Source organism: Melghirimyces thermohalophilus (assembly GCF_900102685.1).
GTDB classification, from domain to species: Bacteria; Bacillota; Bacilli; order Thermoactinomycetales; family DSM-45169; genus Melghirimyces; species Melghirimyces thermohalophilus.
In genome coordinates this window covers 57,134-114,804 of sequence record NZ_FMZA01000005.1, presented here as the reverse complement: position 1 = coordinate 114,804, position 57,671 = coordinate 57,134, and the positions used below count along the sequence as shown (strand labels likewise).

Genomic DNA, 57,671 nt, shown 5'->3' with positions numbered 1-57,671 from the left:
TGGCTCCGCCGACGGCATTGATCAAGGCATTCAGGATCGGCCAATCGGCGACGGCGTCGCTTCCGTCCTTCATGCCTTCCGTCTCCCGGTTGGGGGAGGCGACAGAACCGGAATCCAGATGGTCCCGTCCGATCACGATCGGCGCCTTTAACTCTCCGCGGGCCACCATGCCGTTGATGATTTTGCCGAAACGGGCCCGCTCTCCGTAGCCCAGCCAACAGATGCGAGAGGGGAGCCCCTGAAAAGCGATTTTCTCCCGAGCCATCCGGATCCAATGACACAAGCGTTCATTATCGCAAAATTCCCGCAAAATCACTTCATCGGTCCGGTAAATATCCTCTGGATCCCCTGACAGGGCGACCCAACGGAAGGGGCCCTTTCCCTCACAAAACTGGGGACGGATATAAGCCGGAACGAAGCCCGGGAAATCGAAGGCGTTTTCCACGCCTTCATCCCAAGCCACCTGGCGGATGTTGTTGCCGTAGTCGAAGGCGACGGCGCCCCGACTTTTTATCTCCAACATCGCCCGGACATGGTCGGCGATGCTTTGCCGGGCCAGCGCCGTCAACCGCTTCGGATCCTCTGTGCGCATCGCCGCTGCCTCCTCCAGGGAGAAACCTCGGGGCAGGTACCCGTTTAAGGGATCGTGGGCGGAGGTCTGATCGGTGACAATCTCGGGAATGAACCCTCGTTCCACCATGCGCGGTAAAATCTCCGCCGCATTCCCCGGAAGGCCGATAGACAGCGCCTTTTCCGATGCTTTAGCCTCACGGGCCAGCGCAATCGCTTCCTCCAAGGTTTCCGCCATCCGGTCCAGATACCGGGTTTCCAGGCGGCGGCGGATACGGGAGCGATCGGCTTCCACAGCGATCACCACGCCGCCGTTTAGCGTCACCGCCAGCGGTTGAGCACCGCCCATGCCGCCCAGCCCCGCCGTCACCGTCAGCGTCCCTTTCAGCGTGCCTCCGAAATGTTGCCGGGCGCACTCGGCAAAGGTCTCAAAGGTGCCCTGGACGATACCCTGACTGCCGATGTAGATCCAGCTGCCCGCCGTCATCTGACCAAACATGATCAGCCCTTTTTGATCCAATGTGTGAAAATGGTCCCAATCAGCCCAGGCCGGAACCAGATTGGAATTGGCCATCAACACCCGGGGAGCATCAGGATGGCTTTTAAAGACGCCCACCGGTTTGCCCGATTGCACCAGCATCGTTTCATCTTTTTCCAACTCGGTCAAAGTTCGATAGATAGCTTCAAAGGCCTCCCAGTTGCGGGCCGCTTTTCCGATTCCCCCGTAAACGACCAAATCCTCGGGACGCTCGGCCACCTCGGGATCGAGATTGTTTAACAACATCCGGAGTGCGGCCTCCTGGATCCAGCCCTTTGCCTGCATCCCGCTCCCCCGTGGAGCGCGCAAGGCTTTCCCTTCTGCCTGCCGCTGGCTCATATTCCTCACCCTTCCTCTTCCTCATTCGCCTTTCCTTTCATTATAGAGAAGGGAGGGGCCTATTTTGCAGAATGTTCCCATTTGAAAAAGAAGCATTTCTTTAGAAGACAAAAAAGAAAAGGGCCGGCTGTTGACCGGAAACCTCCCTTTTAATTGATTTGTTGTCTATTCTTTTGTAAGCGGTACTCCCGTGGAGAACAACCGCAATTCCGGCGAAAGGTGCGGCTGAAGGTGTGAGGCTGAAGGTAACCGCAGCGGGAGGCAATCTCCCGGATACTGAGGTTGGTAGTGGCCAACAGATGCCTGGCATGCTTCATGCGGACCGATTGAAGCAGTTGCCGAAAGGAGATCCCTTGCTGGCGGGAAAGGAGATGACTGAAATAGGAGGGGTTGCGACCCACTTCCCGGGCCACCTCCTCCAGGCCCAAATCCGGCCGGTGAAATTCCCGCTCGATATACTGGATTCCCCGTTCCACCGGGTCTATATTTTGGTGAAGCGTCTGTTGCTGCGCTCCCTCCATCAACGCATGGACAAACAATAACAGTTCCTGCAGAATCCGGTCCAACAGTGGAGCGTAGAGAATCGTGGAAAAGATGCGGTGGTACGCTTTCTCCAGATCTGGATTCTCCGTCAGCGACCAAGTTTTCATATACCGGCGCAATTGTGCCAACAGACTGGTCAACCGGATGCGAAGCAAACCGGGCTCCGGATACGGAGGATACAAACCGGAAAATTCCTGCCGCATCCATTTTCGAATCCCTTCCCGGTCCCCCTGATCCAGCATATGGACCCACATCCGCTGTTCTTCCGGAGTTAGAAACGGGTCGATCCAGTTCCAGCGGACCGGCTCCTCCGCGATCCAGATCGGTTGATCTCCCCGGTAGAAACGGAGGGAGAGCGCCTCCCGTGCCAGCTGATACTGCCGATAGAGCGAAGGAGCAGACGATTGCTGCGGCTGAATCACGAGAAACAGCGCCTCCCGATAGCGATCCCACCATTCCCGGATCAGCCGATATCCCTCCCGGCGGAAGGTCTCCATCTTCTCCTTCTCCGGCTTGATGCCGGGAAATACCGCCGCTACCGTATCACTCAGGGGAAAGAGCCGCGGTGGTTCCGAAAAGGGAGCATCCTCTAGAAACTGATGCAATCGGGAGACACTTCGCTCAGATTCCGGTTGAAACAGAAGAAGGGGTGCGGTCTCTCCTTCCTCGTCAAGAAAAAGGGAGCGGTAGGAAAGAGGGGGTAGGGAGGAGGGTTCCACCGTTGGAGATGGATCGTTTCGTTCCCGGCCGATCTCAAGCAGCGTCCGTTTGATCCGATCCGGTGAGACCGGTTTCACCCACAGGTCCTCCGCATGCAGCTCGATCGCCTGCAACGCCCGCTCGAAGGTGGCTTCCGCCGTGATCCCGATCACCTGGCAGCGATAGGTTCGGACCAACCGTCGGAAGACTTCCCACTGGTCCCGGGAAATCATGTCCAATTCGACACAAACCACTGCGGGAAGTTCACGGACCCACTTATCCAGCAACTCTTCATAATTCTCCGCCGTATCCACTGACGAAAAGGGAATCGGATAGGAGCGGACCACCCATGCCAATCCGGTCCGTTCATTGACATCCCGATCGGCGATCAACAGTTTCATGGAACCCCCTCCCTGTTCTCCCTTTCATTATACCGAAAAAAGAATCCCCGTCAGAAGACGAACGGCTCTTAGAAGGTGCATATATGATCGTTTCGGCTGTGCCGCTATGTCGACTTCCCGCTCGTCGTCCTCATCCGACCCAGCATTGATTACCCTGGGCGATGGGAACCCATCGATGTGTATCGATCAGTCGGTAGCCCACATCCCGCACCGTCTTCACCGACTGGACCACTTCGTTTCCCTCAAACGCTTTATAGACGCCCAAGCCCATCCAGGGCATCGTAACACCGTTGATTAGGGTGGTTCTAGGGAGTTGATTGAACATTTGGATTCCTCCATTTCTAACGACTAATTTTATCATTCTGTACTCGGAATCGACTAAAATCAACCTTAATCCATACAAAAACCGCCCCAACCCGATGCAAAGATCGGGGGGCGGTCCCCGACGGCAGCTCAGACGAGTTCCCCGGGTTCCCTCCGATCGGTCCTCACCGTCTGTTCCTCCTTGGGCTCTACCAACACACGAGCCAGCGCATCCCGAGCAGCCGCCGCATCTTGATCCTCGATCAGTCCGCCCTTTTTTTTTCGGGGCCAAAACAAACTCAGGGAAGAACGGGGGGAATGTTGTTGCGCCTGCTCCAGAGCTTCATACAGATCGACCATGATGTGAAATTCAATTGGGGCGTCGGTATCGACAGCAGAGGCATAGTCGCCGATCACCTCCGCTTCAATCTGTTCACGAGTGGCCAAACCGTTAACGATTCGCATCGCCTGATCCAATGTGATTCCGTAACTGGGCATCTGGTTCCCTCCTGTCCGGTGCTTTATCCTTTTCATCATGTGAACTTCAGGGGGAAATCATGCATTTGCATCAAGGATGCCATTCCGGGAAGAAAAATCTCTTATCGCTTCAGGATCGATCGGATGGAACTTTCCAGAAATCACGGCGGACAAAAGCGCAGAGCAAAAAAGAGCCGCCCCAGGGGGCGGTGGCTTTCCGTTAGTCCGGGATCACCGGGAGTGTTTTTCCACTCTGATATCGGAGGCGAATCGCATCTGCATCCTCTACCGGTACCCGGGTATACGAGAACAGCACCTTTCCGATCGTTGTCCATTTCCCCTCTACTTGCGCCTCAATCACTCCATGGTGACCGGACGTCTAGGGTTTTTCAACGCGAAGCCCCAAGCTCCGGTCAAACCGCTCCATCGCTCGTTCCAGGAATGGAGCCATCACGTCGGCTGCCACCTCTTGCGGAATCGATTTCGCTTCCTTCATCTTTTCCTCCAAAAGAAGGCGGGTTTTCCACGCCTGCTCCATGTCGCCTTCTTCCGTAAATCGAACCAGTTGAACCGCCAGTTTACCGGCCTCTCCGTACAACTCTAGCTTATTTAGATAAGGTTTCGTTTCCTGCAAAAATTTCTGATTGTCCAAACGGTGTCGCAGCTGATCCGGCGCATGCTCGATCCGGTTCAACTCCTCGATCAGCTCGTCCTCTTCCCGGGTGAAGTCTCCCTTTTCTACCCCTTGCCAATAAGCTTCGATCAGAGGTTGAAGGGTGGGGGATTCTTTGTCGTTGATCGGGGAGGAATAGCTGTTTTCAGCGAATGTTTTCAGCGGTTGCATCGCTTTTCCCCCGAATTGACGCAGACTTCGCTCCCACGAGTCCTGAGGATCGTAGGCCTCCGGGTTCCACACATACTCCGCCACGGTAAATAAGGGGATCTTGGACGCCTCCGCCTCGTTCATGGGATTGGCGGTCAGACCGAGCACTCCATGATCGGTCAGGTGTTTATCCCGTCCGACCAAAGGACCGAGAAAGAGCCGGTTCCGCTCATAGTCATTGACAGGGTAATTGTCCCAGATCAATAGATCGTGCTGAAAAATCTGGTGGGTTTTCTCCGCATCCTCATCAGTGATGGTGGGAGCGACCACCCCGATCCCTGTCCAATAGACAATCACATCGGGATCCACCAGCTCGGCAAACCGCTTGCGATAGGGAGTCTCCCCCTCCTGCCAGTAATCGGTGGGAACCGTCACCAACCGCTCGGCTCCAGGATGGGTCTGGATAAATTCGTCATTGAAACGGTTTAACAGATAGGCTTGGGCTGCTGCCGCCGGGTTGGGATCTTCCCCAAACCGCTCCTTATCCTTCGCACACCGCAGGGAGGGGTCGATATCGTCCAGCAGGATGGAGTAGGATCGCACCCCGATCTCCCACATCGCCTGCGCTTTGTCCATCAAGGCTTCCAACTCATTCTCGTCGGAGTAACAGATGCTAACCCCCGGGGAGATTGCGAAGTTAAACTCCACATGATTTCTTTCGGCCCGATCCACTAACTGCTCAAGCTCCTCAAGTTTCTCCTCGGGATAGGGCTCCCGCCACTTTTCCCGGTGGTAGGGATCATCTTTGGGGGCGTAGACGTAAGTGTTCATCTTATGGGAACCGTAGAAATCCAGCTGACGCAACCGATCCTGATGGGACCAGGGCTTTCCGTAAAATCCTTCAATCGCTCCCCGCAACTGCATGGTCGGCCAATCCTGAATTTCCAGCACCGGGAGAGACTCTTTCCCTTGCCGCACGATTTGCCGCAGGGTTTGCACCGCATAAAAGGTGCCTCGGTCATCCTTTCCAGCGGCAATGATCTTCGACTGGCCGTCGGCATCCTTTCCAATCGCCACCACATACCCTTCTGCAGGCAGATCCCGCGGCGTTACTCCGATTGATTGCAGCGCCTTTTTCATCTGCCCATCCAATCGACCGAGAATCACTGACAACTGGCCTTTTCCATCCCCTTTTTCCAGGGAATGGCGTACGGACTTCACCGTCGCCTCATCCACAACATTGACCGTCTTCACTTCCACGTCAGCCGACAGCGGGATCGAGCCCTTTTTCACTTTGTAGATTTGCGGTGTCGGTGAAACCACCGGCTGGCCTTTCGCCTCGGTCCTTGTGGGAGGAATCGAAAGACCAGCAGATAAAAGCAACACCAGCGATAACAGTACCATCATCCACGATCGCCAAGCCACCAGAGGCCCCTCCTTTTTCCATTCATCCACTAAAAAGTTTCGGGGTCCGGCAGGTGTTTCCCTCTTTTTTGTCAGGATGACAGCTGCTTCACCAAGGTAATGATATACCGATCGACGCGTTCCTTGATCAACCCCTCTGTCAGTCCCGAGATCCCGAAGGCTTCCCAGCCCGCGTACACCTGGGGAGAGCCGAAATCAAAAAGGGATAGGAGGTCCCAGTATGGATCCCAACAGAAAGCGGAACCCGCATAATCTTGATAAGCGGCCAAAAACTGATCTGCGGAAGCCACATCAAATAACATGGCCAGGTTGACGCGACAGTGACCGACATCGATGGCTGCCGGTCCCTGGCAAGCATTCACCCAATCGACCACCCCGCTCACTTGCCCCCCGCTCCACAAGAGATTGGCCGGATGGAAATCGCGATGGATAAACCGGGGAGTGAAGGAAGGCTCGGCTCCCATCACTCTGTCCAATGCCCGCTGCCAGGCTCCGGGGGCACGGGTCCAAGTCGGTACACGCAGGTCAGATTTCCCAATATAGGGACGATAGGTCCACGGAAAGCCTTCTGCCGGCACATCATGGATCCGTACCAAGGCTTCAGCCAAGCGATCCAACCACTGCGCCCGGTTTTCCGGCTGTAAATCGACGTCCCCCTGGAGACATGTCATCAAGACCGTCGGCATCCCGCAGCCATTCCCCGTCTCATCTCCAGCGATAAGATCAGGCGTGGGTAACTGGACATCGGCGGCCTGGCGGAGGCTTTCCATCTCATGCCGCACCAGATCCGGTTCCTGGCGCAACCATTCCTTTTTATGAAACCGACGCAGCACCACGGGAACATTCCCCTGATCAGTCTGAAGGGAAAGACGGTGAAGGAGGGAAGAGGTGCCCCCCTTCATTCCTTCCACCGACTGGATGGAAGCCTCGGAATCGACAGACTGGACCACCCATTGCACCGCTGAGTCGGGCAATCGGTCTTCTGCCATGGAGAACATGGGCAGGCCTCCTTTTTAAAATAACCATACCCCCAGTTGTGAGGTCACGAGAAACCACGCCGGCCTATACCTGAGACAGACGGAGCGTCGCCCGGTACAATAGCTCAGTCGCCAGGGCGATATCCTCTGGAGAGGAGTACTCTTGCGGGTGGTGACTGATCCCGTCTTTGGAGCGGACAAAGATCATGCCGAAGTCACAGACATCGGCCAAAGCCAGTGCATCGTGGAAGGGGCCGCTCATCAGCCGGGGAGGCGCCAATCCCATGCTCCGGGCTTCGCCGCTTAAAAGCTCCACCAGCTCCGGAGCGCAGTAACGGGGGGCGCTGCGGGCATCTTCTCGCACCCGGTATTGCAACCGGTGGGCACGACATGCCTCCTGCAACAAGGAGGTAAGCGTCTCCTCCAACCGATGGCGCCGCTCCATATCGATATCCCGCAAATCGACGGTAAAGGTCACCCGATTGGGGATGATGTTGCGGGAGTTGGGGTGCACTTACAGGTTGCCCACGGTGCCGACGGCACTTCCACCGGCTTCCTTGACCGCCTGGTGGAAGCCGGTGATTACCTCTGCCGCCCCGGTTAAGGCATCCCGACGAAGAGGCATGGGCACCGAGCCGGCATGTCCGGCAACCCCCGTCAACTCCACCGTCAGCCACAGAGGACCGGCGATGCCAGTGACGATACCCACGGGCTGATCCTGGGACTCCAGCACCGGTCCCTGCTCGATATGGATTTCCAGTTAGGTGCCGATCCTCCCTTTTGATAACTGATCCGGGTCGCTTCCAAACGGCGGGTCACATCCCTGTTCATCTTTCCGATCCAATTCTTCTGGATCCACCCGGCCCAAGATGCCCCGGGAAGAATAACCCCTGATTAAACCTGCACCCCTCCTCATCGCAGAAGGGGACCACCTCCACGGTACGCCGAAGGCGGATCCCTTCTTCCTTATGGGTTTGGAGCACCTCCAATCCGCCCAGCACGCCGACGGTGCCGTCGTAGCGACCCCTCGCCGGTTGGGAGTCGATGTGGGAGCCGATCATCAGCAGCGGCGCTTGGGGATCTGCCCCCTCCAACCGGCCGATCAGGTTGCCAAACCCATCCACCCGTATGGTAAGCCCCGCCTCTTCCATCCCAAACACGGACCCGATCCACCCCCTTCCGGTATTCCGGAGAGAGAGCCAACCGCCTTACGCCAGTCTCCCCCAGCCGACCGGATTTGGGCCCGTTCTAAAATCCGATCATGTAGACGTCGCGCATCGATATGGGAAAGGGGGATGGACACGTTTTCCTCCTTCTGTCTTCTTAAAATGCGCTCGTATTCCGTTGTTTGGACGCCCGATTCCCTGCTGGGGCATGCAAGTATTCCCTCCAATGGGATTCATCCTGGGGGCGGGTCAACAGGCTGACCGTTACCATCACCCCTAGATTGAGAATCAAGCCGACAATCCCGGCATGAATCTCAAAGGGGGGCACCGGGTGGATGATCTGGTAATAGAAGTTGGTCGCTGTCCCGATGATCAATCCCGCCAAAATCCCAACCGGGGTAGCCCGCTTCCAGTAGAGGGCACTGTAGACGGCAGGAGCAAACTGGACGATAGACCCGTAGGCACCCAGGAGGAGAGCGATCAGCCCCTGTCCCCCAAAGACCGTCACCAGATAGGCCAACGCCCCGATCCCGATCACACTGAGCCGCATGATCCGAAGGACGGTTTGGTCAGACAAGTCTCGACGGATGTTTCGCACCACTCCGTCGGTAAATTCCAGTGAGGCGCTGTGGGTAATCACATCTGCCGAGGACATGGCCGCCGCCAAGGCGCCAGCACCCACCAGCCCGTACAGCCAACCGGGGAAGGATAGCACCTGTGTGATCAGATAAGGAAACACCTCATCCGGGTTGTCCAGCTCATGAGGCGCCACCACTCCGATGGCGGCGAAACCGACCAAAAGCAAGGGCACCAGAAACAGGGCAAAAATCGGATAGGCGATCACCGTCCGCTTGATCGTTCCTGCAGGAGAGGAAAAGGATTTGGAAAAGAGGTGCGGCCACATGAGGAAACCGATCGCCGACACGAGGATGGTGGTGGTGTACGCCACGGGCGACATCGTAGACCCCTCTTTTCCGATGAGCAGAAAGCCGGGCTTCTTTTCCGCCACTTGCTCAAACAAAGCCGGGAGGCTGTCATGAAGCTGAAACACGATGGCGAGTCCAACTCCCCAGGAGATTAGAATCATCAACAGCCCTTGAAAAACATCAGACCAGGCAGCCGCCCGCAGGCCGCCAGTGGCTACATAGATCACGACGATGGCGTAGGCGGCCAGCGCCCCCAGCCAAAAGGGGATCCGCCCTTCGGTCATGATATGGAAGATGTAGGCCATCCCCTTCATCTGTGTAGCCAGGTATTGAATCGAGGCGAACAGGACGATGATACCCACGAGCACGCCGAGGGCTTTGGAGGGAAATCGCTGCTGCAAGAAGCCAACCAGAGAGTAGAGCCGGAAAGCTCGTCCAATCCGTCCCACCTTGGGGCCGACGATGTACCAGGGAAGGATAGCGAAGGCGGTATAGACCAAAATGTAAAAAGCCGGACCCCCCCGCGAATACGCCCATCCTGGCGCCCCCAGAAAGGAGAAGGCGCTAAAAACGGCTCCACCCATCAAAAACCAGGTGACCAAAAGGCTCAAGTTTCGATCGGCTACGGCAAACTCATCCAGGGAGCCCCCCCGTCCCCGCCCGGCCATGATGCCGATGGCGAGGGCCAGGATCAGGTAGCCGCACATGATGATCAGTGCAAATTGCCAGGACGCCATCCTTACCCCTCCCTCTCCTCTTTATCGGGATCGAGGCGATAGAAGATCAACAGCGCCAAGAAAACCGCCAGAATCCAAAAAATCACCCAGAAAAAATTGAAAGGCAGGCCTGCCACAAAGGGGTGAACCCGGTTACCAAGAATAAACAGGGGAAACAGAACCGGCAGAAACAGGATCATCATCACTCCGGCATACCACCGTTGGAAGCTTCGCTTCTTCATCCAACCTCCTCCTTATCGCTCATATCGAATGGTGCCGTCTACCATCGTCAGATCCACCCGCGTTTCCGGTAGCCGCTCTGGCGGCGTACCCAGCAACGGACGGTCCAACACGATCAGATCTGCCCGCTTTCCCGGTTCGAGACTTCCCAGTTTCCCCTCGTCAAAGGAAGCGTAAGCTCCGTACCATGTGTAACGTCGGATCGCCTCCGTCAGGGGAATGGTTTGACCCGCTCCTATCACCTGACCGCTCCGGGATTGCCGGGTGACCGCGGCAAACAAACCGACAAAGGGATCCGGCGTGGTGATGGGGCTGTCGGAACCGATGGCGGCAGGAATCCCCTTTTCCATATAGGAGCGCATGGGAAACATCCCGTGGACCCGCTCGCCATAATCGGTCACGTAGCCATCTCCGAATTCGTGGACGAAGGCCGGATTGGGGATCGGCACGATCCCTGCTCGCCGAATCCTCGCCATTAGGTCTGGCGGCACCATACCAGCATGCTCGATGCGGTGCCGGTGATCGGTTCGGGGATGTTCCCGCAACTGCTTCTCGATACAGGTGACCATCATGTCCACCGCCCGATCCCCGATCGCATGGGCGGTAAGCTGCCACCCCTTCCGATGGGCAGCCCCCATCAACTCATCCAACTCTTCCTGCTGGAGATAGAGAATGCCGCTGTCTTCGGGAGCGCTGGTGTAAGGCTGGCGGGTGGACGCCGTCGGACCACTGCTGCTTCCATCGATAAAAACTTTGGCCGGTCCCAACTGGAATCGATCATTCCCAAGTCCGGTAACAACCCCCGCCTCCAGCGCTCTTCGGACCACTCCGGGAGAGTCGTGAAGGGAGCCGACCAGCGATGTCACTCGGAGCCCGATCTCCCCTGCGGCCACTCCTTGCTGCAGTCTGCGGAAATGATCGTTGCCATAGCCACCTGCATCGTGGACTGACGTGATGCCCTGTTTCAGAAAATCTTGGGAAGCCAGCAAAAGCGCCTGGCGCAGTTCCCTTTCCGGATATTGCGCTCGAAGAAACATCTCCATGTGAGCCGCTTCCAATAACACCCCCGTCAGTTTGCCCTCCCGGCGAACCCGTTTTCCTCCCGGAGGATCCGGAGCACACTCGTTTAGACCAGCCTTTTCCAAGGCACGGCTATTGACGGCGGAGATGTGGCCACAGGTTCGCGTTACGATCACCGGGTGTTCTGTCGACACCTGATCCAGGTCTTCCCGAGTCGGATGTCGCCCTTCCGCCAATGATTTTTGGTTGTACCCCCATCCTCGGATCCACTCTCCCTTCGGCGTTTGTCGGGCCCTGGCACGCAGTTTTTCCACCATCTCCCCGATGGAAGCCACCGCTTTACAATCGACTCCCAATCGGTTGGTTCCGTACAATTCAAGATGGGCGTGTGCGTCGACAAAGCCGGGCATCAGGGTGGCGCCGTGCAAATTGATGATTTTTGTATCAGGATCGATCACCGGTTCCACGTCCGTCTGGGAGCCTACAGCAACAATCTTTCCACCACGGATCGCCAGGGCCTCCGCCTGGTGAAAATCCGCATCCGCCGTCAAGATCTGCCCGTTAACAAATGCCGTCGTCCGATCGGTCATAAAAACCCCCCCGACTCTATTCATCTCATTTCGGTATTGAATCGTTCTGTATAACATATTGATTCGATCAATCAGCGCCGTGTAGAATATAAGTAAATTTTTTAGGGAAATTGAGTCGATTATATTACTGAAGAGAAAGGATGAACGCAATTTGCCAATATCTACTGTGACCCCTGTTGAGGCAGAGCAATTGAACCCTTATAAAATCGTCCAGTCGCAACTGGAACAAGCAGGGAAACGCCTTGGTGTATCCCAAGACGTTCTCAACATCCTGAAAAAACCGAAACGCGTTTTGTATGTCTCATTCCCGGTAAAGATGGATGACGGCTCGATCCAAGTGTTTGAAGGCTACCGTTCTCAACACAGTGATGCAGTGGGACCTACAAAAGGCGGTATTCGTTTCCACCCCGACGTTACGATGGATGAAGTGAAAGCCTTATCCATGTGGATGAGCTTTAAATGCGGTGTGGTCAATGTCCCTTACGGCGGCGGAAAAGGCGGTGTTGTATGCGATCCCCGCAAATACAGCAAAGGGGAAATACAACGGATCAGCCGCGGTTTTATGGAGGCGATTGCCGATATCGTCGGCCCGGAAAAGGATATTCCCGCCCCTGATGTATATACCAATTCCCAAATCATGGGCTGGATGATGGACACCTACAGCCGGATGAAAGGACAGGTGAGCCCTGGTGTCATCACCGGTAAGCCCCTCAGCATCGGCGGATCCAAAGGACGAAACGAGGCGACGGCCCGGGGGTGTGCCTTTGCCATCGAACAAGCGATGAAAACGTTGGGTAAACCCATGGAAGGGGCAACGGTGGCTGTTCAAGGATTTGGGAATGCCGGCCGCATCATCGCTGGTCTGTTGATGGAACAGGGATGTAAGATCGTCGCTATCGGGGACTCTACCGGCTCCATCTATTGCAAAGAGGGACTTAATCTCAAACAAGTGGAACAATTGAAAGACGATGATTCCGCCACGATTCTGGACGACTCCAATGGCACTCCCCTGGAAAATCCGGAAGACCTGCTGGAACTGGACGTGGACATCTTGGTTCCGGCGGCCCTGGAAAATGTGATCACCAGCCAAAATGCGGACCGGATTCAAGCCAACATCGTGGCGGAAGCGGCCAATGGACCGACGACACCAAAAGCGGATGAGATTTTATTTGAAAAAGGCGTTCTCCTCCTCCCCGACATTTTGGCCAATGCCGGCGGAGTGGTCGTCTCTTATTTCGAATGGGTGCAAAATCTGATGAACTACTACTGGTCCGAAGAAGAAGTGAACAAGAAGCTGCGGGAGATCATTGTTCACTCTTACCAGGAAGTTTACGCGTTGGCTGATGAGCACCAAACCGATCTTCGCACTGCAGCCTATATGATCTCGATCCAACGAATCACCGAGGCCATGGAAGCCCGGGGTTGGATTTGACGGAAAGCACCTCCCCACTCCGCCTGAAGCAGGCGGAGCTTTTTGTTTTCCCCTCGTCTAGTCCAATTCCTCCATCGCTTTGATCAGAGTCTCGCCGATAAAATCTACGTCTTCCTTTGTGGCGGACAGGGGTGGGGCCAAGGTGAGGATATTATTGTATCCAGCCACGGTATCCCCATTTTTGCCGATAATCAGCCCTCGGGATTTGCAGGCGGCGATCACCTGGCCCATCTGCTCCGTGGCCAGAGGTTTTTTCCCCGCTTGATCCTCCACCAGCTCCAACCCCAACATAAAGCCGAAGCGACGCAGATCCCCAACCCGGGGGTGTCTCCACAAGGGTTGCAACTTCTCCTCCAGCCGGGAACCGTGAGCTTCCGCCTGGTCCGGTAGCTTCTCTCTTTCCATGATCTCCAGGTTCTTCAACGCGAGAGCACAGGCGGCGGGGTTACCGCCGAAGGTGTTAACATGCCGGAAATGCTGATACTCTTTCAGCTCCATAAATCGTTCGTAGATCTCCCGTCGCACGGCGGTGGCAGAAAGGGGGAGGTAGCCGCTGGTCAGCCCCTTGGCCATAGTTACGATATCGGGGCGCAGCTTAAAATTGTGGTGCCCAAACGTTTCACCGCTCCGTCCAAACCCACAGATCACCTCATCGATGATCAGCAACACCCCGTGCTCCCGGCAGATGCGTTGCACTTCCTCCATATAGACGGGATGGGGCACGATCACCCCGCCACCAGAGATCGCCGGCTCCATGATCACCCCGGCCACGGTCTCTTTTCCTTCCCACAGGATCGCCTCTTCAATGGCCCGGGCGCAATCCCGGTTGAAGCCTTCGACGCTTTGCCCTTCCGGTCGCCGGTAACTGTCCGGCGGCCGCACATGGACGAAGCCCGGTGATAATGGTTCATACCGGTATTTCCGCTGCGCCTGCCCCGTCGCCGCCAGCGCCCCCATGGAATTGCCGTGGTAAGCCCGATAACGGGAGATAAATTTGTAACGATCTCCCTCCCCGTTTTGCCGGTGGTATTGACGGGCGATCTTAAAGGCCGCTTCATTGGCTTCCGAGCCACTGTTAGAGAAGAAGACCGCGTACTCTCCATCCAACCACTCATTCAGCTTTTCCGCCAACTGGATCGCCGGGAGGTGACTCTGGGTCAAGGGGTAGTAAGGCATGGTCTTCAGCTGTTCATAGGCCGCTTCCGCCATCTCCTGGCGCCCGTAGCCCACATTGACGCACCAGAGCCCCGCCATTCCGTCCAAGTACCGATTCCCCTCACTGTCCGTCACCCAACATCCCTCTGCTTCCGTCACTACCATCTTCTCACCGTAAGGAGTGAGATGATGCCACACATACCGCTGGTCCTTCGCTTTCACCTCATCCACTTTCATATTCATAGGATCACCTCCATCCATTGTGGCGCGCCGTCATCATTTTTTTGCGGGTGTAAAATTCAACCCCGTCCTTCCCGTTGGCATGTAAGTCGCCGTAGAAAGAGTCTTTATACCCGGAGAAAGGGAAGAAAGCCATCGGCGCGGGAACGCCTAGATTGATCCCCAGCATGCCGGCGTCGATCTCTTCCCGGAAGCGGCGGATCGCTTTGGCGCTGTCGGTAAACAGGCAGGCACCATTGGCAAAATCCGACTGATTGGCCACCTGGATCGCCTCATCCAGATCCTTCACTCGCACGATGGAGAGAACCGGGGCGAAGATCTCCTCCTGCCAAATGGTCATCTCCGGTTGCACTTCGTCAAACAGGGTGGGACCGATGAAGAAACCACCTGTGGGGCCGGTATCCTTTCGCCCATCCCGAATCAGCCGGGCTCCTTCCCGCTCACCCGCTTCGATGTAAGCACATGTGCGGTCCCGGTGAGCGGCACGGATCACCGGACCGAGGAAGACATCCTCCTCCATCCCGTCTCCGATACGGATGGCATCCGCCGCCTCCGTCAGCTTTTCCACCAGCTCGTCAGCCACCTCTCCGACGGCTACAACCACGGAACAAGCCATACACCGTTCGCCGGCAGAACCGAAGGCGGCATTGATGATATTGGGCACGGCCTGCTCCAGATCAGCGTCGGGCATAACGATGGTATGGTTCTTCGCCCCAGCCAGGGCCTGCACCCGTTTGCCGTGAGCGGCAGCGGTTTTGTACACATACTTGGCCACCGGCTGGGATCCGACGAAGGAGATCGCCTGAACCCGACTCTCCTCCAACAGGCCGTTCACCACTTGTCTGGCACCGTGGACCACGTTGAACACCCCGTCGGGCAGGCCCGCCTCCCGGGTCAGCTCCGCCAGCCGGTTGGCCAACAAGGGCGTCCGCTCCGACGGTTTCAACACAAAGGTGTTGCCGCAGGCGATCGCCAGGGGAAACATCCAACAGGGAACCATCATCGGAAAATTGAAGGGCGTGATGCCGCCGACCACTCCCAAAGGATATCGGTACAAGCCGGATTCGATGTCCGATGCGATATCCGGAAGCTGTTCCCCCATCATCAGGGTGGGGGCACCAGCTGCAAATTCCACACACTCGATCCCCCGCTGCACCTCACCGAGAGCCTCGGAGTAACTTTTTCCATTCTCCCGGGTCACCATCTGCGCCAGTTCCTCTTTGTGTTCGATCAACAGTTGTTGGTATCGGAACATGATTCGTGCCCGCTGGGGCACCGGTGTCCGCCGCCATGCGGGATACGCCTCCGCCGCCACAGTCACCGCCCGATCCAGATCTTCCCGGCCCGACAGGGGCACCAGGGCCAACACCTCACCAGTAGCCGGATTGGGCACCGTTTCCGTCTCATTGGAATGAGCTTCCTCCCACTGTCCACCAATCCAGTTTTTCAATCGGGTCGCCGTTGCTGTCTGTTCCATGGAATCTCCCCTTCCCCCTGTTTTCGAATATTTCCTCTATTATGGATTGTATAGGAGAAAACCACCTTTTTCATTAGACGTCCTGTTAGGAAAATGATCCTTGGTTTTAGACAGTTGCCCCTCAGGTGAATAGCGGATGATAGCGGCCCGAGACCGCGTCCACGACGATCTTGGCGGGATCGGCTCGCTCCCATTCACAGCTCATGACCCAGAAGGGGCGGTAGCAGATCTCTTCCTCTTCTAGGATCAAGGTTGGTGTCCCCAACCACTTGAGACCAACGGAGAGGGAAGCGTAAACATAAGCCTCCGCTCGCTTCCGGGCCTCCTCGCGCTGCACCCCCTCCTGAATCATATTTTCTACTGGAACCCATCGACTCTCCATCACCGGCATCGTATCGGCTATCGCTTCCTTTCCGGAGACAAGATCGACGGTGCATGCGATCCGACCCTTTTTCCGGAACAAGCCACCTGTTTGTTGCAGCCGGTATTGGATATATAGATACGGATAATAGACCTGATTCTGAACATAAACCGATCGGGCCCGGGTTTTTTGGGCAATCCAGTCAACCATCGCCGGCTCGTCCCAATCGGTAGCAATAATGGATCCTTCCTTCAAGTCGGCCTCACCTCAGACGAACTCCGGAAATGAAGCTCAATATTCCTCGCCTCGGGAGCCAACTCCCGGGAAGCGTGTCGATCAAGGTCTCGGGAAATGTTGCGCCCCTTCTTGGCTCCTTCCACTTCTTGCTGGATCTTTTGGGAGGGAACTTTACCGAAGAAGTTCCCGATCAGCATACCCAAGATGGACATCACCAACCCGCCGATAAAAGGATGGAGTCCTGTGACTGCCTCGAAGTTCCATTCCGTCCACAGGATGTGGGTGACCGCCCCGGACACCATCGCGGCGATCGCCCCCACCCGGTTGGCTTTCGTGGAATAGACCGATGCCACATAAGGCACGATAAAGCTATTTCCCAAAACCCCAAAACCAAAGATGACCAACTGGAATACCGACGGCGGTTCAAAGGCGGCAACCGCCACCCCGACAACCCCCACGAACAAGATCAACAGCCGGGAAACCCACACCATCCGTCGATGATCTGCCTTGGGATCGATAAACCGCTGGTAAATATCCCGGGACAGGATCGTACCCGCCTGCATCAATAACGAATCGGATGTCGACATCACCGCCGCCATCACCGCAGACAGCAGGATGGCGGCAAAGACTCCCGGAAAAAACGTATAAGCCAGCTCCGGTATCACCATTTCCGGATCCGACAGATTGGGCAGCAGGACGATCCCACACAGACCCAACAGGTAGGGCGCAAACACAAACAGTTGGTTCCAACTGGCAGACCAGAGAATTGCCGTTCGCGCTGTCTTCGGACTCTGCATCGACATGTGCCGTACCACCACGTGCGGAAGTCCCATGTAACCGATGGAATAAATGAGTACCGCCCCCAACACAACGCCCCATTGCCCCTGGTAAGCCAGATCTTTGCCCCAGATGCTGAGATACGTAGGATCGATCCGGGTCAGCGCGTGATTCAGTTCGGTCAACCCGCCCAGATGGACGAGGGCAACAGCGGTAATCCCTACCACCCCGAGCACCATGATGATCGCCTGGATAAAGTCGGTCCAAACCACCGCCAGGTAACCCCCGAACACCGTATACAGCACGATCACGCCCACTCCAACGGTCAAGGCGGGTACATAGGGCATCCCGGTCAAGGAGGTTAACGCTTTACCGGCGGCGATAAACTGGGCGAAGACATAGACAGAGATAAAAACGATGGAGATGATGGAAGCGATCAATTGGACCAGGGAGCTTTCGTACCTTTTCCCTAAATACTCCACCGGGGATAAGGCCCCCAGCCGTTCGGACAACCGCCGCATCCGCTTGCCGAGCACAGAGATGTTGACGATCGATCCACCTGCGTCGCTGAAGGCGTACCAAAGGGCATACCAACCCTGTTGATAGGCCAGAGCTGGCCCGCCCATAAACATGTAACCGCTCATATAGGTTCCCTGCATGGTCATCGCGGTCACTGCTGGGCCCACGGAACGACCGCCGAGCAAAAAATCATCTACGGATTGGGAAGCCCTTTTGGAAGAGAGATATCCGATCATCAACAAAACGACGAGGTAAACCGTAAAAATACACAGTTCCAGATTCACCTCAATCCTCCCCCTCTCTCGGAAGTGAACGCTCTTCCTGTTCATCTTCTCTCTTCAATTTGACATACATCACCAGAGCCAGTCCCATCCAAAAAACAGGCCAGGGTGCAAACCAATAAAAGGTTTCCATCGGTAACCCAAACATCTATCTCCCTCCCTCTCCTGTTTAGTTATAATATTCAGTATATTATCTTTGCACGGTTTCATCATTAGACGATGTGTGAAGAACACGGTCGTTTGATTTGGACAATAGAGAGGTCAGAGTGAGGTATAGCCGGTCATGCGGGGGTGTGAAGTGGATCCTCTTGCAGTCTTTTAAAACCCCTTTCTTCACAAATCCAGATACAGAGTGTACAAGGATTAGGTGGAAACCACCTGCAACAGATCCCTTCCCGCAAGAAATTGGTTGCACACGGTAACCAGAAATCCACCTTGTAGATGTCCTGAGACAGGATTCACTCAAGAAACGTGGGGACATGAGGGATAGAGGATTGGGCCCTTCCCTTAATCAAAGGTTTTTTATCCCTTTAGTTGACACACTGCCGTCGGTATTGTATATATTGTTTATATACAATACCCTCTCGCATTCACACTTAATCAGGGAGTGGGGGCACCCATGAATATCATCATTTCCAACCGTTCCAAAGAGCCCATTTATGTGCAGATCAAAGAACAGATCAAACAATCAGTACTCAACCAAACCTTGCACCCCGGGGAACCCTTGCCATCGATCCGGAAGTTGGCCAAGGAGTTGCAGGTGAGTGTCATCACCACCAAACGCGCCTATGAGGAGCTAGAGCGGGAAGGGTTTGTGGAATCCGTCGTCGGACGGGGGTCCTTTATCGCCGGACAGTCAGAGGAGTGGGTTCGGGAACAGCAGTTGAAGAGAATTGAGGACAAACTGACGGAAGCGGTGGAAGAAGGGCGAAGGATCGGCCTGTCCTTATCGGAACTGAAGGAGATGTTGGAGTTGATCGATGACCAGACGAAAGCGGAGGGTTGAAAAAGATCACAGGAGGTTGTGACATGGCGAAAGTGTTGCGAAAAGATTGGTTGTTGTTGCGACCCGGTCTGCTGTTTGTCTCCCTCACCTTCGGTTTGTTGTGGAACTGGCTGATCTGGGTGGATGATCCACTGGCTATCCATTATTCCGGATCCCTCTTGACACTCGTCTTCGCTTTTTATCTGGCAACGATGGATGGCGGATCTGCTAACATGGAGGCCTTTTGGAACAGCTTGCCGATCTCCCGGGTGGAGCTGGTTGGCGCGAAGTATCTGGAGGGAGTACTTTTCGCTGTCGGCGGTTACCTGCTGGCGTGGATCCTGCAGTTTCCCGTTCGGTGGATTGTTTATCCCGACTCTCTCCAGTTCACTCCCGCTGAGGGGTTGATTGGTATTGCCACAGGATTGATCGGGCTGGCCGTGTTTTATGGGATCGATTTCTGGTTCCATCGAGAGATCGGTTCCACGATGACGGCCTTCATCATCGCTCTGGCACTCTCTTTTCTATTCAACCAGTATATGGACTCCGCTCTCAAGGAAGGGAATGCCCTCTGGGTTCTGTTGTTCGCATTCTGCGTATTGCTATACGGAGGCTCATACCAGTGGGCGAAGTGGAAATACCGCAGAAAGGATATCGGGTGAGGAGGCAGCGAGATGGAACCAGTCGTATCGATGAAAAACGTGTCCAAACGTTATGACCGTTTTGCTCTAGAACAGGTATCGCTTATGATCCCCCGCGGGTACCTGACGGGGATCATCGGACCCAATGGTTCCGGAAAGACCACGTTAATCCGGCTGATGCTGGATCTGATCCATCCGGATGAGGGGGAGATCACGCTGTTTGGAAAACACCTTGCGGGAAACGAGAGGGTGATCAAATCGAGGATCGGCTTTCTGTTTGCTCAGACCGATTTTTATGGAGATCAGACGGTAAACAGCATGAAAAAGATGATCGCCCCTTTCTACGATTCTTGGAACGAGGCGACCTTTCATGGGTATTTGGATCGCTTCGGATTACATCCGGAAACAAAGATGAAAAAACTTTCCCAGGGCATGACCATGAAGTTCTCATTGGCCCTCGCCCTTTCACACGATGCGGAACTGCTCCTGTTGGATGAGCCGACCGCCGGGCTGGATCCAGTCTTCCGACGGGAATTGATGGATATCTTCAGCGAGATTCTGCAGGATGAGACCAAAACGATTGTGATGGCGACGCACAACACCCGGGAGCTGGATGAAAGAGCGGATTTTGTCATCTATGTCGATCGTGGAGAGATGATCTTCAACCGGCCCAAGGATGAATTGTTTCAGCAGTACGCAGTTATCAAGGGTCCGCGTGCGCTACTAGACGATGATCGGAAAGGAACTCTGATCGGCATGCGTCAGACAGAGATCGGTTTCCACGGGCTGACCGATCAAGTTTCCCAGTGGGAGGCCTTGGGCAGCGATCATCCTCTGGTCGTTGAAAAGCCGACCTTGGAAGATATCCTGTATTACTTTCAAATGGAGAAGCGATCATGACGCTATTCTACTGGTTGATCTATGTGTTGGTGCCCCTCGTGTTTTTTATCCAGTTATGGCGCGGCAAATTTACCAGCCGGCGGGCATGGACTCTCTACACGGTGATGGCCGGCTTGTTTATCGCCTATCTCTTTTTGGTCGGACGATGGGATGTGGTCGGCTATTTTCCGCGCATCCTGATCGTCGTGATGTTTCTCACGGCGGCGGTGCGATCCTTCTTCAAAAACAGAGATCTCGCCCGCCGCGGTCCGCGAAAAAGTTGGAAGTACCGGTTCAACCTCATCACATATACCGCCCTTTCTCTCTACTTCGGGGCTTTTGTATTGCTGGCCCTCTGGGGAATGAGCGACAGAGAGAAGCCCGTCCACCTACATTTCCCCTTGCAAGATGGGGTGTACCATGTGGTCCACGGCGGCAGCACCACAGCGATCAACTATCATCATACCCATCGCGCCCAAGCCTACGCGTTGGATATGGTGAAATTGAATCGCGCCGGGATGCGGGCCAATCACTTGTCCCCTGAGTCACTCCGCCAGTTTGTCATCTATCAAGACCCCCTGTACAGTCCCTGTTCTGGGGAAGTGATCCAGGCAGTGGACGGTTTAAAGGAGTTGGAACCTTTCGAGATGAACCGGGACACGCAATCCTATCGACAGCAACACCCGACAGGCAACCATGTCCGGATCGGCTGTAAAGGAGTGGAGGTTGTCATCGCCCATCTCGTGCCAGGGAGCCTACAGGTGGAAAAAGGGCAGCGAATCGAGGCAGGGGATCCGATCGGCCGAGTCGGCAATTCGGGCAATACATCAGAACCGCACCTTCACATCCATGCGGAAAAAAACGGGCAAGGCGTTCCTATCCGGTTTGGAGGGCGGTTTCTGATTCGCAACAGCCTGGTCTTTTCCCGATAAGGGTTACTTCTGCATGGACGGAAAGAGAGTATGTTCCTACGCCACCTACCGTTTTGAAAAACAAGGAGGACCCGGTCGTTTACTAGCGACCGGGTCCTCCTTGTATGTCAAATCAAAGAATGATTTATCAAACATGGTTGAATAAAAGCAGGTATTTTTTTCTCCAACCATAATTTTATATAAGTAACGTTTTAAGGAGGGGATCGATGGGGCAAGAGGTGCAAAGGAAAAACCATGCTTTTGGATGCTGTCGCGATCACCGCCTCTGTTTCTGAACAAAAAGATATTTTAATGATGGAGGGATCTCTTATGAGAAAAAAGCTGTTCGCTCTATTGGCCGTCTTGTCGCTGTCGATGGTTCCTTTTGGGACAACGGAGACCGTTTCCGCTCAAGGGTTCGCCTCTGAGGGAAAGGCACATATCATGGCTTGTTCGGGAAGCGGTTTTGTAGGAGCAAATACACCGGTTTATGAGCAAAAAAGTGTAACGAGTCCCGTGATCGAACGCTACGGTCCGGAAGGTATGCATTATGTGCGGGGATTCATCTTTGATGACGGATGGGTGGCACGGGATGGTTTCGGATGGATTCAAGTGAGCGATTTTATCATGTTTGAATGTAACATCTAATACCCACTCTTAGCTGAAATCAGATCTGTCACAGACGGGCCGACGCACCTTGACGTAGGCCCGTCCTCTTTTTCATAAAACGGCAATTCGTCCATGGGTAAGCTCTTGTGCCTGCCCACCCCTAGCTGCTCCTCCATCCGCGCCACCCACGCTCCCTCGGACACATCTGCAACCGCCGCCATCTCCTGCAAACCATGGATGGCCCCCGTCTGCCGGACGACTGTCTCGCCGCGGTCAACCACCGCTACCTAAACCGCCTCCCGGCACCATTGCCACCTTCTCCTCGAAGCCACTCCGTTTAACACCACCCTATCAGGCTTCTCCACTCAGACGACAAACACGATTTTTTCTATTATAATAAATAGAAAGAATATTGGGCGAACCATGCAGACCACTGGACTTCGTCAGCAGGGGAGGAAAAACTGATGGATACTGCCAGACGCTTTACCATCCAAGACGCCCTCCACCGCCCCCTTTTCAAGGACGCCCGAGTCGTGGCCGGAGAGAACCAACTGGAGCGGCCGATCCGGTGGGTACACATCCTGGAAGTAACTCGCTTCGAACACCTCATCCGCGGCGGAGAAATGATCTTGACCACGGGCATCGCCTTCCGGTCAGGGACGGACTCGCCTGTCACTTACCTTGCAAAGCTGATCGATCTCGGCGTCGCCTGTCTCTGCATCGAATTGGGAGAGTATTTTATCCGGCTCCCCCAAGAGATGGTAGAACTTGCGGAGAGGCGAGGCTTTCCCCTGATTGTCTTTGAAAAAACCGTCCGTTTTGTCGATATCACCCAGGATCTCCATTCCCACATTATCCACCGGCACCATGATCAGATCCGGCAGTTGGAAAGCCTCTCCCGCCAATTTCACCGACTCACCCTGGCTCCCCAAGGTTTAGAAAACATCTTGAAGCTGCTTCACGAACATTGCGGGCATCCGGTTCTTTTTCTCCCAATACAGGGGACTCCCCTCTCCATACCGACCTTGCCACCGGAAGAGAGGGAACCCCTCTTCACCTGCATCCGGGCCCGCCTGGAGAGGATAAAAAGAGAACAGGAGATAATGCCACTCGCATGGGAGCAAGAAGGACGCCATCTCCTGCTGCACCCGATTCAAGCCTTGGGACAAACCTGGGCTTATCTCGGGCTGGTCTGTGAAACGCCGCCGGAAGAATACGAGTCCCTCCTGTTAGACGGCTCCTCCCTCGCCATCGCCCAAGACCTGCTTAGAAAACGTTACTTAGAGGAAAAGAAACTTCACTCGGAACACCTGTGGGTCAACGATTGGCTCCTGGGTCGTCTGAGCGAATCAGACCTCCTGTACCATCTGGACAGCAACTACGAACAGACGGCCATCCCTTCCTACCGAGTATTTCTGCTGGAATTGCCGGATGCCGCTCCATGGGCGCTGGATGATTTTCGTTACGAGGTTTCCCTCATGGTTCGAGCCGCATTTGAAAAACAGGGCTTCCGCCCCTTTATCACCATGCAAAACGCCCGCTTGGCCGTCGTCGCCTTCAACCAGGGACCCCATCCCTCTGAAGGAAGCCGCTTGCGGCACGCATGTCAAGAGATCGACCACCTCTGCCAGCAAAACCCGTGGAACCTGCAGCCACTGATGGGTGTCGGCCGCCTCCGCGACGACTTGCTCCAAGCTCCCGCAGCGCTCCGGGAAGCCCATCAGGTGCTCACGGTCACTCGGAGGGAGACCGGCTTCCTCTTTTATGAGGACCTGGGGGTGTATCAGCTTCTCCTTCATCCCGGCATCCACCAGAACCTCACGACCTTCGTCCGAGACCACCTCGGTCCGGTCATCGATCACGACCGGGTAAAAGGAGGCGACCTCCTGAACACGCTGCGGGTCTATCTCGACCACAACGGCTCCAAAAAGGAGGTCGCCGATAAGCTGCATATCGTCCGTCAGTCGCTTTATTACCGCCTGCAAAAGCTGGAGAGCTTGCTGGGTAAAGATTATCTGTCACCGGATCGGAAGCTCACTCTCCAACTGGCCCTCCGGGCCTACCCGATCGTCTATTCTGAATGGGTGAAGGAGGATGGGCAAAAAAAATGAATCAGAATCCGATCCGAATGCGGTTCCCAAAGGGATCCGTGGTCAACAGCCCATCGGTTTCCATTGCCGCCTCAGCACCGATCGACTACAAGCGATCTTTGATTCGTTCCACCTCTTCTTCAGCGGAGATACGCCTTCTCCGCCCCCAATCCGATCGGATGCATCACCGTAGACGGGCAGATCACCGAGTACCCGATCCCGACAGAAGAGGCTGAACCTCACAGGATCATCCTCGCTCCCGATGGAGCGATTTGGTTTGCGGAAGAGTGCAATCAAATCGGTCGGCTTTCCTACACCCCATGACCCCCTCAAAAAGGAGGAAGCCCATGGAGAAAGTCACCTTTCAAAATACGAGAGATTTAACGCTCGTCGGTCATCTTCATCCGTCCCCATCCCCAGCGATCGTCATCCTATGCCATGGCTTTCGGTCCAATAAGTCTTCCCGGGGACGCTTCGATCGTTTCGCCCAAGCGTTTCACCAACACGGATACGGTGTGTTGGCCTTCGATTTCAGCGGATGCGGGGAGAGCGATGATGACTCCTTAACGCTGGCCAAACAGGTGGACGACCTCCGTTCAGCGATCCGTTATGTTCAATCCCTCGGTTACCGCCGGATCGCCTTATACGGGCACAGTTTAGGTGCCCGCGTCTGTCTGGAAGCCTTCGATCCGCAAGATGTGTCCACGATGGTCCTGAGCGGGGCTGGAACCGGTCCGATCCGCTACCATTGGCCGGATCATTTTTCCGGAGCGCAGATGAAGGAGTTGCGGGAAACCGGGCAAATCACCGTCTATCAGTCGGGCATGGGCCGGGAGAAGGTGATCATCGATCGACAGATGCTGTTGGATTTTGAGCAGTTCGAGCAGGAAACCTTGCTGAAGCGGATCACATGTCCGGTGCTGATTCTACACGGGGACCAGGGGTGGGAGGAGCAACAGTTGGCGGAGATCACGAGGAAAGGATACCAATGGTTAACAAAAGACTCACAGGTTCGAGTGATTGAGGGAGCGGACCACAGCTTCATGGACCGGTTATCGGAAGTGGAGCAAGCGGCGGTCAGCTGGTATTTGAACCATTGCCCACCTTTCTAACGTTCTTTGGAAAAACGACGGGTGCTTCTCCAATGGTCATCGCGGTCGATGATTTTTTGCGTACCCGGCTATTTTTTATGCATTTATATTGACCGATCGGTTCGTATATATTAATATCTTACTAACCAATCGGTCAGCAAATGAAAGGAGAAGAAATGTCCTTTGCCTTTACAACGGTATGAAAAAGAACGGATTTTAGATGCCTGCTTGACCGTCTTCGCCCGTCACGGATATGAAAAAACCTCAACCGCCATGTTGGCCGAAGCGGCTGGTATCTCCAAGGCTTTGATTTTCCATCACTATAAAAGCAAGAAGAAATTGTATTTAAGTATCCTGGATCGATGCGTCGAAAACTTGAAGACGGCGCTCCGCATCGATGACCTCATCCAATACGAGGATTTCTTTGCAGCGAAAGAACAGATCGGCCTCATCAAAGTGGATTATCTAAAAAGGAACCCCGATGTATACAAAGTGTGGATCGAAGCGTTCCTCACCACACCGGAGGAAGTGAAAGCGGAAATTGAACAAAAGTACGGCGAACTGTTGGCGGAAAGGGATCAGTTCTGGAGGCAGTTGTTCGATAAAGTCCCCCTGCGAGAAGGGGTGGACCGGGAAGCGGCATATCGACTGGTGCAAATGACATTGGATGGCCTGAGTCAAAAGTATGTATCGATGATGACAGATGACAAGAGCCTGGATTTTCACCTGCATTTACTGGATGAGAGAAAACAGTTTTTGGATATGATTCGATATGGAATTGAAGGACAAAGGGAAAAGGGGTGATCCGGATGGGTTCCAATGTTCTTTTTTTTCATGAGATCGACCAAACCCACCACCCACTCGTTGGGGGAAAAGCCTTCCATTTGGCAAGGTTGTCCCGGATGGAGGGAGTGCGCGTACCGGAGGGATTTTGTGTCACGACCGAGGCTTATAAGCGTGTGGTTACACAACGCGAAGAGTTACACCCGTTGATCGATCAGCTGTCGACGCTGAAGGTGGAAGATCGGGAAAAGATCCGCGACATCAGCGGGAAAATCCGACACGTCATCCAAAGAGTGCAGATTCCTCAAGGGATCGAAGAATCGGTGCTGCGTGTCCTCGCTCAGTTGGGTGAAGGACATGCCTATGCCATCCGTTCCAGCGCCACGGCGGAAGATCTTCCCCATGCTTCCTTTGCCGGACAGCAGGATACGTATCTAAACATCACCGGAAAATCCGCCATCTTCGAGCATATCAAGAAGTGCTGGGCATCCCTCTTTACGGACCGGGCCGTCATTTACCGCATCCAAAATGGGTTTGACCACCGGAAAGTCTTCCTGTCGGTCATCGTTCAGCGGATGGTCTTCCCGCAAGCTTCCGGGATTTTGTTTACAGCCGATCCCGTGACATCCAACCGGAAGGTCTCGTCCATCGATGCCAGCTTCGGATTGGGAGAAGCTCTGGTCTCCGGAATGGTGTCCGCGGACAGCTATAAGGTGCGCGAGGGGGAAATCGTTGAGAAGGCGGTCTCCACCAAGAAAGTGTCCATCGATCCTTTAAAAAAAGGTGGCACGGAAAAGCGTGAAATTGACCCTGACCGACAGAAGCAGCAGGCATTGACGGACGAGCAGATTTTGCAATTGGAGCGAATCGGCCGGAGCATTGAAGCTTCCTTTAAACACCCGCAGGATATCGAGTGGTGTCTCGCCGACGATACGTTTTATATCGTGCAGAGCCGTCCCATCACCACCTTATATCCCGTCCCGGAGGGAAACGATGGGCGAAACCGGGTTTATCTGTCCTTCGCCCATCAACAGATGATGACGGATGTGATCCGCCCCTTAGGAATGTCCTTTCTCCAACTCACGGCGGAAAAATTTCCCATACATCAGGCGGGAGGAAGACTGTTTATCGATATCTCACACGATTTGGCCTCACCCCTCGGCCGAAAGATGGCACTGACCATGATGGGCAAAACCGATCCACTGATGGTAGACGCGCTGAGGAACCTGGTCCGAAAAAAGAAGTTCATTCGTTCCTTGCCGCGGGGCAAGAGGGTTTTCACCTTGACGCGAGAGGGAATGTCTCCCTGGGCGATGCTGCTCCAAACCTTGAAGATCTATTTCAAGAATGACCCTGCGATCATCCAACAATTCATCTCCCAGAATGAGACATCCATCGAAACGCTGAAAAGCCAGATCCAAGAGGTGTCTGGATACGATTTGTTCGCTTTTATCAGAGCGGATCATCAGCGATTCACGAAAATCCTCTATGGGGGCATGGGAGCGATCTGGGTGGGAATGTATGCGGCGAGCTGGATCAACCGCAAGATGGAAAAGTGGCTGGGGGAAAAGAATGTGGCCGACACCCTTTCCCAATCGGTGCCGAATAACGTGACTTCCGAGATGGGGCTCGCCCTATTAGATGTGGCGGATGCGGTTCGCCCCTACCCAGAGGTGAGAGCCTATCTGGAGCAGGAAGCCAAGGACGAGACGCTCTTTGAGGACCTGGCCCGACTGGATGGGGGGCCGATCGTCAGCGACGCCTTGCAAGCGTATCTTGAAAAATACGGCATGCGTTGCCCCGGGGAGATCGATATCACCAAGCCTCGGTGGTGCGAACAGCCGACCGCTCTCATTCCCATCATCCTCAGCCATATCCAAACCTTTGAGCCGGGTGCGGGTCGGATGAAATTTGAAGAAGGACAGCGAAACGCCAGACAGAAGGAAGAGGAGCTGTTGCGCCGTCTAAAGCAGTTGCCCGGCGGGACCAGAAAGGCAAAACAAACCGAGCGGATGATCCGCCGTTTACGTCATTTTATCGGCTTTCGAGAGTATCCCAAATATGCCTGGGTCAAGCGCTACTTCCTCTATAAACAGGCGCTCTTGAAAGAAGCTGCCAGCCTCGTGCAGAGGGGAATCATCCGGGATAAGGAGGATATTTATTATCTCTCCTTTGAGGAATTGCAGGAGGTTGTCCGCACGCATCGGCTGGATGGGGATCTGATCGCCGGACGAAAAAAAGCCTATGAAGCTTACGAAAAACTGACTCCGCCAAGGTTGATCACCTCTGAAGGGGAGCTCCTGTTCGGCGAATACGACAAGGTCAACCTTCCTGAAGGCGCATTACCGGGAAATCCCGTCTCTTCCGGCGTCGTCGAAGGCCGCGCCCGCGTGATTCACAAGATGAAGGACGCCGACATCGAGAAGGGGGATATCTTAATCACCCACTCGACAGATCCCAGCTGGACACCGCTATTTGTCTCCATCAATGGTCTCGTGACGGAAGTGGGAGGACACATGACCCACGGTTCGGTGATCGCAAGAGAATACGGATTGCCCGCTGTGGTTGGCGTCGAAAACGCCACCACCCTGATCAAAGACGGGCAGTGGATCCGCGTCAACGGAACAGAAGGATATATCGAGAGGCTATAAAATGTGACGAACCCAATAAAACCGGCCCCCTTCACAACAGGGAGCCGGTGAAATTGATTTGGTGCGGCTATACCTCTCAGCACATGGTTGACGGTCAAGAATAGAAGGGTTCGAGGGATCGGTCCACACGTTTATCGACCGGTGATCAAGCAGCGGTCACCCGATTGTTTGCTTCCAACGATTGAAAAAATGGCTCCACCACAACCTTATCGTAGACTGCTCGTAAACAACAAACGCACATGATATAATAACAACTCGCCATTCTGGGGGCTGACTGGATAGACGCCATCATGAGGATGGCTTTTTTTATGATGGGAACCCAAATCTCACTTTCTTGATCTGTACGGCTCAATCATTCAGGTCCTTCTTCACTCCCTCCTCTGATGGTTAACTGAAAGGTCATCCGTGGATATGCTTTTAATGAATGACGATGATGTTTGGCTTCATAAGGGGTGATGCCATGAACCTGTTGAAACGCCCTGGCATAAGAGTTTGGAGAGTTGTATCCATATTTTAGGGCAACGTCAACCACTCTAGCCTCACGATCTTGCAGCTCGATGGAGGAAAGGGTCATTCGCCTGCGACGGATGTATTCCGACAGTGTAATACCTGCAAGTTTAAAATGGTATTCGGAGCAACACGCAATCCTGGCAATCTCTTTGTAATCGATCTCTTGCGTCAAATGGTCTTCAATGTACTGCAGAGCTTCATTCATTTTCTCCAGCGAATCCATCGGTATGACCTCCTTCTGCCCCTAGAATAACCGTGAATGAATGTCTTTTCCCCATCATTTGTGCACGATGCTGTGAGGTTCAGTGTATCCATTTATAAAAAGAAAGGCGGGAGAAGCTCTCCCACCTTTCGCTCTTCTATCCGTAAGTCTGACTAGAGGTATGATAGATCATCCCCTTTTCCAACTTGTCGACCACCTTCAGACACGTCTTCAGGGTATCGATATGCTCCTCTCGTTGATGGGGCCTTCCCACCGGGGAACCGATCTTTTGGGACGAATAAACCGCTCGCGGCACCCCCAGCTGTCTGGTGGCCTCGGGCAACAACGTCAACATCAGCGTGGGGATCCCCCGACTTTCACAAACTCGCGCGATCAGACCCGCTGATCGATGACAATGGCCTCACGCGGGGGTTAACAGGGCGAGATCCACCTGATCGGCAACTAGTTGCTGGGCCACGTCGGGGGCGTGGCGTTCGATCAACAGCGTGGGGTCGGAAATCCCTCCGTTGAAGCTGAAATGTCGGCGGGCCACCTCCCCGATCTCCCCCTTCGCCTGCAACGTATGCAGTGCCTGGAGGGGGAACATGATCTCCGTATCCACCTCCACCTCCGTATGGTCGTAAAAGAGATGACTGACGACGAGATCCTCCCCGGAGGCATCCCCCGGAATCTCACGGTAGGAACTGTCCCCCTTGGGGTCGTTCAGGTTAAAGGGTTCTTGAGTCTTTAAAATGATCCCACCGGTGGTGATCAAGGCGACACGACTTTCCGTCACCGGCTTTTTGACAGGAGTCCAGGGAATCGAAGAATCTCCCCACTTTCGACCCTCATGTTTTGCCACTTTCGCGTATAGACGGGGGAAGGTACGCTGCAGGCCGCGAACCATCCGGGAGGTGAATCGCAGTCCCTTTGAGACAGGGACTGAGGATCGATGTTTCATCAGCTCAACTCCTTTTGTTTTGGACACCCAACAGATTTTGCAGATGTAAAATATCTATGATCTTCAATGACGGTATAACCCTTTATCGGTTCCCGATTGGCGGCAATCCGTAAGCTTTTATCTTACAGGGTTGAGAAGCTTTGATGATAAATGTCACAGGGACAAGCTGCGCTTTTTGGGGTGAATACCAATGGGGATGTAGGTACTCAATTTTCGATGATAGGTAACCACCCGGCTTTAAATAATCATGTCCCGCACCCGATATCCAATACCTTTTGCCTGAGATATCACCAACCAAGCGAAGGTGCTCCTCTGTCCATGAATAAGGCCCATATTCCGGAAAGGCTGTTCGTCCAAAAAATGCTCCGCCGCTTTTTCCCAGCTCATTTTGTTCCTTTTCAACATTCCCGTTTTCGTTGTCATCCATCGACTCCTTTTCAATTCGTTTTTGTCGTCTCGCTCGCCTTATAGAATACTGAAAGGAAACCATCGCCCCTTCATACTCGAGGCGTTGGTTTCTCCGGTTCCGGTGCCTTCGGGACCTGTGGCAGCCGGGAGCGATGGGTGGCGATCGTCCACACAGCGGCTACGCCAATCAGGGTGGCGAGGAGGGTACCCAGGTTAAACAACCCTTTCTCCGACGTCCAGACGACAGCATATCCCACGGAACCTGTAAAGAGAGCGTAGTAGGTGAAGGGCCACAGCGTCTTCCGGATCACTTCCCCCTCTTTGCCGACCAAGCCCACGGTAGAGGAGGCGGCGACCACATTATGAACGCAGATCGTGTTGCCGGCGGCGCCACCCACGGCCTGTAAGGCGACGACCCAGGAGGGGTCGACGGAAATGTTGACCCCGACGTTGTATTGAAAGAGGGAAAACATCATGTTGCTGACGGTGTTGCTGCCAGCGACAAAAGCCCCCAGTCCACCGATAAAGGTAGAGAAAAAGGGCCAGTACTCCCCGGCGAGGCCAGCCACATAATCGGCCAATACCACCGGCATCGCTTCGAAACCGGCGGCACCGCCCCCGCTGTTGATAAAGACTTGGACCATCGGCACTGTAAACACCAAGGCCGTAGAAGCGGAAATCAAGGCTTTACCGGAACTTTTCCAGGCCTGCCCATAACGGGAAGGGTGCATACCGTGCAGGATAAAGGTGAGGAGAGAGACGACGATAAAGATGGTCCCGGGAATATAAAGTGGCTGCAACGAGGCGGTGATCGACGTGCCAAAAAGATGGGACAACCGGATCTCCCAAGCCTGGAGCCATCCCTCCACCGGTAACCACTTCAACCGAGTGATGACCAGAAAGAGAGCGACCATAAGATAGGGCACCCAGGCCTGCAGCATACCCATCCTGCGCCCTCCGCCGCTTTCCTGGATCGAGATGGTCCCGCTCCAGCCAGATTCCCAGCGCTCTCTGGGCTCAAAATCCCAATGCTCTTCGACGGAAGGCACCAAGAAACCCTTTTTGGCAGCGAAGCCCACTACGGTCAACCCCACAAGACCGCCGATCAGAGAGGGGAACTCCGGCCCGAGCAGGTTGGCCACGATGACATAGGGAACGGTCATGGCCAAGGCGGCAAAGAGGGCGAATTTCCATACCTTCAACCCTTCGCTGAATGAGCGATGTTTGCCAAAGAAGCGAGTCATGATTCCAACCACCAAAAGGGGTACCAATGTCCCGGCCAGGGTGTGCAACAGCGCCACTTTGCCCGCCACCATCGACACATAGGCTGACAGATCGGAGGCGATACCGGGATCGGCCGACAAGCCGGTCTGAACCCCGACTCGCATCGGCGTCCCCAGGGCGCCGAAGGAGACGGGAGTGCTCTGTATAATCATACCTGCCACCACGGCGGACATCGCCGGGAAGCCGAGTCCTACCAACAGCGGCACGGCCACCGCCGCCGGGGTACCGAACCCAGCCGAGCCTTCAATAAAGGAGCCGAACAGCCAGGCGATGATGATCACCTGGATCCGGCGATCGGGAGTGATATCGGTAAAACCTTGCCGGATCGTCCTCAATGCTCCGCTTTCCCGCAACGTGTTCAACAGGAGGATCGCTCCGAAGATGATGTACAACAGTTCGATGGCGACGACTAGACCGTTAACGGTAGCTGCCGCCACTTGAGAGAAGGAAACCTTCCACACGAACAGCGCCAACCCGGCCGCCACCAGATAGGAAAGGGGCATCGCTTTTTTGGCGGGCCACTTCATCCCCACCAGGAACAGGGCCACCACCAAAATCGGCAAAAACGACAACAAAGCCTGCATCCCGGTACCCAATCCGACTCCTCCCTACGCAATCAAAATATGTACAATTTTCAGATATATTCTCACACATCTAGAGGCTTGTCAAGCTCCCCGCCCCATCTGGCTCTCCGATTGGCGGGCTCCGGTGTTAGCTTTTTCCAGCGACAAGCGATCCACGATGGTTTCAGGAGGAATCGTCCCGATGCGCTACACCGTAAAAGCCGCCTATAAAGACGCTCATGCCCTATTCCCCCGACGAACCTACAAAAAAGCATCCCTGTTTCCTTTCGCGGTAGAGCACAGGGACACTTTAAAGTTTACGGCAGCACGGATGCTGCCTTCTTCGCTACATCGGGGTTTTGCACCAGTTCCATGTGTTCGTAAGAATCATAGGTGGCCAGCGGCCCCCTATATATAGGCACTTTCGGTAGGAACCAACCCGTCGCTGTCGGTTTGATATTTGGCAAACAGCACGTGCCAACCGGCAAAGTTTTCCCCCGATACCCCCCAAGTGTCGTATCCGTCGGCATCACCCCGAATGGTGTAGACATTTCCGCCGTGAAACAGGGAAGCTCCTTCTACGGGATACCGTCGGTTAAACTTCTCCACCCAAATGGGTTTCAAGTTGGACTGGGCCTTTTCTCCCCCGACCACGTATTTCGCAAAAAATGCAAAGTCCTTAGCCAGGGGAGAGCCATGGTGCGGGGTACCCAGGGTGACCAGTCCCGCTACGGTATGGGGATGGTCATAGATGTATTTTCGGGCGACCAGCCCCCCTTGACTGTGGGCGATGATGTTAAACCGCTGGCTGAGTCCGTGTTCCTTCTGCAGAATCTGCACTTTCTCATGAACCTGATCGGTCCAGTCGGCCACATGTTGAGTTCCAGCGGTGCCGTCATTTCTGCCGATGAAGGTGACCTGATCACCATCGAAAGACCGGGTCCGGACCTGATTGGAGTTATTGGCATAGATCACATATACATGGCCGGAGCCCCACTCGTCGACCACTACCTTTAAAAAGCGGTCACTCCATCGGTGACCGTTTCGAAGTCCGTGCAACAAGATCAGATCGTGCTTTTTGGGCGAGATGCTTCAGCGGCGGACTCCCGGACGAAGACGGCCTGAACGGATCCCGGCATGATCAAGGTGAGAGCAAATAGGAAAGACAACATCCAGGTACCGACTTTTCGCATCATACCATATCCCCTTTCCTGATCCACTCCCTGATTGCAGCCACCGCTAACTCCGGTAGGGACCCCTCACACCTTCAACCCCTGCTGTTCCTTGATCTCCTGCTTTACTTCGGCGCAGCGGCCGGGTTGGGGGAAAAGTTTGTCCGGGTTGAGCAGGTTGTCGGGATTGAAGACGGATCGGATTCGGGTCTGGGCCTCGATCTCTTCATCGGTGAAAATGAAACGCATCTCCTCCTTCTTCTCGATCCCTACCCCGTGCTCCCCGGTGATGGAACCACCGGCGTCGGCACAGGCTTTCAGACAGCGGGAGCCCGCTTGCAAGGCCTTTTCCTTCTCCCCTGGCTTCTGGGCATCAAACAGGATTAAAGGATGCAGGTTGCCGTCGCCGGCGTGAAAGATGTTGGCGATCCGCAATCCCGTCTCCTGGCTGATGGCGCGAATCTTGTTCAACACTTCCGGCAAGCGGCTGCGGGGGATCACCCCATCCTGCACCAGGTAATCAGGGGAGATCGCTCCCATCGCCCCAAATCCGGTTTTCCGGTTGGCCCACCAGGCGGCGGCTTCCTGCTCATCCTTGGCCACCTTCACTTCCCGCACGTTCCATTTCCGGCACACGTCCACAATGTCCTCCGCTTCGCTTTGGAACCCCGCTTCGATCCCGTCCACTTCGATCAGGAGCAACGCTTCGATATCCAAAGGATGGCCGACGGGAAAATTGGCTGCTTCCACCCCTTCGATCGCGGTGCGATCCATCATTTCCAGGGCAGCGGGAACAATTCCGGCTGAAATGATGTCGGAGACGGCTCGGGAACCATCCTCCACGTCGTCGAAATAAGCCAGGATGGTCTGTTTTCCCTCCGGCGCCTTCAAAATGCGGACCGTGATCTCGGTAACGACGCCTAAGGTCCCCTCGGAGCCGGTGATCAGACCCAACAGATCATACCCCGGCTGATCGGGGATCCCATCTTCTCCGAGGCGGATCACCTCCCCGTCGGGTAAAACCACCTCCGCCCCCAAAATGTGATTGGTCGTCACCCCGTACTTCAAACAGTGGGCCCCGCCGGCGTTTTCGGCCACGTTGCCTCCGATGGTGCAGGCGTACTGGCTGGAAGGGTCCGGCGCGTAATAGTAGCCATCTTTGGAAATAGCCTGGGTCAGTTTTAAATTGACAAATCCTGGCTGAACGACAGCGGTTCGGTTATCCAGATCCACCCGCAGCAGCTTCTTCATCCGCACCAGACTGATGATCACTTCCCCGCCGAGGGGAGTGGCTCCACCGCTCAACCCCGTCCCCGCTCCCCGGGCGATAAAGGGAACACGCTCCCGATGGAGCAGACGGACCACCGCCGATACTTCTTTCGTCTCCCCAGGGAAGACCACCGCCCGGGCCTTTCCTCGTTGCAACGTAAATCCGTCACATTCATAAGCGACCAGATCGGCCTGGCGATGGAGCACATGCTCCTTTCCCACCAGCTTCATCAGTTTGCGGATCAAGGGGTCGGAATGGCGCTCTTTTTTTCTAAACACGCCTTACACCTCCTTTTTGTCACCCTCTCGATAAGAACGGTCCAACAGCTCCATCGTGTGAACCACCCGGGCGTTCCGGCCGTGCTGAAGCACCCCTGCCGCCATCTGCAACATGCACCCGGGATTGCCCATGGAGATCAGCTCCACGTCCTCCGGCACATACTCCATCTTGCTTTCCAGGACCGCCTGGGCCATCTTGGGCTGGGTGATATTGTAGATGCCGGCACTGCCGCAGCAACGATCCGCCTCCGGCATCTCCACCCACTCCACGCCGGGAATCGACTGGAGAAGCCGGCGGGGTTCCTCCCGCACCCCTTGCCCATGGGCCAGATGACAAGCGTCATGGTAGGTGACCCGAGCTCGGATCTCCCCCTTCGGCTTTTCAAAGCCACGGTGATGGAGGAAACGGGAGACGTCCGTCACCTTGGCGGCAAAGGCTTCCGCCTGCTCCCGCATCTCCGGTTCTTCTTTAAACAGTTCGGGATATTCCTGCATCGCACATCCGCATCCCGCCGCATTCACCAACACGTGATCCGCCTCAGCGAAGGCCTCCATATTTCTCCGAGCCAGCTTCCGACCGGCTTCCCGTTCACCGGCATGAACATGAAGCGCCCCGCAGCAAGTCTGACCTTGGGGGATATGAACTTCATAACCGTTCCGGGTCAGTACCCGCACCGTCGCTTCATTCACCTCGCCGAAGACCGCATCCATCACGCATCCGGTCAACACGGCCACCCGGGCCCGGGTCACCCCCTGGGCGGGGATCACTTCCTGATATTTCTTCCTTAGCGGCTCCCCTGGCTCTGGCGTCACCTGCTCCAGTAAGTTCAGGTGTTGCGGCAGGAGCTTCATCAAGCCGCTTTTGCGGGCGAAGGAGGATAGACCGCTGCTTTTCAGAAAACGTAACAGCTGTCCCAATTTATTTACCCGCTCCGGATGGGGAAAGAGGCCCTCGAGAAACAGCCGGCTCATCTGTTTTCGCCAACCGGTCACAGGAACCGCCCGCCGAACCTGTCCCCGGGCTTCCTCAATCAGCCCGCCCACCTGGACATTGGCGGGACAGGCCGTTTCGCAGGCGCGGCAGTCAAGGCAAGTGAAGACCGGATCCATAAATGCTTCATCCATCTCCACTTTGCCTTCGGCGACGGACTTGATCAGATGAACTCGTCCCCGCGGGGATTGGTGTTCATGTCCTGTCTCCAGATAAGTGGGGCACGCCTCCAGACAAAGGCCGCAGTGGACACAATCCGCCCACTTGTTGGCATCGGGAACATCTCCCGGCAGATAATGACCCAGCCCTTGATCGGAACAGGTGCGCTTTTCGGAAAGCCCCGTTTCGGCCATGGTCAAATCCCTCCTGCATACCGTTGGTGGTTCAAGGTTCGGTTCGGATCAAAAGACTGCTTGATGCCTTCCATCAAGGAGCGGGGAATCCTCTGATACCCCCAGACGTCGAAATGTTTTCGCCATGACAAAGGCATTTGATCAGAGACAAGACTCCCCCGCCGTTTTTCTACAAATGTGCGGAGTACCTGCAGATAATGGAGGACCGGCTCCTGTTCACCACGAACATAAACCCGGGAGATTCCATGCCCTGCGCCACCGTGGACGAAAGCCTCCAATTTCCGCTGAACCGCCTGTTCCGTCGCCTTCCCAACAAATGCGGCCACGTCGGTATTTTTCAACGCCACTTTGGCCGAGATCAACGGCCGCTCGGGATCGATCGACGCAGTGGCGTCTGGGGTGATCTCGGCAAAGCGCATCCACCAATCTTCCGCTTCCCTCCCCCGCATCACAACCGACTCGGTCATGCCGGAACGCTCCGCCTCCGCTCGTTCCAGTTGGTACGTCACCGCCTCAGGCCGATCTTCAAAGGCGATGGCCAAAGTATCCCGCTCCCAACCCGCCATGCGGGCGGACAGGGAGGGGTTGAGCACTTCCAGGGCGACCGGTTCCAGGGAAGAAGCCTGCAATCGGTTGACATAAGTCTGGATCTCCCCCTGGGCTCCCGCCGGAAAACCGATCAACAGCAATCCCCGATCCGGAGGAAGGGGGCGCAGTTTGACCGTCACCTCCAGCAGGATTCCCAGGGTACCCATGGAGCCGATCCACAATTTATTCATATCGTAGCCGGCTACGTTTTTTACCACTTTGCCTCCCGTCCGCAGGATGCGCCCATCGGGGGTGGCCGCCCGGACACCGATCACAAAATCCCGCGGCGCCCCGTAGGCGAGCCGTTTCGGTCCGGTGTCGTTGGCAGCGATCACCCCGCCGATCGTGGCCGATCCGGGCCAGCGGGGATCGGCGGGCAGCATTTGCCCGTGGGCCGCCAGGACCTCAGCCAGCTCCCGGATCGGGGTCCCAGCGTGAACCGTCATCGTCAAATCGCCGGCCCGGTGCTCAATCACCCCTTTATATTCCGCGAGGGAGATTTCGAGATCATACCGTTTGCGCTGGCCGCCAAATCCCCGCTTGGTGCCGCCGCCGGAGACCGTCACCTGCAACCCTTCCCGATCCGCATGGGTAAGCAGATCCCGGATCTCCTGTTCCGTACGGGGATAGACCCTCCAGCTCCCGTCGTTCCCCAACGGGTGTGGAGGGCCGGACCGGACCGCCCGTTCTGCAGGCAAAATGCCGTCCAATACCATAGCTGTCATCCCCCTCGTCACCTCCTGTGTGCACTCGTCGCTGACTGAAAGCGTTGTGAAAAGCGAGTAACAGCATTTACCCGAAGTCGCTTGAACTACGCTGTCCTGCCAATCATCCTGCTGCGGGTGGCGGACAAAGCCATCTTGGTAAGTCAATTCAAAAATGAGAGTGGCCCTAAACGCCCTTGCAGGCTGATTCTCCACTGGACCGGACAGCAACCTTTTGGGCGTCAACCCATCGTTTAGTCGTGTCTGTGGTCCATCCTCACCTTCGAGCGTCAGCCCCATCGGTTCGTGGTGCCCTCAGGTGCAAAGTCGCTCTTGCGGGTAAACGCTCCCCTCTTCGTGACAAACGGACTATTTTTAATCACACTGCTTCTGGGCCTCCAGGTACAACCATTAAACCAGGAGAAAAAACGTCCGTCAATTAGGAATATTGGATCGCCTCCTGCTGACACCCTAGGTGACACGATTTCCAATATCCTTTTGCACCGATTTCCTTACAAACCGAGAGTTTTGTTTTAAAATAAGAATAGATGAATGTTCGTAAGCCGTGCAAAGGAGGATACATCCATGAAAAAAGCACTCACCCTCGCCGGCTCCGACACCAGCGGCGGCGCTGGGATTCAAGCCGATCTAAAAACCTTTCACACCCTGGACGTTTACGGCATGTCAGCCTTAAATACCTTGGTCACCATGGATCCACAGGGCTGGGCCCACCGAGTGCATCCGATTCCCTTGGAGACGGTTGAAGCCCAGCTGGAAACCATCCTCTCCACCGGACTCGACGCCATGAAAACCGGCATGCTCAGCACCGTCGAGGTGATTCAGTTGGCGGTGGATGTGATCGAGCAGCATCACCTGCGCAACGTGGTGATCGATCCGGTGATGGTATGCAAAGGGGAAACAGACGTCCTCCATCCGGAGATCAAAGAAGCCCTGCGGGACCGGCTCGTCCCTAAAGCGACGGTAGTCACCCCCAACCTGTTTGAAGCGGCCCAGCTGGCGGGGATGGAACCCATCACCACCCTGGAAGAGATGAAGGAAGCCGCCCAGGTGATCCACCGGCTCGGACCGAGCTACGTCCTGATCAAAGGCGGTTCCGGCATTGACCATGAGCAAGCCGTCGACCTCCTTTTTGACGGGAAAACCTTTACCACCTATGAATCGGAAAAACTGGACCCTCCACACACTCATGGCGCCGGCTGCACCTACTCCGCCGCCGTCACCGCCGGGCTGGCTCACGGAAACAGCGTGGAAGAGGCAGTACGTCAGGCCAAGACCTTCATCACCCGGGCCATCGGAAACGGATTTCCCCTCAACCAACACGTGGGAACAGTCCGCCAACTGCGCAGTTGAGCCGTGACCCTCCGAAACCGAACCTCCGGGTTCGGTTTTTTTCGGCCCGTTAAAACACCGATAAAGAAAATCTCTCATGGGAACTTGGTAAAACGTTCAGGGAATATAAACGTTACAAGAACCAGGATATCTGGGGTGGATTTGCCTTTGAAGCATTTTAAAAAAAGCAAACCGTCTCCATTTATATTCACTCCGATTTCCTCAGCTATTTGGAAGCAGAGCATCCTAGGTTATATGATCGATTGTCTGCATTTAATAAAGAAAAAACCTCCACCATACCGGAACAGTTTAGCAAAGAGGAAAAATATACCTCTACATCCGACGAAAAAAATACTAGCGTTACTGTGTGTGTTGATAGTGATTGCACTCTTCTCCGGGCTTGAACTTATATAAAGATTTAGATCCTTTAGCGGATACCTCCGAACCAGCAAAACACTTACCATTTCCATTGTAACGAACATTGCTATGTGAATCGAAATCCGTCTTTTTGATCCATCGCTGGGGGAACAATCTTCTGCAGGTCAATCTAAAAGGAGATGGTAACACTTGAACCTGAATGCCCTTTTTCCGTCCAATCTCGTCGGATCGATTCTGACCGCTGTCGTCATCGCCCTGGTCACCTGGTTGGTCTACACCATCTCCAAAGGAATGATCAACCGCATGGTGGAACATAAGCTGAAAAATCAAGATGAAAACAACGCGCGCTTTAATACCCTGTCCTCGCTGTTGAAAAGCATCGCCGGCTACGTCCTCTTCTTTGTCGCTCTGGTCATGATTCTAGGGGAGTTTGGCGTCAATACCTCCGCCATCATCGCCAGTGCCGGCATCATCGGACTGGCCATCGGTTTCGGTGCCCAGGGGCTGGTTAGCGACATCGTCACCGGCTTCTTTATACTGACGGAAAACCAAGTCAACGTCGGCGAGTATGTCACCATCGGCGGGTACTCCGGTGTTGTCGAAGAGACGGGCCTTCGGCTGATGAAGGTCCGGGGAGTGAGCGGCGACCTCCACTTTATTCCCAACCGGGAGATCAGCTCCCTCACCAACCATTCCCGGGGCAATATGCAGGCCCTGGTGGATATCCGCATCGCCTACGACTCCGATGTCAACCAAGCGATTCAGATCCTGCAGAAACGATGCGACGAACTTCGGGAACAGCTCCCCCAGCTGGTGGAAGGTCCCAACGTTCTCGGCGTACAGGACCTCGGCTCCTCCGACGTGGTGATCCGCATTCTGGCCCGCACCGAAAACGGTGAACAGTGGGCGGTGGAACGGGAACTGCGCAAAGAGCTGAAATTGGCTCTGGAACAGGCCGATTTCGAGAGCCCCTTCCCTCATCAAGCGATTCTACTTCAGAAGAAGTAAACCTGAGGCTTACTCCTCCATGCCCCCTTGCGGGGTAGCAAAAGGCTGTCTCCACTTTCATGTGGGACATCCTTTCCTTCAGATCACCTCTTCCCAGGTCATTCGTCGATGTACGAAGGAGATACTGAATAAAAGACCGCTCGTTTTCACGAGCGGTTCTGTTTGGTTAACCGGCCTGCTGGTAGATTGAACACTTCGGGTAGGTGATTGAAAAGCCGAACCAGCGCATGTAAAGATACTGGGGCACGTCTTCCCCACCATCGACAAAGTACGCTTCCGGAAAACCATCTTCGTCCACAATCACCCCGAATCGCCGACACAACGGAAATGGTATTCCCTTCCATCGATGAAGGGAACCATCGCCGTTCCTGTTTGACAGACCGGATAGTAGTTCACCAGACAGAGGGACTCATTTAAACTTCCCCGAGCTGTCAGGATTTTCACGGCAGACCACATTTTAAAAAACATCAAGGACTGATCAAAAGGAATAAACATCCCTTAACAAAAATAATGATGGATCTTCGTCTTTCAGAGCTCTATAATGGGCATGTCATCAAACAAGGTAAGGGGCGTTGGTTTTGAGTAATTTCGTGAACGATGATCGTTCCGATCGATTAGCTCGTGGACCCATTTCTCAAAAAGAGCGCGCACTCGCACCCGATTTAGCTCGTGGGTTTATGCTGTTGCTCGTTGTCCTCGCACACGCTCCCACCCTGCTATTCACTTCTGATCCCTGGGTGATGAATCGACCGGAGGGGGTTCATCTACTCGATCGAGTGATTAACTTTATAGGGCTCTTGTTCGTGGATAACCGTGCGAGGTACTTGTTCGCTGTATTATTTGGTTACGGGCTGGTCATGGTCATTGAAAATCAGCTCCGCAAGGGAACCTCTGATCGGGCCGCGAAGCGTTTACTACGCCGTCGTGCATGGATACTGATCCTCTTCGGGTTTGTTCTTCACGTCTTCATCGGTGGGCTTGACATACTCTCGGTCTATGGCTTTTCTATCCTTCTTATCGGTTGGCTGTTGTTCCGGCCGGATCGAGTTCTTACACGAACCTTGATTTTGGTCGGCCTGTTTTACTCCCTTTTGATGCCATTTATGTACATTCATGTGGCGAACGCTTTGGGAGGGGTAGGGTTTCCCAGGCTGTTCTCCGCAACCGATACTTATACCGGAATCGTGCTCGAAAGACTGTTTTCTTTCCCAAGTGTGCAGTTCATCCATATAACGACGCCGATGCTGTTGCCGATTTTGGTTGGCATGTGGGCGGGACGCAAGCGCTTATTAATCGAACCCCACCACCATCGGAAACAGCTCTCCCGCATTGTCATCGCAGGAATTTCGATCTCCGTGATCGGCGGTCTACCCCTGGCCCTCATCGGCGCTGAAATTTGGCATCCCACCCCGACGGTAGCCGGTTTGGTCTTCTCCCTACACCTATTGACCGGGCTAGCTGGCGGCTGTGGTTATGCAGCGATATTTGGACTGATCGGTGCTGTTGCCAAGGGTACGGGACGGGCCACCCGATCCTTAGCAGCACTTGGTAAACGATCGCTCACTTTCTTTGTGTTCAATGAAGCGATACTGGTTCTTATCCTATCTCCGGTTGCACTCGGCCTGGGAAAAACGTTGCACAGCACCGGTGCGGCGATGGTTGCTGTGCTGATCTGGCTGACCTCCCTGGGACTCGCGATTGCGCTGGAGAAAATGAAGAGACGCGGACCTCTTGACGCCCTGTTTCGCCTACTTGTCTACTGGAAATAGAAGGCGGGGAGTTATAAGAGTCTCACCCTCCCCCGATCCAAAAGCGCTATTAGTTCTGTCTTTAGAAAAGAGAGCGGCTTAAAAAAACGCTCGCTTTTCTCGACCGGGCTACATCTTCCAACGATTCTTCCAGCCGCTCCCCCGCCTGATCGGGGGCAGTTTCGTCCTCCGATCAAGGCTTCCGCCAGTATCGGCAACGGTTGGCCGCATAACCCGTCGTCAATCCCAGAGCCAAAGGGGCTGTATCCCATCCGCTGACACGATAGCCTCTATCCTTCCGTCACTGGGCTCACCTGCCGATCGCGGCCAGCACCCCACCCAGACAACATCAAGAGTAGGCAGGCCCCTGTCAGGACGATCAGAGGAAGGGTCCAGGATTGCGTCCGGTCGAAGAGCCATCCGATCAGAAAAGGACCGATCGCCGCTAACAGATAGCCCGCCGACTGGGCCATCCCGGACAACTCCGCCGCCTGGCGAGCGGTAGCGGCACGCAGTCCGAAAAAGGCGAAGGATAAGCTGACACTGGCTCCTTGTCCCAAACCGACCAAGACAGCACTCACAAGAGACAGGGAGTAACGATCTCCCAAAAGGAGGACGAGATAGCCGGCGCCGTAAATCCCGCCGATCCCCGCAGCAAGCACCCGCTGATCTTTCAGCCTGTCGGCCAGAACCGGGGCGATGAAAGTGGCAGGAATACCGATGATAAGCGCCAATGATAAAAGCCAGCCCGCATCGGCCACATGTAAGCCCCGGTCATGCAACATCGTCGGGAACCAGGCCACGGTGGTATAAAAGCCGAAGGATTGCAAGCCCATATACCCGGTCACCTGCCAGGCGAGAGGCGAACGCCAAAGACTGGATCCCGATGATACCTGCTTTTGGGAAAGGGACGGTTGCCGGCCCGAAAAGCGGCATTGCGGCAACCACAGGATTGCCGCAATGCCTGCCAGCACCCACCAGAAAGCCAACGCTCCCTGCCACCCGAGATTCAGGTTTACCGCCAGGGGAATGCTGAAGCCGGAACCTACGGCAGCAAACGCGGTCATAGCCGTGGAGTAGACACTGGTCATCCATCCCACTTTTTCTGGATACCGCTCTTTGATCACACCGGGTAACAGTACATTGCCCAGCGCGATCCCCACCCCGACCAGGAGGGTCCCAAAAAATAAGGCGGAGATAAGGGAAACGGAACGGATCAAGATACCGAGGAGTAACACGAGGAGGCCGGCAAAAATCACTCGCTCATTTCCGTAGCGGTATCCCATCTTGGGCGCCAGCAGCGCCAACAAACCGAAGACGAGCAAGGGCAAGGTGGTTAAAAGACCGATCGCTACATTGGATAAGCCTAGATCGCCACGAATGGAACTTGTCAGGGGACCGACGGAGGTAAGCGCCGGCCGCAGATTGAACGCCACAAACACCACGCCGAGGGTGAGGAGGATTCTGCGAGCCCGCGCGTCGGTATCACCTCGATGTACCATCTGACTGATCTCCTTTGCAGAAAACGATGAACCCCAGTTTATCGGGTCTTTCCGCAAAGATCAAGGCATTTCCATCCGATGGTTAATCCCGAGCTGTCCGCCTCCTGCGGAGACCTAACAATCCCAGCAGTCCAGCCACTCCAAGCCAGCTGCTATCCCCGGTATCAGCTGCAGCTGTCGGTTGATACCTATCATAACTTCCCACATTGGGGTAGTGGCTCCCACCTTCCACTGGAGTCCGGTCGTTTACCTCCGCGGTGACGGGAATCGGTTCCACTGTCATCTGGGCCAACGACACCGTCAGAATCACCCCCGCGATAAGCACCCACCTGCCTATCCATCGGTTCATGGAAATCCTCCTTTCCAATCAAAACTTCTTTCTTAAACTCCCTTTAGCCCGTCTGTGTTATACCTGGTTAAAACAAAACCGCCTCCTTCAGGCAGGCGGTTTCCGTCACGATCAATCTCTTTTTTCCTTTCCATCTTCCTCAAACAAGGAAAGGTATTTTTCATACCCTTCCTTTTTCAAATCCTCTTTGGGAATAAAACGGAGAGCGGCGGAATTGATGCAGTACCGAAGCCCCTTCGGGGCGGGCCCGTCGTTGAAGACGTGACCGAGATGGGAGTCGGCTTGTTTGCTGCGGACTTCGGTCCGGATCATACCGTGGCTCCGATCCAGCCGCTCTTCCAATAGAGCCTCCTCGATGGGGCGGGTGAAGCTGGGCCAACCGCAGCCCGCATCATACTGATCCTTCGAGCTGAACAGAGGTTCACCGGACACGATATCGACGTAAATTCCCTCCCGATCATTATCCCAGTATTCATTCCGGAAGGGAGGTTCCGTCCCGTTGTTTTGGGTCACTTCATATTGCATCGGGGTAAGCCGTTTCCGCAATTCTTCCCGATCCGCCTTTTTGTACTTATCCATCTGGATCCCTCCCATGTGTATATCTTTCATCATAAAGGAGAAAAAAAGACGACCAATCCTTAAAAAGTCTTATAGAGTTGTGTTGCTGGAATCAAAATAGTAAGGAAATTCCGGCCGAAACGCCCCTCCTTCATATCCAATATATCACAGGGATAGGAAGGCCAGTTAAGTCTTTAGCATTTTCTGCATTCGTTCTGCTGCTTCAATCACCGAAGGAACTACCTCTTCCATACGCTCCAGTGTGAGACGTCCCACGGGTCCCGATACAGCGAGGGCAGCCATGATGTTTCCATCCTGCCCAAATACGGGAACCGCCACAGCAGAGGTGCCCGCCTCCCGCTCTTCCACACTGGTGGCAAACCCCTGTCTCCGAATCCGATCCAGTTGGGCGAGATAGGCCTTCTGATCCACGTTCTCCGGCCACTCCGGGTCAGATAGGATTCGATCCAGAACAACCGGGGAAGAAAAGCTGGCCAATACCTTCCCCGCCGCACCAACAGCCAATGGCATCCGGGCACCGACAGGAGCCACTCGCCGGATCGCCTGCAAGCTTTCCACCGCTTGAACGCGAACCCGTTCCAGCCCATCCCGCACATAGAGGCTGACTGTCTCCTCCAGCTGGTCACGCAGCTGCTCCATCTCCGGGAGAAACAGGATCGCCGGATCATCGGTGCGGGACAGGTGGGCCGACAATTCCCAAATCCGAAAACCCAGGCGGTATTTTTCCGTCTCCGCATTTCGGATGAGAAATCCTTTTTCCTCCAAAGTGGCCAACAGGCGAAACACCGTGCTTTTATTCAATTCCGTCATACGCGCGATTTCAGTCAAGGATAATTCCGGTTGTCGGGTAAAACAGAGCAGGATGTCCAGGGCGCGTTCCGCTGCCCGAACCGTTTTTTTTCCTTCCATGATGGCGGTGTCCCCTTTGTTTCACTTAGTGAAATGAATTTTTGGTATCCATTATACGCTGATTCGGTTCCAGAAAAAAGGGCAAGTTATAAGATTTCAAGGGGTATACAAAAAGGAAGGGCACAGTGTATAATGGAACCGAAAAAGAAACTTGGTTTCAATCAATGAAACCAAACCGTCTTCATACTGTATAGAAGGAGGTTGTCTTCCTATGTCCCAAAAGGACCTCTTCGGCGTGCGCAAAAAGCTCTCCGCAGGCGGTAAGGACTATGTGTACTATAGCCTGCCGGAACTAGAAGCGAAGGGTGTCGGCGACGTCTCCCGCCTTCCCTTCTCCATCAAGGTTCTTCTAGAAGCGGCTGTACGCCAATATGACGGACACTCCGTCACCAAACAACACATCGAACAACTGGCCAACTGGACTTCCAAAAAAGGAAACCAGGAAGTCGCCTTTAAACCGGCCCGGATCGTGCTGCAGGACTTCACCGGTGTCCCTGCCGTGGTCGACCTGGCCGCCCTCCGTTCCGCCATGGACCGGGTAGGCGGTGACCCGAAACGGATCAACCCGCTGATTCCGGTGGACCTCGTAATCGACCACTCGGTGATGGTGGACAAATTCGGGACCCAAGACGCCCTCGAGTTCAACATGAACCGGGAGTTTGAACGGAACGAAGAGCGTTACCGCCTGCTCCGCTGGGCAAAAGAAGCCTTCGACAACTTCCGCGCGGTGCCGCCGGCCACGGGGATTGTGCACCAGGTCAACCTGGAATACCTGGCCAAAGTGGCTCAAACCCGCGAAGTGGATGGCGAGCTGCAAGTCTTCCCGGACTCCCTGGTGGGAACCGACTCCCACACTACCATGATCAACGGCCTGGGCATCCTCGGCTGGGGTGTCGGCGGCATTGAAGCCGAAGCCGGTATGCTGGGGCAACCTCTTTACTTCCTGACCCCCGATGTGATCGGGTTTAAACTGACCGGACAGCTGGCCGAAGGGGCCACCGCCACCGACTTGGCGCTGACCGTCACCCAGATGTTGCGTGAAAAAGGGGTAGTGGGTAAATTCGTCGAGTTCTACGGCCCCGGACTCTCCAACATTGGCCTGGCCGACCGCGCCACCGTCGCCAACATGGCACCGGAATACGGCGCCACCATGGGCTTCTTCCCCGTTGACGAAGAATCCCTCAACTACCTGGCCAACACCGGCCGTGACGACAACCTGGTCGAGCTGGTACGGGAATATTACACCGCCCAGGGTATGTTCCGCACAGACGACACACCGGACCCGGCCTTCACCGATACCCTGGAACTGGACCTCGGTGATGTGAAACCCAGCCTGGCCGGCCCCCGTCGTCCTCAGGACCGGATCGAACTGACCGACATGAAAGAAACCTGGAACAACACGCTGACCAAGCCGATCGAAGAAGGCGGTTTCGGCACCGAGGATACCGACAAAAAAGTATCCGTCGAATACAACGGCGAAACCTTTGAACTGAGCCACGGGGACGTGGTGATCGCTGCCATCACCAGCTGCACCAACACCTCCAACCCGTCAGTGATGTTGGGTGCGGCTCTGCTGGCTGACAAAGCGGTGAAGAAAGGCTTGACCGTGAAGCCCTACGTCAAAACCAGCTTGACCCCGGGATCCAAGGTCGTGACCGAATATCTGCAGAAATCCGGCCTGATGGATTCCCTCAACAAGCTCGGCTTCACCCTGGCCGGTTACGGCTGCGCCACCTGTATCGGGAACAGCGGCCCGCTGCCAGAGGAGATCAGCCAAGCGATCAAAGACGGGGACCTGACCGTCGCCTCGGTTCTGTCCGGTAACCGGAACTTCGAAGGCCGCATCCACCCCGACGTGAAAGCCAACTACCTGGCTTCCCCGCCGCTGGTGGTCGCCTACGCTCTCGCCGGCACGGTGAACATTGACTTCGCCAAAGATCCGATCGGCCATGATACCGATGGCAACCCGGTCTACTTCCATGACATCTGGCCTTCCAACGAGGAAATCCTGAAGACCGTGGAAGCATCGATGGATGCCGATCAGTTCCGCAAACAATACGCCAACGTCTTTGACGCCAACGAGCGCTGGAACAACATGGACACCCCCGAGGGTGAGCTGTACGAGTGGGACGAAAAATCCACCTACATTCAGGAACCGCCCTTCTTCGTCGGCCTCTCCCCCGAAGTGGAACCGATTCAGGAAATCAAAGGCGCCCGTGCGTTGGCCCTGTTGAAAGACTCCGTCACCACCGACCACATCTCCCCTGCCGGTGCCATCGCACCCAACAGCCCGGCCGGGAAATACCTGAAGGATCACGGTGTCAAACCCCGGGACTTCAACTCTTACGGCTCCCGCCGGGGGAACGACCGGGTCATGACTCGGGGCACCTTCGCCAACATCCGCATCCGCAACCAGATGGTTCCGGGTACGGAAGGCGGTTTCACGAAATACGTACCCACTGGTGAAACCCTGCCCATCTACGACGCAGCAGTGAAATATCAGGAAGAGAACACCCCGCTGGTGGTCCTGGCCGGCAAAGAGTACGGAACCGGAAGCTCCCGCGACTGGGCGGCCAAAGGAACCAACCTACTCGGCGTGAAAGCCGTCATCGCCGAAAGCTTCGAACGGATCCATCGCAGCAATCTGGTCGGCATGGGCGTTCTGCCGTTGCAGTTCAAGGACGGAGACAGCTGGCAGTCCCTGGGGCTCAACGGCGAGGAAACCTTCGACATCGAAGGGCTGAACGATCAGATTCAACCCTTCCAAGAGGTGAAGGTGACCGCCACCAAACCCGACGGCTCCACCACGCAATTCGACGCGGTGATCCGCCTCGACAGCCAGGTGGAAATCGAATACTACAAAAACGGCGGCATCCTGCATACGGTGCTGCGCCAGTTCCTGAACGACAAAGAAGAAGTGAACTCCTGATGAAGCCCCTCGCATCCATCATGCGCAGCTGACCATCCCCACCGGGTCCGAAGAGGTAGCCCGCAGCTTCTACTGCGAAGTGATGGGACTCGAGGAGATCCCTAAACCGGACAGCTTGAGCGGCCAAGGCGGTTTTTGGCTCGCCTCGGGGAGATGGAGATCCACGTCGGGACCGAAGATGGGGTGAACCGCCACCGGACCAAACCACTTGGCCTACCTGGTGGAAAACTTGGACGCCTGGCGCCACCACCTCACCCGACAGGGCTACTCCATTGAAAGCTCCATTCCGATTCCGGGGTATGAGCGCTTTGAACTGCGCGATCCCTTCGGCAACCGGGTGGAATTGATGGAACGGATTTAACCAAAACAACCCCCGCATCGATAAAGATGCGGGGGTTGTTGATTATATGATGGGAGGTTTACGAAAACAGCGTCGTCAACGTGTCTGCGAGGGATCGGTTGTCCAATGAAGCCATCAGCGCATCAAACCCCAACAGACTGAGGGTCACGATCAAAACAAAAGTGAACAGAGCGAAGGAGATTTGAAATAAGGGTTTCTTGATCATCGTCTTCCTCTTCCTCCATCAACATCCCTGTGCTTCTATTTTACTCCAATCGATTCGCGGACGGGTTTACAATTTATGGATCACTATAGCGATCAAAAAGTTTATAACAGATACACCTGATTTTCATGGTTTTTATCACACAGACCTCCTCACCCCCTCCGCTGATGCACCTCCATCGCCACCCGCACGCCGGATTCGATGGCTCCCTCGACCCATGCCGGTTTGGAGGAAGTGTGTTCCCCGGCGAAATGGACCCGGCCTTCCGGCGTCGCGATGTGTGGACCGATCTCTGTATTCTGGAAAGGTTTCAACAGGCTGAAGGCCCCGGAGGAAAGAGGGTTGCGTGTCCAGGCGAAAGAGGTGCCCGTCACAAACTCCTGGTACACCTTAGGACCGTGAATGCGGGAAAGCCCGTGTAAGGCAGACGGCACCCGCTCCGCCTCCGATAAACTGCTCCAAGGCATGGAGTCATCCTCCCAGGTATAGCTGGCCAAAACCACCCCCGGGCCGGAGCTGCCGATGCCATGGCTGGGGTAGTAGGCGAAGCGGACCGGGAGATCGGTGATCATTTTTCCTCCGCGCAGGCCCTCTCGTTCCCAGAAGCGGCTTTTAAACTGGATACCGGTTCGCACAGCGGGAGCATAATGAAGTTCCCGGATAGCTTTCCATTTTTGAAACGAAAAAGACTCCCGGGGCTGTACATCGATGTGTTGCAACACCGTAAAGGGAAGGGTCAAAATGGCGACGTCCCCCTCAAAGGCTGCCGATTCGCCGGACTTGGGGTTTCGCGTCTGAATGTGAACCCGACCCGGCTTCTGTACGATCCCTTCCACCTTGTGCCCAAACCGGATATTTTCCCGCAGCCTGGGAAAAAAAGCCCGAGGCAATCGATCAAAGCCGCCGGTAAGCTCATAGAAGCGGCCTTGCGGGTCAAGGAAATAAGACAAAATCTCCAAGATTTTCAGGAAGGAGTGCTCAGCCAACCCTTCCACATCCCAGATGATTTTGATCAAATCCACCGCAGCTGGAGACAGTGAAACACCGAAGGGGTTCATCCGAAGGTATCGTTCGAAGGAATATTTGTCCATCTCGCGCATCAGCGCTTGTCGTTGCGGCGGAGGCAGCTGATGGTACTGATTCCAAAAAGGGCGAATCGCTTGTTGGAGCAGCTCTTTGGCCGTTTTCCCCCGCTCCTGTGGTGTCATCGGAAAACGGAAAATATCCGGGTGCTGTTCATAATGGCGCTGACGGGTGTGGATGCCATTGATATACAGCATATCATTAGGGGTGCTATTGAAAAACTCGTTCACTTGAAGACCAAACTTCTTTATATACTCAAAAATAAGGACATGAACGGCCGGGATGCGCATCGCTCCTGCTTCAAAATAGAGACCGTCGGTGAACGGAGAGCGCAACGTATGAACGCGTCCCCCCACCCGATCAGAGGCTTCCAACAAAATGACCTGGTGTCCAGCTTCCTTCAACAATGAACCCGCAACCAACCCGGCCATGCCAGCCCCGACAATCACCACGTTTTTGGGGGATGATGTAGGAGGCAACCCCCTTCGGATCAACCGGGCCATCCCTTCCGTCGTCCGTGAAATAAACATCCCTGTGCTCCCTCCCGCAATATACACAGCTTTTTCTGATGGAATTTCAGAAAAATAGCTGCCCATTTATCCCCATCCTATTCCAAGGGAGAAGAGAATCTGCTTCTTATCTACATGAACTCAAAGGAATCAAAAAAGGCACAATATGCACCTCTCCCCCTGATTGACCCCTTCTCGTCCCTTCAGCAACAAAATCCGATATGACATAAGTTTTGAACAAATCACCTTGAAGGATTGGATGACCTGTGTTTTAATGAAAACAGGCAACTGCATATCTACGGGAGCTTGGAGGAGCCAGGCTGAGAGGGCGGGAGTTCTACGCCGACCGTAAACCTGATCTGGGTAATGCCAGCGTAGGGAACAGGGATTTTTGTGATGGATTGAGATCGCACATCAAGCCGTACGCTGTTGACGGCTTTTTTATTTGCTCATAAAAAATCAACCACCATTTCCCTGCCCTCCTCCCAGCGGTTTGCCGCACGAACATGAGGAGGTTACTGATCTAATGGACCACAGTCGGCCGATGTTTCCTAACAGTCGCAAGATTCATACGAGGGGTTCCCGGGAGGATATTCGCGTTCCGATGCGGGAAATCCGTCATGGACACCCCGGGGAAGAAGAGACACTCCGCGTCTACGACACCAGCGGCCCCCACTCGGGATCCGATCCAGCCCCGGACCCCAGGGAGGGGATCTCCCCGCTTCGCAAGGAGTGGATCATCCAGCGCGGGGATGTGGAGCCCTGTCAGGGCCGGGGCATAAGATCGAAAGACGATAGTCGGAAGGAGGAACACCGCCCCATGCCCGAGGGACTGAAACGAACCCCCTACCGGGCGCGGACGGGAAAAGCGGTGACCCAACTCCACTACGCGCGACAGGGAGAGATCACACCGGAGATGGAGTTTATCGCCCTCCGGGAAGGAGTGAAGCCGGAGTTCGTCCGGGAGGAGGTGGCTGCCGGCCGGGCGATCATTCCCGCCAACATCAACCATCCCGAGACGGAACCGATGATTATCGGTAAAAACTTTCACGTCAAGGTGAACGCCAACATCGGCAACTCCGCTGTCACCTCCTCCATCGAGGAAGAGGTGGAGAAAATGGTGTGGGCCACCCGCTGGGGTGCCGATACGATCATGGACCTATCTACAGGCAAAGATATCCACACCACGCGGGAATGGATCCTGCGCAACTCCCCGGTTCCTGTGGGGACGGTGCCAATCTATCAGGCGCTGGAAAAGGTGAACGGTGAACCGGAAAAACTGACCTGGGAAATCTACCGGGACACGCTGCTCGAACAGGCGGAACAAGGGGTGGACTATTTCACCATCCATGCAGGGGTTCGTCTCCATTATGTTCCCTTGACCACCGAGCGGGTAACCGGGATTGTCTCCCGGGGAGGTTCCATCATGGCCGCCTGGTGCCTGGCCCACCATGAGGAAAACTTCCTCTACACTCGGTTTGCGGAGATCTGCGAGATTTTGCGCGCTTACGATATCAGCGTCTCTCTGGGGGACGGCCTTCGCCCCGGCTCCATCACGGACGCCAATGACGAAGCCCAGTTTGCGGAATTGAAAACCTTGGGCGAACTGACCCGGATCGCTTGGGAACACGATGTCCAGGTGATGGTGGAAGGCCCCGGTCACATCCCGATGCATCGGATTAAAGAAAATGTGGACATTCAGCAGGAATGGTGTCAAGAAGCCCCCTTCTACACCTTAGGGCCGCTCACCACCGACATCGCCCCGGGATACGATCATATCACCTCCGCTATCGGAGCTGCCCTGATCGCCTGGCATGGAACGGCGATGCTCTGTTATGTCACCCCCAAGGAACATCTGGGGCTACCGAATAAAGAGGATGTGAAAGAGGGCGTGATCGCCTATAAGATCGCAGCCCACGCCGCCGACCTGGCCAAGGGCCATCCCCGGGCGCAACAGCGGGATGACGCCTTGTCCCGGGCCCGATTTGGCTTCCGGTGGGAAGATCAGTTCAACCTTTCCCTCGACCCGGAGCGGGCCCGTCAATTCCATGATGAAACATTACCTGCAGAACCGGCCAAAACCGCTCACTTTTGTTCCATGTGCGGCCCTAAATTTTGCAGCATGCGCATCACCCAGGACATCCGAGAATATGCCCTCAACCGAGGGATCCAACCGGATGCGGCGATCCGGGAGGGCATGGAGGAAAAGTCCCGGGAGTTCCGGGAAGGCGGGCTAAAGATTTACCGATAATCGGGCCAGCCCATCACGGCGCGGGACCTACCCGCGTCTTTTTATTTTTCGCTCGTCGGTCACTGTCAGATGACTTATAATGGAGTTGCAAGGGATTTCAACGGAGGAGGAAAAGACTATGCCGCTCACCACCCAGTTACAAGTCCGTTTCAATGAATGCGACGGATTGGGTCATGTCAATAACGCCGTCTACTATACATACATGGAGACAGCTCGTATCGAACTGTTCCAGATGCTGGACCCGGAGATGAATCTGAACAATTGGAAACTGATCGTCGCCTCCACCAGCTGTGAATACAAATCCCAAGCCTCCTTTGCCCAATGGTTGAAGGTCAGCACAGAAGTGGAACGAATCGGCACCAGCAGCTTTACCATTCTTCACCAAATCAATGATCTGAAGACGGACGAGCTGATCGCCGTCGGCCGGGCGGTGCTGGTCCACTACGACTATCAAAAACAACGGAGTGTGCCTTTGACCCGGGACATGAAAAAGACCCTCCAGTCCCTCCACCTGCCCCAGTAGGCGACTGGAAGGGGCCACCAGTGTTCAAAGTGTCCTCCTTGTATTACACTGAAACAAACTAAAATAGGAGTGGAGTGGAGATGAGCCAAACAAGAGCTGAGCTGAACAAAGGATTTTTCGGGGAATTTGGAGGTAGTTTTGTGCCGCCGGAACTGCAGGAGGTCCTGCAAAAGCTGGATGAAGCATTTCAGCGCTACAAGGATGACCCCGACTTCAACCAGGAACTGGATCAGGTTCTCAAGGAATATGTAGGACGGCCCAGCCCGCTCTACTTTGCGGAGCGCTTGAGCCGTGAACTGGGTGGCGCCCGCATCTATTTGAAACGGGAGGACCTGAATCACACCGGAGCCCATAAGATCAACAACGCCGTCGGACAGGCGCTGTTGGCCAAGCGGATCGGGGCCACCCGGGTGATCGCCGAGACCGGCGCCGGCCAGCACGGTGTGGCTACGGCGACCGCTTGCGCCATGCTGGGGTTGGATTGCATCATCTACATGGGGGAAAGAGATACACAACGCCAGTCCTTAAACGTTTTCCGGATGCAGCTGTTGGGAGCGAAGGTGGTCCCCGTCACCCGCGGAACCCGCACGCTGAAGGACGCGGTGGATGTGGCATTGGAGGACCTGGTGGAAAACGTAGACAACACCTTTTATCTGTTGGGTTCCGCGGTCGGACCCCATCCCTTCCCTAGCATGGTGCGCCATTTTCAATCGATCATCGGCCGGGAAGCCCGGGAGCAGATCCTGGAACAGGAAGGGCGCCTGCCGGACCTGATCACCGCTTGCGTCGGCGGCGGCAGCAATGCCATCGGTCTATTCGCCCCCTTCGTGGAGGATCGGGATGTCCAGATCGTCGGAGCCGAACCCGGCGGTCGGAGCATGAATCCCGGGGATCACGCCGCCTCCATCGCTGGGGGTACCCCGGGAGTGATTCACGGATTTAGATGTCATATGCTGCAGGATGAGCAGGGAGAGATTCAACCCTCCCATTCCATCGCAGCGGGATTGGACTACCCCGGTGTCGGCCCGGAGCACAGCCATCTGAAAACCAGCGGGCGGGCAGACTACGTTCCGGTCTCCGATGAGGAAGCGCTGGAAGCCTTTGGGCGCCTCTCCCGCACCGAAGGAATCATCCCCGCCCTGGAAAGCGCCCACGCCGTGGCCTATGCCATCCGAACCGCCCCCCAGATGAATCCCGATCAGATCCTGATCGTCAACCTCTCCGGCCGGGGAGACAAAGATGTGCAGCAGGTATTTGAGATGAAAAGCGAGTAAATCCTCCCCTCCCCTGAGACGCAACCGTTACCGGTTGCCTCAGGGTTTTTTTATGTCTTGGTAAAGAAAATGATAATTATTTTCAATTACTGTTTACGTCCCCTGATTTCGATGTTATAATTTCAACCAACACATAATTGATAATGATTATCATCATTAATTATTGGTGTCTATCCGTACATACTCCGGTTGATGACAGTTATACCTCTTTTGAGAATACAACCACTTCGGGAAGGCCCATCTTTCCCGTTGATGTAAACAGGAGGCAACGAACCGCCATGACCATCCGATCCAATCCAGCTTTGGACAGCCTGTTTCTCAATGGAAGCTTGATTTCCCAATCCACATATCATCAGGCGATGAACGCAGCCCTTCAGGTAATCTCCGAGCGGTACGCCAACCTGGAACGCCCTTTCAGCGGGATCAAAGTGGAGGAACTGACTGACCGGATGGCCGGACTGAACGTTTGTCCCGAAGCAGGGAGGGACCTGGAGACGTCCCTGGCCGAAGTGGGCCGGCTGATCGCCGCCCATTCCGTAGCCGTCCATCACCCTGCTTGTGCCGCCCACCTGCACTGCCCGCCTCTGATCGCCTCTTTAGCCGCGGAAGCGGTGATCAGCGCAATGAACCAATCGATGGATTCCTGGGATCAAAGTCCCGCCGCCACCCTGCTGGAAACGCAGATGATCGAATGGCTTTGTGACTTATTCCAATACAGCGGTCAGGCGGAGGGAGTGTTCACCAGCGGCGGCACTCAGTCCAACCTGATGGGGCTGCTGTTAGCCAGGAACCACTTCGTGGCTACCCGTCTCGATTGGGACATCCAGCAGCACGGCTTACCCCCGCAGATGAAAGATCTGCGTATCCTCTGCTCCGCAGACGCTCACTTTACCGTCCAGCAATCAGCGTCCCTGCTGGGACTGGGTCGAAATGCCGTCGTCCCGATCAAGACCGATGCGGCGCACCGCATGTCGGTGGATGACCTGGACCGACAGCTGACCCGTCTCCAGGAACAGGACTTGCTCCCCTTCGCCTTGGTGGGCACTGCCGGAACGACGGATTTTGGCAGCATCGATCCCTTGCCCCAACTGGCGGAACGCGCTGCGGAACAAGACATGTGGTTTCACGTCGACGCCGCCTACGGCGGGGCCCTCGCCCTGAGCCAACACCACCGCCACCGATTGGCTGGCATCCAACAAGCGGATTCGATCTCCGTCGACTTCCACAAACTGTTTTATCAACCGATCAGCTGCGGGGCGTTTCTAGTGAAGGAAGGCGCTCGTTTCGAAGCGATCCGACTAAATGCCGACTACCTCAATCCAGAGGAGGATGAGGAGGAAGGCACCCCCAACCTGGTGGGCAAATCGATTCAGACTACCCGCCGGTTTGACGCTTTGAAACTGTTTCTTTCACTGCAGCATTTGGGGCGTGCCCGTTTCGCTCAGATGATTGAGGGCACCTTGCAGACAGCAACAGAGGCGGCTCGCCTGATCGCAGCCGATCCGCAGCTGGAGGCGATCAATCCTTCACCCGAACTAAACGCAGTGGTGTTCCGCTACCGGCCCCAATCCCCCCATGAGAATCTCTCTTACGAGGCATGGCGGGATCAACTCAATCAGGACATCCGACAAATCCTCCTGTCAGAGGGGAAGGCGGTGGTGGCCCGAACCAAGGTGGAGGGGGCGTCCAGCCTGAAACTGACCTTGCTCAATCCGCGCACCACCCTGGACGACGTGCAAGCGATCCTGGAAGAAGTGAAACAGACCGGAAAACGGTTGGAACAGACGAAAGGAGAGGGTGTCCAGCATGTCCGATACGTTGGCACAGCAAGCCACTATGCAGAGCTTTCTTAACTGCTATCTGAAGGAGACCGGCCGTTACGAATTACTCAATCGATCCGAGTCCGACTCCGACGACCGTCGTCTGTTGAAGCCAGTTTGGGATGATTCCCCCATCCACAAAATTGTCCGGTGTCCCCTGGCGCATCACGACATGGAGATCGTCGCCCCGGTCCGTTACTGGTCACCGACGGAACGCCACTTGTTCTCCTATCCGTTTCGATACCGATCTCATAATTCTGACACGTGGCAAGCCTTGGACTATGTCACCATGGTTACCCTGCTGACGAAAGAATTGGTGATCGAGCGCGAGGTGGAAACCTATCCCGACGAATTGGTGGAACGGGTGATCCAAAGTTGCCACTTGATCGAGAAGAATCTGGCGGCCCGCCAACAGGACCGAGCCGCTCTCTACCATACCCCATTTCATTTTCTGGACGCGGAACAATCCATGCTTTTCGGCCACCTGTTGCACCCGACGCCGAAAAGCCTGCAGGGGTTATCGGAATTCGAACAGGCCAGCTATTCTCCGGAGCTGAAGGGATCCTGCCCCCTTCATTACTTCCGTGCCCATTCCTCCCTCGTTCGTGAGGATTCCACATGGGGCACGACCGCCACCCGCTTGGTGAAAGAGGAACTGCTGGCCGATCCGGAGGTCTCCCCATCCTTCAAACAAGCCTACTGCGGAGACGACGATCACTCTCTGCTGCCTATTCATCCCC

49 protein-coding genes, 5 pseudogenes and 1 riboswitch (2 of these 55 running past the window's edge) are annotated in these 57,671 nt (G+C 55.1%); of the genes and pseudogenes, 21 read left to right on the top strand and 33 right to left on the bottom strand.

Going from position 1 to position 57,671, the window contains the following annotated elements:
* From hutU to BLP91_RS04920, 10 genes and pseudogenes are all read right to left on the bottom strand, one after another.
* Nucleotides 1-1,447, bottom strand: partial view of a urocanate hydratase gene (gene hutU / locus BLP91_RS04965; protein WP_091567283.1) — the 5' portion only. 257 nt of this gene lie to the left of the window's left edge; the window shows 1,447 of its 1,704 coding nt (coding positions 1-1,447); it begins with the start codon at nucleotides 1,445-1,447; its stop codon lies beyond the left edge, outside the window.
* A gap of 149 nt (nucleotides 1,448-1,596) precedes the next feature.
* The gene (locus BLP91_RS04960) at nucleotides 1,597-3,090 is read right to left on the bottom strand and encodes a helix-turn-helix domain-containing protein (RefSeq protein ID WP_091567281.1); all 1,494 of its coding nucleotides are present in this window, start codon (nucleotides 3,088-3,090) and stop codon (nucleotides 1,597-1,599) included.
* 178 nt (nucleotides 3,091-3,268) lie between these two features.
* Nucleotides 3,269-3,415, bottom strand: a pseudogene (locus BLP91_RS04955) (aldo/keto reductase); the annotation flags it as partial.
* A gap of 128 nt (nucleotides 3,416-3,543) precedes the next feature.
* A complete protein-coding gene (locus BLP91_RS04950; RefSeq protein WP_091567277.1) occupies nucleotides 3,544-3,891 on the bottom strand; it encodes a hypothetical protein in 348 nt (115 codons plus the stop codon).
* 358 nt (nucleotides 3,892-4,249) lie between these two features.
* A complete protein-coding gene (locus BLP91_RS04945) occupies nucleotides 4,250-6,118 on the bottom strand; it encodes a glycoside hydrolase family 84 protein (protein WP_091567275.1) in 1,869 nt (622 codons plus the stop codon).
* Nucleotides 6,119-6,189: 71 nt separating this feature from the next.
* A complete protein-coding gene (locus BLP91_RS04940; RefSeq protein WP_091567273.1) occupies nucleotides 6,190-7,116 on the bottom strand; it encodes a phosphotransferase family protein in 927 nt (308 codons plus the stop codon).
* A 64-nt stretch (nucleotides 7,117-7,180) separates the two neighbouring features.
* Nucleotides 7,181-8,398, bottom strand: a pseudogene (locus BLP91_RS04935) (M20 family metallo-hydrolase).
* A gap of 20 nt (nucleotides 8,399-8,418) precedes the next feature.
* Nucleotides 8,419-9,924: a sodium:solute symporter family protein gene (locus BLP91_RS04930; protein ID WP_091567271.1), complete on the bottom strand. Its 1,506-nt coding sequence runs from the start codon at nucleotides 9,922-9,924 to the stop codon at nucleotides 8,419-8,421.
* Between the two features lie 2 nt (nucleotides 9,925-9,926).
* Nucleotides 9,927-10,145 carry a hypothetical protein gene (locus tag BLP91_RS04925; protein WP_091567269.1) on the bottom strand — a complete coding sequence of 73 codons (219 nt, stop codon included), beginning with the start codon at nucleotides 10,143-10,145 and terminating at the stop codon, nucleotides 9,927-9,929.
* A 12-nt stretch (nucleotides 10,146-10,157) separates the two neighbouring features.
* Nucleotides 10,158-11,753: an amidohydrolase gene (locus BLP91_RS04920; RefSeq protein WP_091567267.1), complete on the bottom strand. Its 1,596-nt coding sequence runs from the start codon at nucleotides 11,751-11,753 to the stop codon at nucleotides 10,158-10,160.
* A gap of 157 nt (nucleotides 11,754-11,910) precedes the next feature.
* Between BLP91_RS04920 and BLP91_RS04915 the strand changes: the two genes are divergently transcribed.
* Nucleotides 11,911-13,185, top strand: coding sequence for a Glu/Leu/Phe/Val family dehydrogenase (locus BLP91_RS04915; protein ID WP_176757834.1), 1,275 nt, complete (start codon nucleotides 11,911-11,913; stop codon nucleotides 13,183-13,185).
* A gap of 57 nt (nucleotides 13,186-13,242) precedes the next feature.
* On the opposite strand, the gene BLP91_RS04910 is transcribed toward BLP91_RS04915, so the two are convergent.
* The 5 genes from BLP91_RS04910 to BLP91_RS16610 all read right to left on the bottom strand — a co-directional run bounded on the left by BLP91_RS04910 (nucleotide 13,243) and on the right by BLP91_RS16610 (nucleotide 18,380).
* Nucleotides 13,243-14,583, bottom strand: a complete 1,341-nt coding sequence (locus tag BLP91_RS04910) for an aspartate aminotransferase family protein (protein WP_091567263.1) — start codon at nucleotides 14,581-14,583, stop codon at nucleotides 13,243-13,245.
* A 4-nt stretch (nucleotides 14,584-14,587) separates the two neighbouring features.
* Nucleotides 14,588-16,057, bottom strand: a complete 1,470-nt coding sequence (locus BLP91_RS04905) for a CoA-acylating methylmalonate-semialdehyde dehydrogenase (RefSeq protein ID WP_091567261.1) — start codon at nucleotides 16,055-16,057, stop codon at nucleotides 14,588-14,590.
* 121 nt (nucleotides 16,058-16,178) lie between these two features.
* Complete coding sequence (locus BLP91_RS04900) at nucleotides 16,179-16,673, bottom strand: hypothetical protein (protein WP_091567259.1); 495 nt, start codon at nucleotides 16,671-16,673, stop codon at nucleotides 16,179-16,181.
* Nucleotides 16,670-18,235 carry a sodium/proline symporter gene (locus BLP91_RS04895; protein ID WP_091567257.1) on the bottom strand — a complete coding sequence of 522 codons (1,566 nt, stop codon included), beginning with the start codon at nucleotides 18,233-18,235 and terminating at the stop codon, nucleotides 16,670-16,672. Before BLP91_RS04895 ends, BLP91_RS04900 begins: the two co-directional genes overlap by 4 nt.
* A gap of 1 nt (nucleotide 18,236) precedes the next feature.
* A complete protein-coding gene (locus BLP91_RS16610) occupies nucleotides 18,237-18,380 on the bottom strand; it encodes a hypothetical protein (protein ID WP_176757822.1) in 144 nt (47 codons plus the stop codon).
* A 471-nt stretch (nucleotides 18,381-18,851) separates the two neighbouring features.
* Here BLP91_RS16610 and BLP91_RS04890 point away from each other — a divergent pair, with 471 nt between their 5' ends.
* The 5 genes from BLP91_RS04890 (at nucleotide 18,852) to BLP91_RS04870 (ending at nucleotide 22,296) form a co-directional block, all read left to right on the top strand.
* Complete coding sequence (locus BLP91_RS04890; protein ID WP_091567255.1) at nucleotides 18,852-19,238, top strand: GntR family transcriptional regulator; 387 nt, start codon at nucleotides 18,852-18,854, stop codon at nucleotides 19,236-19,238.
* A gap of 23 nt (nucleotides 19,239-19,261) precedes the next feature.
* Nucleotides 19,262-19,879, top strand: a complete 618-nt coding sequence (locus BLP91_RS04885) for an ABC-2 transporter permease (protein WP_091567253.1) — start codon at nucleotides 19,262-19,264, stop codon at nucleotides 19,877-19,879.
* A gap of 12 nt (nucleotides 19,880-19,891) precedes the next feature.
* Entirely contained in the window at nucleotides 19,892-20,758 is an 867-nt protein-coding gene (locus BLP91_RS04880) for an ABC transporter ATP-binding protein (protein ID WP_091567251.1), read from the top strand.
* The gene (locus BLP91_RS04875; protein WP_245662118.1) at nucleotides 20,755-21,669 is read left to right on the top strand and encodes a M23 family metallopeptidase; all 915 of its coding nucleotides are present in this window, start codon (nucleotides 20,755-20,757) and stop codon (nucleotides 21,667-21,669) included. The genes BLP91_RS04880 and BLP91_RS04875 overlap by 4 nt, the downstream gene beginning before the upstream one ends.
* Before the next feature lie 309 nt (nucleotides 21,670-21,978).
* Nucleotides 21,979-22,296 carry a hypothetical protein gene (locus BLP91_RS04870; RefSeq protein WP_143003467.1) on the top strand — a complete coding sequence of 106 codons (318 nt, stop codon included), beginning with the start codon at nucleotides 21,979-21,981 and terminating at the stop codon, nucleotides 22,294-22,296.
* On the opposite strand, the gene BLP91_RS04865 is transcribed toward BLP91_RS04870, so the two are convergent.
* The gene (locus BLP91_RS04865) at nucleotides 22,293-22,538 is read right to left on the bottom strand and encodes a hypothetical protein (protein WP_091567247.1); all 246 of its coding nucleotides are present in this window, start codon (nucleotides 22,536-22,538) and stop codon (nucleotides 22,293-22,295) included. The two genes, BLP91_RS04870 and BLP91_RS04865, sit on opposite strands and share 4 nt — an antisense overlap.
* Before the next feature lie 183 nt (nucleotides 22,539-22,721).
* Between BLP91_RS04865 and BLP91_RS04860 the strand changes: the two genes are divergently transcribed.
* The 5 genes and pseudogenes from BLP91_RS04860 to ppsA all read left to right on the top strand — a co-directional run bounded on the left by BLP91_RS04860 (nucleotide 22,722) and on the right by ppsA (nucleotide 28,872).
* A complete protein-coding gene (locus BLP91_RS04860) occupies nucleotides 22,722-24,368 on the top strand; it encodes a PucR family transcriptional regulator (protein WP_091567245.1) in 1,647 nt (548 codons plus the stop codon).
* A 147-nt stretch (nucleotides 24,369-24,515) separates the two neighbouring features.
* Nucleotides 24,516-24,671 (top strand): annotated as a pseudogene (locus tag BLP91_RS17030) (virginiamycin B lyase family protein); the annotation flags it as partial.
* Between the two features lie 23 nt (nucleotides 24,672-24,694).
* Nucleotides 24,695-25,459, top strand: a complete 765-nt coding sequence (locus BLP91_RS04850) for an alpha/beta hydrolase (RefSeq protein ID WP_176757821.1) — start codon at nucleotides 24,695-24,697, stop codon at nucleotides 25,457-25,459.
* Between the two features lie 162 nt (nucleotides 25,460-25,621).
* Nucleotides 25,622-26,242, top strand: coding sequence for a TetR/AcrR family transcriptional regulator (locus tag BLP91_RS04845; RefSeq protein WP_091567239.1), 621 nt, complete (start codon nucleotides 25,622-25,624; stop codon nucleotides 26,240-26,242).
* A gap of 5 nt (nucleotides 26,243-26,247) precedes the next feature.
* Complete coding sequence (gene ppsA / locus BLP91_RS04840; RefSeq protein WP_091567237.1) at nucleotides 26,248-28,872, top strand: phosphoenolpyruvate synthase; 2,625 nt, start codon at nucleotides 26,248-26,250, stop codon at nucleotides 28,870-28,872.
* Between the two features lie 367 nt (nucleotides 28,873-29,239).
* Here the strand turns inward: ppsA and BLP91_RS04830 are convergent.
* From BLP91_RS04830 to BLP91_RS04790, 10 genes and pseudogenes are all read right to left on the bottom strand, one after another.
* Nucleotides 29,240-29,605 (bottom strand): annotated as a pseudogene (locus BLP91_RS04830) (helix-turn-helix transcriptional regulator); the annotation flags it as partial.
* Between the two features lie 136 nt (nucleotides 29,606-29,741).
* Nucleotides 29,742-29,939: a hypothetical protein gene (locus tag BLP91_RS04825; protein ID WP_091567230.1), complete on the bottom strand. Its 198-nt coding sequence runs from the start codon at nucleotides 29,937-29,939 to the stop codon at nucleotides 29,742-29,744.
* 66 nt (nucleotides 29,940-30,005) lie between these two features.
* Nucleotides 30,006-30,545: a glycine/sarcosine/betaine reductase selenoprotein B family protein gene (locus BLP91_RS04820; protein WP_091567228.1), complete on the bottom strand. Its 540-nt coding sequence runs from the start codon at nucleotides 30,543-30,545 to the stop codon at nucleotides 30,006-30,008.
* Nucleotides 30,546-30,627: 82 nt separating this feature from the next.
* Nucleotides 30,628-30,972 carry a copper resistance protein NlpE gene (locus BLP91_RS16310; protein WP_143003464.1) on the bottom strand — a complete coding sequence of 115 codons (345 nt, stop codon included), beginning with the start codon at nucleotides 30,970-30,972 and terminating at the stop codon, nucleotides 30,628-30,630.
* A 70-nt stretch (nucleotides 30,973-31,042) separates the two neighbouring features.
* The gene (locus BLP91_RS04810; RefSeq protein ID WP_091567224.1) at nucleotides 31,043-32,833 is read right to left on the bottom strand and encodes an L-lactate permease; all 1,791 of its coding nucleotides are present in this window, start codon (nucleotides 32,831-32,833) and stop codon (nucleotides 31,043-31,045) included.
* A gap of 375 nt (nucleotides 32,834-33,208) precedes the next feature.
* Nucleotides 33,209-33,862, bottom strand: coding sequence for an alpha/beta fold hydrolase (locus tag BLP91_RS04805; RefSeq protein WP_218119235.1), 654 nt, complete (start codon nucleotides 33,860-33,862; stop codon nucleotides 33,209-33,211).
* Between the two features lie 2 nt (nucleotides 33,863-33,864).
* Nucleotides 33,865-33,996: a hypothetical protein gene (locus BLP91_RS17240; protein WP_281220390.1), complete on the bottom strand. Its 132-nt coding sequence runs from the start codon at nucleotides 33,994-33,996 to the stop codon at nucleotides 33,865-33,867.
* A 63-nt stretch (nucleotides 33,997-34,059) separates the two neighbouring features.
* Nucleotides 34,060-35,472 carry an FAD-linked oxidase C-terminal domain-containing protein gene (locus BLP91_RS04800; RefSeq protein ID WP_091567440.1) on the bottom strand — a complete coding sequence of 471 codons (1,413 nt, stop codon included), beginning with the start codon at nucleotides 35,470-35,472 and terminating at the stop codon, nucleotides 34,060-34,062.
* Nucleotides 35,473-35,523: 51 nt separating this feature from the next.
* Complete coding sequence (locus tag BLP91_RS04795) at nucleotides 35,524-36,864, bottom strand: (Fe-S)-binding protein (RefSeq protein ID WP_176757820.1); 1,341 nt, start codon at nucleotides 36,862-36,864, stop codon at nucleotides 35,524-35,526.
* 2 nt (nucleotides 36,865-36,866) lie between these two features.
* Complete coding sequence (locus BLP91_RS04790) at nucleotides 36,867-38,177, bottom strand: FAD-binding oxidoreductase (RefSeq protein WP_176757819.1); 1,311 nt, start codon at nucleotides 38,175-38,177, stop codon at nucleotides 36,867-36,869.
* A gap of 564 nt (nucleotides 38,178-38,741) precedes the next feature.
* Between BLP91_RS04790 and pdxK the strand changes: the two genes are divergently transcribed.
* Nucleotides 38,742-39,527 carry a pyridoxine/pyridoxal/pyridoxamine kinase gene (pdxK, locus tag BLP91_RS04785; RefSeq protein ID WP_091567216.1) on the top strand — a complete coding sequence of 262 codons (786 nt, stop codon included), beginning with the start codon at nucleotides 38,742-38,744 and terminating at the stop codon, nucleotides 39,525-39,527.
* Nucleotides 39,528-40,073: 546 nt separating this feature from the next.
* On the top strand, nucleotides 40,074-40,892 hold the full coding sequence (locus tag BLP91_RS04780; protein WP_245662116.1) for a mechanosensitive ion channel family protein: 819 nt from the start codon (nucleotides 40,074-40,076) through the stop codon (nucleotides 40,890-40,892).
* Nucleotides 40,893-41,192: 300 nt separating this feature from the next.
* Here BLP91_RS04780 and BLP91_RS16605 read toward each other — a convergent pair whose 3' ends face one another.
* Nucleotides 41,193-41,336, bottom strand: a complete 144-nt coding sequence (locus BLP91_RS16605; RefSeq protein ID WP_176757818.1) for a hypothetical protein — start codon at nucleotides 41,334-41,336, stop codon at nucleotides 41,193-41,195.
* A gap of 134 nt (nucleotides 41,337-41,470) precedes the next feature.
* Here BLP91_RS16605 and BLP91_RS04770 point away from each other — a divergent pair, with 134 nt between their 5' ends.
* Nucleotides 41,471-42,661, top strand: a complete 1,191-nt coding sequence (locus tag BLP91_RS04770) for a DUF418 domain-containing protein (protein ID WP_245662115.1) — start codon at nucleotides 41,471-41,473, stop codon at nucleotides 42,659-42,661.
* Between the two features lie 269 nt (nucleotides 42,662-42,930).
* Here BLP91_RS04770 and BLP91_RS04765 read toward each other — a convergent pair whose 3' ends face one another.
* From BLP91_RS04765 to BLP91_RS04750, 4 genes are all read right to left on the bottom strand, one after another.
* A complete protein-coding gene (locus tag BLP91_RS04765; protein ID WP_091567212.1) occupies nucleotides 42,931-44,142 on the bottom strand; it encodes a CynX/NimT family MFS transporter in 1,212 nt (403 codons plus the stop codon).
* A gap of 82 nt (nucleotides 44,143-44,224) precedes the next feature.
* Nucleotides 44,225-44,491 (bottom strand): hypothetical protein, encoded by a 267-nt coding sequence (locus BLP91_RS04760; RefSeq protein ID WP_091567210.1) that lies wholly within the window; start codon nucleotides 44,489-44,491, stop codon nucleotides 44,225-44,227.
* 111 nt (nucleotides 44,492-44,602) lie between these two features.
* Nucleotides 44,603-45,070, bottom strand: coding sequence for a peptide-methionine (R)-S-oxide reductase MsrB (gene msrB, locus BLP91_RS04755; protein WP_091567208.1), 468 nt, complete (start codon nucleotides 45,068-45,070; stop codon nucleotides 44,603-44,605).
* 165 nt (nucleotides 45,071-45,235) lie between these two features.
* The gene (locus tag BLP91_RS04750) at nucleotides 45,236-45,979 is read right to left on the bottom strand and encodes an IclR family transcriptional regulator (RefSeq protein WP_091567206.1); all 744 of its coding nucleotides are present in this window, start codon (nucleotides 45,977-45,979) and stop codon (nucleotides 45,236-45,238) included.
* Between the two features lie 211 nt (nucleotides 45,980-46,190).
* Between BLP91_RS04750 and acnA the strand changes: the two genes are divergently transcribed.
* Both acnA and BLP91_RS04740 read left to right on the top strand, forming a co-directional pair.
* A complete protein-coding gene (acnA, locus tag BLP91_RS04745; RefSeq protein WP_091567204.1) occupies nucleotides 46,191-48,908 on the top strand; it encodes an aconitate hydratase AcnA in 2,718 nt (905 codons plus the stop codon).
* A gap of 13 nt (nucleotides 48,909-48,921) precedes the next feature.
* Nucleotides 48,922-49,269: pseudogene (locus BLP91_RS04740) on the top strand (VOC family protein).
* 58 nt (nucleotides 49,270-49,327) lie between these two features.
* Here the strand turns inward: BLP91_RS04740 and BLP91_RS16600 are convergent.
* Together BLP91_RS16600 and BLP91_RS04735 are read right to left on the bottom strand one after the other, a co-directional pair.
* A complete protein-coding gene (locus tag BLP91_RS16600; RefSeq protein ID WP_176757817.1) occupies nucleotides 49,328-49,474 on the bottom strand; it encodes a hypothetical protein in 147 nt (48 codons plus the stop codon).
* 149 nt (nucleotides 49,475-49,623) lie between these two features.
* Complete coding sequence (locus BLP91_RS04735; RefSeq protein ID WP_091567419.1) at nucleotides 49,624-51,084, bottom strand: flavin monoamine oxidase family protein; 1,461 nt, start codon at nucleotides 51,082-51,084, stop codon at nucleotides 49,624-49,626.
* A gap of 267 nt (nucleotides 51,085-51,351) precedes the next feature.
* Nucleotides 51,352-51,461, top strand: a riboswitch (TPP riboswitch).
* A gap of 128 nt (nucleotides 51,462-51,589) precedes the next feature.
* Between BLP91_RS04735 and thiC the strand changes: the two genes are divergently transcribed.
* The 5 genes from thiC to BLP91_RS04710 form a co-directional block, all read left to right on the top strand.
* Nucleotides 51,590-53,314, top strand: coding sequence for a phosphomethylpyrimidine synthase ThiC (thiC, locus tag BLP91_RS04730; protein WP_091567203.1), 1,725 nt, complete (start codon nucleotides 51,590-51,592; stop codon nucleotides 53,312-53,314).
* Between the two features lie 118 nt (nucleotides 53,315-53,432).
* Nucleotides 53,433-53,837: an acyl-CoA thioesterase gene (locus BLP91_RS04725; protein WP_245662113.1), complete on the top strand. Its 405-nt coding sequence runs from the start codon at nucleotides 53,433-53,435 to the stop codon at nucleotides 53,835-53,837.
* A gap of 80 nt (nucleotides 53,838-53,917) precedes the next feature.
* A complete protein-coding gene (gene trpB, locus BLP91_RS04720; RefSeq protein ID WP_091567199.1) occupies nucleotides 53,918-55,111 on the top strand; it encodes a tryptophan synthase subunit beta in 1,194 nt (397 codons plus the stop codon).
* A gap of 278 nt (nucleotides 55,112-55,389) precedes the next feature.
* Complete coding sequence (locus BLP91_RS04715; RefSeq protein WP_091567197.1) at nucleotides 55,390-56,964, top strand: pyridoxal phosphate-dependent decarboxylase family protein; 1,575 nt, start codon at nucleotides 55,390-55,392, stop codon at nucleotides 56,962-56,964.
* A protein-coding gene (locus tag BLP91_RS04710; RefSeq protein WP_091567195.1) for an IucA/IucC family protein crosses the window boundary here: on the top strand, nucleotides 56,918-57,671 show its start. 1,088 nt of this gene lie beyond the right edge of the window; the window shows 754 of its 1,842 coding nt (coding positions 1-754); the start codon lies at nucleotides 56,918-56,920; its stop codon lies off the right edge, out of view. Before BLP91_RS04715 ends, BLP91_RS04710 begins: the two co-directional genes overlap by 47 nt.

Excerpts from the sequence above, each read along its gene's own strand:
- BLP91_RS04795 (WP_176757820.1), bottom strand. The coding sequence starts at position 36,864 with ATGGCCGAAACGGGGCTTTCCGAAAAGCGCACCTGTTCCGATCAAGGG.
- acnA (WP_091567204.1), top strand. The coding sequence starts at position 46,191 with ATGTCCCAAAAGGACCTCTTCGGCGTGCGCAAAAAGCTCTCCGCAGGC.
- BLP91_RS04920 (WP_091567267.1), bottom strand. The coding sequence starts at position 11,753 with ATGACCGATCGGACGACGGCATTTGTTAACGGGCAGATCTTGACGGCG.
- BLP91_RS04905 (WP_091567261.1), bottom strand. The coding sequence starts at position 16,057 with ATGGAACAGACAGCAACGGCGACCCGATTGAAAAACTGGATTGGTGGA.
- pdxK (WP_091567216.1), top strand. The coding sequence starts at position 38,742 with ATGAAAAAAGCACTCACCCTCGCCGGCTCCGACACCAGCGGCGGCGCT.
- BLP91_RS04940 (WP_091567273.1), bottom strand. The coding sequence starts at position 7,116 with ATGTTCTCCATGGCAGAAGACCGATTGCCCGACTCAGCGGTGCAATGG.
- thiC (WP_091567203.1), top strand. The coding sequence starts at position 51,590 with ATGGACCACAGTCGGCCGATGTTTCCTAACAGTCGCAAGATTCATACG.
- BLP91_RS16600 (WP_176757817.1), bottom strand. The coding sequence starts at position 49,474 with ATGATCAAGAAACCCTTATTTCAAATCTCCTTCGCTCTGTTCACTTTT.
- BLP91_RS04750 (WP_091567206.1), bottom strand. The coding sequence starts at position 45,979 with ATGGAAGGAAAAAAAACGGTTCGGGCAGCGGAACGCGCCCTGGACATC.
- BLP91_RS16310 (WP_143003464.1), bottom strand. The coding sequence starts at position 30,972 with ATGGATGACAACGAAAACGGGAATGTTGAAAAGGAACAAAATGAGCTG.
- BLP91_RS04950 (WP_091567277.1), bottom strand. The coding sequence starts at position 3,891 with ATGCCCAGTTACGGAATCACATTGGATCAGGCGATGCGAATCGTTAAC.
- ppsA (WP_091567237.1), top strand. The coding sequence starts at position 26,248 with ATGGGTTCCAATGTTCTTTTTTTTCATGAGATCGACCAAACCCACCAC.
- BLP91_RS04825 (WP_091567230.1), bottom strand. The coding sequence starts at position 29,939 with ATGTTGACGTTGTTGCCCGAGGCCACCAGACAGCTGGGGGTGCCGCGA.
- trpB (WP_091567199.1), top strand. The coding sequence starts at position 53,918 with ATGAGCCAAACAAGAGCTGAGCTGAACAAAGGATTTTTCGGGGAATTT.
- BLP91_RS04725 (WP_245662113.1), top strand. The coding sequence starts at position 53,433 with ATGCCGCTCACCACCCAGTTACAAGTCCGTTTCAATGAATGCGACGGA.
- BLP91_RS04885 (WP_091567253.1), top strand. The coding sequence starts at position 19,262 with ATGGCGAAAGTGTTGCGAAAAGATTGGTTGTTGTTGCGACCCGGTCTG.
- BLP91_RS04735 (WP_091567419.1), bottom strand. The coding sequence starts at position 51,084 with ATGTTTATTTCACGGACGACGGAAGGGATGGCCCGGTTGATCCGAAGG.
- BLP91_RS04875 (WP_245662118.1), top strand. The coding sequence starts at position 20,755 with ATGACGCTATTCTACTGGTTGATCTATGTGTTGGTGCCCCTCGTGTTT.
- BLP91_RS04880 (WP_091567251.1), top strand. The coding sequence starts at position 19,892 with ATGGAACCAGTCGTATCGATGAAAAACGTGTCCAAACGTTATGACCGT.
- BLP91_RS04820 (WP_091567228.1), bottom strand. The coding sequence starts at position 30,545 with ATGAAACATCGATCCTCAGTCCCTGTCTCAAAGGGACTGCGATTCACC.
- BLP91_RS04870 (WP_143003467.1), top strand. The coding sequence starts at position 21,979 with ATGAGAAAAAAGCTGTTCGCTCTATTGGCCGTCTTGTCGCTGTCGATG.
- BLP91_RS16610 (WP_176757822.1), bottom strand. The coding sequence starts at position 18,380 with ATGTTTGGGTTACCGATGGAAACCTTTTATTGGTTTGCACCCTGGCCT.
- BLP91_RS04930 (WP_091567271.1), bottom strand. The coding sequence starts at position 9,924 with ATGGCGTCCTGGCAATTTGCACTGATCATCATGTGCGGCTACCTGATC.
- BLP91_RS04860 (WP_091567245.1), top strand. The coding sequence starts at position 22,722 with ATGGATACTGCCAGACGCTTTACCATCCAAGACGCCCTCCACCGCCCC.
- BLP91_RS04890 (WP_091567255.1), top strand. The coding sequence starts at position 18,852 with ATGAATATCATCATTTCCAACCGTTCCAAAGAGCCCATTTATGTGCAG.
- BLP91_RS17240 (WP_281220390.1), bottom strand. The coding sequence starts at position 33,996 with ATGATGCGAAAAGTCGGTACCTGGATGTTGTCTTTCCTATTTGCTCTC.
- BLP91_RS04850 (WP_176757821.1), top strand. The coding sequence starts at position 24,695 with ATGGAGAAAGTCACCTTTCAAAATACGAGAGATTTAACGCTCGTCGGT.
- BLP91_RS04765 (WP_091567212.1), bottom strand. The coding sequence starts at position 44,142 with ATGGTACATCGAGGTGATACCGACGCGCGGGCTCGCAGAATCCTCCTC.
- BLP91_RS04760 (WP_091567210.1), bottom strand. The coding sequence starts at position 44,491 with ATGAACCGATGGATAGGCAGGTGGGTGCTTATCGCGGGGGTGATTCTG.
- BLP91_RS04925 (WP_091567269.1), bottom strand. The coding sequence starts at position 10,145 with ATGAAGAAGCGAAGCTTCCAACGGTGGTATGCCGGAGTGATGATGATC.
- BLP91_RS04800 (WP_091567440.1), bottom strand. The coding sequence starts at position 35,472 with ATGAAGCTGGTGGGAAAGGAGCATGTGCTCCATCGCCAGGCCGATCTG.
- msrB (WP_091567208.1), bottom strand. The coding sequence starts at position 45,070 with ATGGATAAGTACAAAAAGGCGGATCGGGAAGAATTGCGGAAACGGCTT.
- BLP91_RS04715 (WP_091567197.1), top strand. The coding sequence starts at position 55,390 with ATGACCATCCGATCCAATCCAGCTTTGGACAGCCTGTTTCTCAATGGA.
- BLP91_RS04790 (WP_176757819.1), bottom strand. The coding sequence starts at position 38,177 with ATGACAGCTATGGTATTGGACGGCATTTTGCCTGCAGAACGGGCGGTC.
- BLP91_RS04960 (WP_091567281.1), bottom strand. The coding sequence starts at position 3,090 with ATGAAACTGTTGATCGCCGATCGGGATGTCAATGAACGGACCGGATTG.
- BLP91_RS04910 (WP_091567263.1), bottom strand. The coding sequence starts at position 14,583 with ATGAATATGAAAGTGGATGAGGTGAAAGCGAAGGACCAGCGGTATGTG.